The 56,937-nt window shown below is 69.5% G+C and carries 50 protein-coding genes and 3 pseudogenes; 34 read left to right on the forward strand and 19 right to left on the reverse strand.

Going from position 1 to position 56,937, the window contains the following annotated elements; genetic code table 11:
* Window positions 1–166 precede the first annotated feature (166 nt).
* A complete protein-coding gene (locus ABZZ22_RS13830; protein ID WP_354932193.1) occupies window positions 167–1,372 on the reverse strand; it encodes a helix-turn-helix domain-containing protein in 1,206 nt (401 codons plus the stop codon).
* Between the two features lie 159 nt (window positions 1,373–1,531).
* Between ABZZ22_RS13830 and ABZZ22_RS13835 the strand changes: the two genes are divergently transcribed.
* The 10 genes from ABZZ22_RS13835 to ABZZ22_RS13880 all read left to right on the forward strand — a co-directional run bounded on the left by ABZZ22_RS13835 (window position 1,532) and on the right by ABZZ22_RS13880 (window position 11,654).
* Entirely contained in the window at window positions 1,532–2,389 is an 858-nt protein-coding gene (locus ABZZ22_RS13835) for an ABC transporter ATP-binding protein (RefSeq protein ID WP_354932196.1), read from the forward strand.
* Entirely contained in the window at window positions 2,389–3,093 is a 705-nt protein-coding gene (locus tag ABZZ22_RS13840; protein WP_354932199.1) for an ABC transporter ATP-binding protein, read from the forward strand. The genes ABZZ22_RS13835 and ABZZ22_RS13840 overlap by 1 nt, the downstream gene beginning before the upstream one ends.
* Window positions 3,094–3,102: 9 nt before the next feature.
* Complete coding sequence (locus ABZZ22_RS13845) at window positions 3,103–3,981, forward strand: branched-chain amino acid ABC transporter permease (RefSeq protein WP_354932202.1); 879 nt, start codon at window positions 3,103–3,105, stop codon at window positions 3,979–3,981.
* 3 nt (window positions 3,982–3,984) lie between these two features.
* Window positions 3,985–5,067 carry a branched-chain amino acid ABC transporter permease gene (locus ABZZ22_RS13850; protein ID WP_354932205.1) on the forward strand — a complete coding sequence of 361 codons (1,083 nt, stop codon included), beginning with the start codon at window positions 3,985–3,987 and terminating at the stop codon, window positions 5,065–5,067.
* On the forward strand, window positions 5,064–6,395 hold the full coding sequence (locus ABZZ22_RS13855; protein WP_354932208.1) for an ABC transporter substrate-binding protein: 1,332 nt from the start codon (window positions 5,064–5,066) through the stop codon (window positions 6,393–6,395). Before ABZZ22_RS13850 ends, ABZZ22_RS13855 begins: the two co-directional genes overlap by 4 nt.
* A 137-nt stretch (window positions 6,396–6,532) precedes the next feature.
* Entirely contained in the window at window positions 6,533–7,276 is a 744-nt protein-coding gene (locus ABZZ22_RS13860) for an SDR family oxidoreductase (RefSeq protein ID WP_354932309.1), read from the forward strand.
* A gap of 10 nt (window positions 7,277–7,286) precedes the next feature.
* Window positions 7,287–8,057, forward strand: coding sequence for a serine hydrolase (locus ABZZ22_RS13865; RefSeq protein WP_354932211.1), 771 nt, complete (start codon window positions 7,287–7,289; stop codon window positions 8,055–8,057).
* Between the two features lie 2 nt (window positions 8,058–8,059).
* Window positions 8,060–9,241 (forward strand): dipeptide epimerase, encoded by a 1,182-nt coding sequence (locus tag ABZZ22_RS13870; RefSeq protein WP_354932213.1) that lies wholly within the window; start codon window positions 8,060–8,062, stop codon window positions 9,239–9,241.
* Window positions 9,238–9,846, forward strand: a complete 609-nt coding sequence (locus tag ABZZ22_RS13875) for a C40 family peptidase (RefSeq protein WP_354932215.1) — start codon at window positions 9,238–9,240, stop codon at window positions 9,844–9,846. The genes ABZZ22_RS13870 and ABZZ22_RS13875 overlap by 4 nt, the downstream gene beginning before the upstream one ends.
* 74 nt (window positions 9,847–9,920) lie before the next feature.
* Window positions 9,921–11,654: a glycerol-3-phosphate dehydrogenase/oxidase gene (locus ABZZ22_RS13880; protein WP_354932217.1), complete on the forward strand. Its 1,734-nt coding sequence runs from the start codon at window positions 9,921–9,923 to the stop codon at window positions 11,652–11,654.
* A gap of 127 nt (window positions 11,655–11,781) precedes the next feature.
* On the opposite strand, the gene ABZZ22_RS13885 is transcribed toward ABZZ22_RS13880, so the two are convergent.
* Complete coding sequence (locus ABZZ22_RS13885; RefSeq protein ID WP_354932219.1) at window positions 11,782–12,423, reverse strand: response regulator transcription factor; 642 nt, start codon at window positions 12,421–12,423, stop codon at window positions 11,782–11,784.
* The gene (locus ABZZ22_RS13890; protein WP_354932221.1) at window positions 12,420–13,550 is read right to left on the reverse strand and encodes a histidine kinase; all 1,131 of its coding nucleotides are present in this window, start codon (window positions 13,548–13,550) and stop codon (window positions 12,420–12,422) included. The genes ABZZ22_RS13885 and ABZZ22_RS13890 overlap by 4 nt, the downstream gene beginning before the upstream one ends.
* A gap of 108 nt (window positions 13,551–13,658) precedes the next feature.
* On the opposite strand from ABZZ22_RS13890, the gene ABZZ22_RS13895 reads away from it, so the two are divergent.
* From ABZZ22_RS13895 to ABZZ22_RS13940, 10 genes are all read left to right on the forward strand, one after another.
* On the forward strand, window positions 13,659–14,852 hold the full coding sequence (locus ABZZ22_RS13895; protein ID WP_354932223.1) for a hypothetical protein: 1,194 nt from the start codon (window positions 13,659–13,661) through the stop codon (window positions 14,850–14,852).
* Window positions 14,853–14,939: 87 nt separating this feature from the next.
* Entirely contained in the window at window positions 14,940–15,563 is a 624-nt protein-coding gene (locus tag ABZZ22_RS13900; protein ID WP_354932225.1) for a hypothetical protein, read from the forward strand.
* Window positions 15,564–15,611: 48 nt separating this feature from the next.
* Window positions 15,612–17,234: a succinic semialdehyde dehydrogenase gene (locus ABZZ22_RS13905; protein ID WP_354932227.1), complete on the forward strand. Its 1,623-nt coding sequence runs from the start codon at window positions 15,612–15,614 to the stop codon at window positions 17,232–17,234.
* Window positions 17,231–18,949 carry a GMC family oxidoreductase gene (locus tag ABZZ22_RS13910; RefSeq protein ID WP_354932229.1) on the forward strand — a complete coding sequence of 573 codons (1,719 nt, stop codon included), beginning with the start codon at window positions 17,231–17,233 and terminating at the stop codon, window positions 18,947–18,949. Before ABZZ22_RS13905 ends, ABZZ22_RS13910 begins: the two co-directional genes overlap by 4 nt.
* A 253-nt stretch (window positions 18,950–19,202) precedes the next feature.
* Entirely contained in the window at window positions 19,203–19,670 is a 468-nt protein-coding gene (locus ABZZ22_RS13915) for a hypothetical protein (protein WP_354932231.1), read from the forward strand.
* 93 nt (window positions 19,671–19,763) lie between these two features.
* The gene (gene guaA / locus ABZZ22_RS13920; protein WP_354932233.1) at window positions 19,764–21,338 is read left to right on the forward strand and encodes a glutamine-hydrolyzing GMP synthase; all 1,575 of its coding nucleotides are present in this window, start codon (window positions 19,764–19,766) and stop codon (window positions 21,336–21,338) included.
* Between the two features lie 151 nt (window positions 21,339–21,489).
* Window positions 21,490–22,521, forward strand: coding sequence for a hypothetical protein (locus tag ABZZ22_RS13925; RefSeq protein WP_354932235.1), 1,032 nt, complete (start codon window positions 21,490–21,492; stop codon window positions 22,519–22,521).
* 68 nt (window positions 22,522–22,589) lie between these two features.
* Window positions 22,590–22,931: a DUF3140 domain-containing protein gene (locus ABZZ22_RS13930; protein WP_354932237.1), complete on the forward strand. Its 342-nt coding sequence runs from the start codon at window positions 22,590–22,592 to the stop codon at window positions 22,929–22,931.
* Between the two features lie 79 nt (window positions 22,932–23,010).
* Entirely contained in the window at window positions 23,011–23,655 is a 645-nt protein-coding gene (locus ABZZ22_RS13935; RefSeq protein WP_354932239.1) for a UdgX family uracil-DNA binding protein, read from the forward strand.
* 78 nt (window positions 23,656–23,733) lie between these two features.
* Complete coding sequence (locus tag ABZZ22_RS13940; protein WP_354932241.1) at window positions 23,734–24,117, forward strand: DoxX family protein; 384 nt, start codon at window positions 23,734–23,736, stop codon at window positions 24,115–24,117.
* On the opposite strand, the gene ABZZ22_RS13945 is transcribed toward ABZZ22_RS13940, so the two are convergent.
* Window positions 24,095–24,736, reverse strand: coding sequence for a GntR family transcriptional regulator (locus tag ABZZ22_RS13945; protein ID WP_354932243.1), 642 nt, complete (start codon window positions 24,734–24,736; stop codon window positions 24,095–24,097). The genes ABZZ22_RS13940 and ABZZ22_RS13945 overlap by 23 nt on opposite strands.
* Window positions 24,737–24,884: 148 nt before the next feature.
* On the opposite strand from ABZZ22_RS13945, the gene ABZZ22_RS13950 reads away from it, so the two are divergent.
* The 5 genes and pseudogenes from ABZZ22_RS13950 (at window position 24,885) to ABZZ22_RS13970 (ending at window position 30,309) form a co-directional block, all read left to right on the forward strand.
* Window positions 24,885–26,141 (forward strand): NRAMP family divalent metal transporter, encoded by a 1,257-nt coding sequence (locus ABZZ22_RS13950; RefSeq protein WP_354932245.1) that lies wholly within the window; start codon window positions 24,885–24,887, stop codon window positions 26,139–26,141.
* Window positions 26,142–26,146: 5 nt separating this feature from the next.
* Window positions 26,147–26,926, forward strand: a complete 780-nt coding sequence (locus ABZZ22_RS13955) for a 5-oxoprolinase subunit PxpA (RefSeq protein WP_354932247.1) — start codon at window positions 26,147–26,149, stop codon at window positions 26,924–26,926.
* A gap of 61 nt (window positions 26,927–26,987) precedes the next feature.
* A pseudogene (locus ABZZ22_RS13960) lies at window positions 26,988–27,557 on the forward strand (allophanate hydrolase subunit 1); the annotation flags it as partial.
* A 150-nt stretch (window positions 27,558–27,707) separates the two neighbouring features.
* A pseudogene (locus ABZZ22_RS13965) lies at window positions 27,708–28,577 on the forward strand (biotin-dependent carboxyltransferase family protein); the annotation flags it as partial.
* Window position 28,578: 1 nt separating this feature from the next.
* On the forward strand, window positions 28,579–30,309 hold the full coding sequence (locus ABZZ22_RS13970; RefSeq protein WP_354932249.1) for a biotin carboxylase N-terminal domain-containing protein: 1,731 nt from the start codon (window positions 28,579–28,581) through the stop codon (window positions 30,307–30,309).
* A gap of 7 nt (window positions 30,310–30,316) precedes the next feature.
* Here ABZZ22_RS13970 and ABZZ22_RS13975 read toward each other — a convergent pair whose 3' ends face one another.
* The 6 genes and pseudogenes from ABZZ22_RS13975 to ABZZ22_RS14000 all read right to left on the reverse strand — a co-directional run bounded on the left by ABZZ22_RS13975 (window position 30,317) and on the right by ABZZ22_RS14000 (window position 33,900).
* The gene (locus tag ABZZ22_RS13975) at window positions 30,317–31,171 is read right to left on the reverse strand and encodes an alpha/beta hydrolase (protein WP_354932251.1); all 855 of its coding nucleotides are present in this window, start codon (window positions 31,169–31,171) and stop codon (window positions 30,317–30,319) included.
* A 40-nt stretch (window positions 31,172–31,211) separates the two neighbouring features.
* A complete protein-coding gene (locus ABZZ22_RS13980) occupies window positions 31,212–32,261 on the reverse strand; it encodes an adenosine deaminase (RefSeq protein WP_354932253.1) in 1,050 nt (349 codons plus the stop codon).
* 147 nt (window positions 32,262–32,408) lie between these two features.
* A complete protein-coding gene (locus tag ABZZ22_RS13985; protein WP_354932255.1) occupies window positions 32,409–32,648 on the reverse strand; it encodes a hypothetical protein in 240 nt (79 codons plus the stop codon).
* Window positions 32,648–33,184: a hypothetical protein gene (locus tag ABZZ22_RS13990; RefSeq protein WP_354932311.1), complete on the reverse strand. Its 537-nt coding sequence runs from the start codon at window positions 33,182–33,184 to the stop codon at window positions 32,648–32,650. Before ABZZ22_RS13990 ends, ABZZ22_RS13985 begins: the two co-directional genes overlap by 1 nt.
* Window positions 33,185–33,225: 41 nt before the next feature.
* Window positions 33,226–33,561: pseudogene (locus tag ABZZ22_RS13995) on the reverse strand (putative T7SS-secreted protein); the annotation flags it as partial.
* A gap of 3 nt (window positions 33,562–33,564) precedes the next feature.
* On the reverse strand, window positions 33,565–33,900 hold the full coding sequence (locus ABZZ22_RS14000) for a hypothetical protein (RefSeq protein ID WP_354932257.1): 336 nt from the start codon (window positions 33,898–33,900) through the stop codon (window positions 33,565–33,567).
* Between the two features lie 94 nt (window positions 33,901–33,994).
* Between ABZZ22_RS14000 and ABZZ22_RS14005 the strand changes: the two genes are divergently transcribed.
* From ABZZ22_RS14005 to ABZZ22_RS14015, 3 genes are read left to right on the forward strand one after another with little or no spacing between them, the layout of a single operon-like run.
* Window positions 33,995–34,318 (forward strand): hypothetical protein, encoded by a 324-nt coding sequence (locus ABZZ22_RS14005; protein ID WP_354932259.1) that lies wholly within the window; start codon window positions 33,995–33,997, stop codon window positions 34,316–34,318.
* Window positions 34,318–34,617, forward strand: a complete 300-nt coding sequence (locus ABZZ22_RS14010) for a hypothetical protein (protein ID WP_354932261.1) — start codon at window positions 34,318–34,320, stop codon at window positions 34,615–34,617. The genes ABZZ22_RS14005 and ABZZ22_RS14010 overlap by 1 nt, the downstream gene beginning before the upstream one ends.
* A gap of 23 nt (window positions 34,618–34,640) precedes the next feature.
* Window positions 34,641–35,036: a VOC family protein gene (locus ABZZ22_RS14015; protein ID WP_292652479.1), complete on the forward strand. Its 396-nt coding sequence runs from the start codon at window positions 34,641–34,643 to the stop codon at window positions 35,034–35,036.
* Between the two features lie 3 nt (window positions 35,037–35,039).
* Here ABZZ22_RS14015 and ABZZ22_RS14020 read toward each other — a convergent pair whose 3' ends face one another.
* Window positions 35,040–35,525 carry a DUF5709 domain-containing protein gene (locus ABZZ22_RS14020; RefSeq protein WP_354932264.1) on the reverse strand — a complete coding sequence of 162 codons (486 nt, stop codon included), beginning with the start codon at window positions 35,523–35,525 and terminating at the stop codon, window positions 35,040–35,042.
* A 289-nt stretch (window positions 35,526–35,814) separates the two neighbouring features.
* Between ABZZ22_RS14020 and ABZZ22_RS14025 the strand changes: the two genes are divergently transcribed.
* Window positions 35,815–37,206, forward strand: a complete 1,392-nt coding sequence (locus tag ABZZ22_RS14025) for a sulfatase (protein WP_354932266.1) — start codon at window positions 35,815–35,817, stop codon at window positions 37,204–37,206.
* On the opposite strand, the gene ABZZ22_RS14030 is transcribed toward ABZZ22_RS14025, so the two are convergent.
* The 6 genes from ABZZ22_RS14030 to ABZZ22_RS14055 all read right to left on the reverse strand — a co-directional run bounded on the left by ABZZ22_RS14030 (window position 37,191) and on the right by ABZZ22_RS14055 (window position 47,290).
* Window positions 37,191–38,147: a formylglycine-generating enzyme family protein gene (locus ABZZ22_RS14030; RefSeq protein ID WP_354932268.1), complete on the reverse strand. Its 957-nt coding sequence runs from the start codon at window positions 38,145–38,147 to the stop codon at window positions 37,191–37,193. The genes ABZZ22_RS14025 and ABZZ22_RS14030 overlap by 16 nt on opposite strands.
* A 10-nt stretch (window positions 38,148–38,157) precedes the next feature.
* Complete coding sequence (locus ABZZ22_RS14035) at window positions 38,158–39,375, reverse strand: hypothetical protein (RefSeq protein WP_354932270.1); 1,218 nt, start codon at window positions 39,373–39,375, stop codon at window positions 38,158–38,160.
* 134 nt (window positions 39,376–39,509) lie between these two features.
* Window positions 39,510–42,035 (reverse strand): bifunctional FO biosynthesis protein CofGH, encoded by a 2,526-nt coding sequence (locus ABZZ22_RS14040; RefSeq protein ID WP_354932272.1) that lies wholly within the window; start codon window positions 42,033–42,035, stop codon window positions 39,510–39,512.
* 36 nt (window positions 42,036–42,071) lie between these two features.
* Entirely contained in the window at window positions 42,072–44,336 is a 2,265-nt protein-coding gene (locus ABZZ22_RS14045; protein WP_354932274.1) for a serine/threonine-protein kinase, read from the reverse strand.
* A gap of 112 nt (window positions 44,337–44,448) precedes the next feature.
* Window positions 44,449–45,624 (reverse strand): hypothetical protein, encoded by a 1,176-nt coding sequence (locus tag ABZZ22_RS14050; RefSeq protein WP_354932276.1) that lies wholly within the window; start codon window positions 45,622–45,624, stop codon window positions 44,449–44,451.
* Window positions 45,625–46,234: 610 nt separating this feature from the next.
* Window positions 46,235–47,290, reverse strand: a complete 1,056-nt coding sequence (locus tag ABZZ22_RS14055; RefSeq protein ID WP_354932278.1) for an LLM class F420-dependent oxidoreductase — start codon at window positions 47,288–47,290, stop codon at window positions 46,235–46,237.
* Window positions 47,291–47,313: 23 nt separating this feature from the next.
* On the opposite strand from ABZZ22_RS14055, the gene fgd reads away from it, so the two are divergent.
* From fgd to ABZZ22_RS14070, 3 genes are all read left to right on the forward strand, one after another.
* Window positions 47,314–48,318 (forward strand): glucose-6-phosphate dehydrogenase (coenzyme-F420), encoded by a 1,005-nt coding sequence (fgd, locus tag ABZZ22_RS14060; protein ID WP_354932280.1) that lies wholly within the window; start codon window positions 47,314–47,316, stop codon window positions 48,316–48,318.
* 173 nt (window positions 48,319–48,491) lie between these two features.
* The gene (locus ABZZ22_RS14065; protein WP_354932282.1) at window positions 48,492–49,466 is read left to right on the forward strand and encodes an RNA polymerase subunit sigma-70; all 975 of its coding nucleotides are present in this window, start codon (window positions 48,492–48,494) and stop codon (window positions 49,464–49,466) included.
* Between the two features lie 107 nt (window positions 49,467–49,573).
* Window positions 49,574–50,356: an SDR family oxidoreductase gene (locus ABZZ22_RS14070; protein ID WP_354932284.1), complete on the forward strand. Its 783-nt coding sequence runs from the start codon at window positions 49,574–49,576 to the stop codon at window positions 50,354–50,356.
* A gap of 15 nt (window positions 50,357–50,371) precedes the next feature.
* Here ABZZ22_RS14070 and ABZZ22_RS14075 read toward each other — a convergent pair whose 3' ends face one another.
* Together ABZZ22_RS14075 and ABZZ22_RS14080 are read right to left on the reverse strand one after the other, a co-directional pair.
* Window positions 50,372–52,108 carry an ABC transporter ATP-binding protein gene (locus tag ABZZ22_RS14075; protein ID WP_354932286.1) on the reverse strand — a complete coding sequence of 579 codons (1,737 nt, stop codon included), beginning with the start codon at window positions 52,106–52,108 and terminating at the stop codon, window positions 50,372–50,374.
* Complete coding sequence (locus tag ABZZ22_RS14080; protein WP_354932288.1) at window positions 52,105–53,844, reverse strand: ABC transporter ATP-binding protein; 1,740 nt, start codon at window positions 53,842–53,844, stop codon at window positions 52,105–52,107. The genes ABZZ22_RS14075 and ABZZ22_RS14080 overlap by 4 nt, the downstream gene beginning before the upstream one ends.
* Before the next feature lie 80 nt (window positions 53,845–53,924).
* Here ABZZ22_RS14080 and ABZZ22_RS14085 point away from each other — a divergent pair, with 80 nt between their 5' ends.
* Both ABZZ22_RS14085 and ABZZ22_RS14090 read left to right on the forward strand, forming a co-directional pair.
* On the forward strand, window positions 53,925–54,650 hold the full coding sequence (locus tag ABZZ22_RS14085; RefSeq protein ID WP_354932290.1) for a hypothetical protein: 726 nt from the start codon (window positions 53,925–53,927) through the stop codon (window positions 54,648–54,650).
* A gap of 661 nt (window positions 54,651–55,311) precedes the next feature.
* Complete coding sequence (locus tag ABZZ22_RS14090) at window positions 55,312–56,673, forward strand: HNH endonuclease signature motif containing protein (protein WP_354932292.1); 1,362 nt, start codon at window positions 55,312–55,314, stop codon at window positions 56,671–56,673.
* Window positions 56,674–56,937: the final 264 nt, after the last annotated feature.

The raw sequence follows: 56,937 nt of genomic DNA on the forward strand, positions 1-56,937 counted from the left end.
GCCCTACGACCGTGGCGGCCAGGATCGGCTGCTTGGGCAGCCGCTGCACCCGCCAGTCGACGTACGCCAGCAGCACCAGCAGCGGCATACTTTCGTCGCCCACAACTACAGTCTCGTCGCCCACAACTACAGTCTCGGCGCGCCAGAACTACGGTTTCGGCGGGGGCTACTTCTCCAGGGCCATCAGCGCGAGCGCGAACAGGAGGCGGTCGTGGGGGTTGGTGATGCTCCTGCCGGTGAGGTCCTGGATCTGCTTGATGCGGTAGATGACCGTGTTGCGATGGCAGATCAGATCCTGGGCGGCGTGGGTGGGGGAGCCGCCGTGGGCGATGAGGGCGCGGAGCGTCGCCAGCAGCACGTCTGACTGGTGCGACGGCTGGGCCAGGATCGGGCCGAGGGTGCGGCGGACGAGCAGGTGGGAGACCGCGGGGGAGGCGGTCAGGAGCACCTGCGGGAGGCGGTCGTCGACGACCGCGATGTCCGTACGTCCCCGGGGCACCGTCTCGACCGTGTGCGTGGCGAGCTGGAAGGCCGTGCCGAAGCCGCTCAGGTCGTCGGCGGTGGCGATCCCGACCCGGCCCGAGTTGCAGCCGGAGAGCTGCGCGACCAGATCGGCGACGGCGTCCGCGACCGGCCGCGACCCCAGCGGGACCAGGCCGAAGTGGTGGTCACCGCGGACGTGCCAGAACGACACCAGCCCGGTCTTCTCCAGCCGATCGTCGGGGTTGCGCAGCGGTGAGTCGCGGCTGCCGTCGAAGGCGGCGACGACGCAGGCCATCTGTGCGTCGGCGGCGACCCCGAGGATGTCCTGCACCTCGGCGGCGAAGGCCGGGTCGCCACCACGGCCCTCCGCGAGCCCGTCCAGGAGCCGGCCCTGGAGCTGCAGGTCGCGGCGCTGGAGCAGCGCCGCCTCCTTCCGGTAGGCCCCGGACATCACCGAGTTCTGCACGTCCAGGTCGGTCCAGACCTGGCGGCCGGCGAGCACCATCACCCGGTCGTCGATCCCCAGGGCCTCCTGCTGGTGGACCATCGCCTCCCACAGCATCCGGGTGCCGACGGTGTAGGCGTTGAGACAGAACTCCAGTGGTACGCCCTGGCGCGCGCGCCGCCGGCCGGTGTCGCGCCACAGGTCGACGGGATTGGCTCCTGGAGTGAGTCCGGCCATGGCCCGGATCCCGCGGCGTACGTGCTCCCGGGTGCTCGAGCGCAGGTCTGCTCGCACCGACGGATCGGCGTTCTGGTGCCACTCCGGCTGGATCGCGATCAGGGTCAGAGTGATGTCGTCGGCGATCGCATCGGCCTGGCTCACCAGGGAGGCCCAGGCACGCTCCACCAACGGACGAAGCTCCGCGTCGGGAGATGTGTCACGCATCACATCCATGTGCGGAGCGTCCCACGGGGGCTGCCGCTTCCGCCAGCGAACCTGGGAATCCCAGACGGAGCGCCTGAAAGATTTTGTGCACATTGCCTATATCCCCTGTTGTGCGGAGAGTCCAAAGTGAGAGCCGTCACATAGGGTGAAGGGAGCACGATGCATAAGCCTGGCGAAGGCCACCAAGTTCAGACCTCGCCGCTGTTCGCGGCCGAGGGGGTCTCGGTCCGGTTCGGAGGCGTACGCGCGCTGGAGGACGTCTCCTTGGAGGTCGCGCCTCACGAGGTGCACGGCGTCATCGGCCCCAACGGTGCGGGCAAGACCACCCTGTTCAACGTCGTGTGTGGGTTCGTCAGCCCGGGCGAGGGCGAGCTCCGGCTGCGCGGCAAGACGATCCCCACTCTCCGTCCGCACCAGCTCGCCGGTCACGGCATCGCCCGGACCCTGCAGGGGCTCGGGCTGTTCGAGCGCATGACGGTGCTCGACAACGTGATGGTCGGAGCCGACCGCCTCGCCCGCGCCGGCTTCATGCGCGGCCTGCTCGGCCTCGGCCACCGCGACGACGCCCGTCTCGCCGCCAAGGCGCGGGAGGTGCTCGGCGAGCTCGGGATCGAGTCGTACGCCGCCCGCTACCCCGGCAGCCTGCCCTACCCGATCCGCAAGAAGGTCGCGCTCGCTCGCGCGCTGGTCGCCGAGCCGGAGCTGCTGCTCCTGGACGAGCCCGCCAGCGGGTTGAGCGCCGAGGAGATGACCGAGCTCGGCGAGATCATCTCCGGCCTGACGGAGCGGACCGCCGTGATGCTCGTCGAGCACCACATGGACCTGGTGATGTCGGTCTGCCACCGGATCACCGTGCTCGACTTCGGACGGGTCATCGCGGCCGGTACACCCGACGAGATCCGCAACGACCCGGCCGTGCTCGCCGCCTACCTGGGAGACCAGGTCGACCACGACGACGACGCCGAGGTCCACGCACTGGTCTCGACAGGCTCGACCGACGATGGGGAGGAGGCCTGATGTTCGCCGTCGAGGACCTGAGCGCTGCGTACGGACCCGTCAAGGCGCTCAACGGCGTCAGCTTCACCGCCGAGAGGGGGCAGGTCACCGCGGTCCTGGGCGCCAACGGCGCCGGGAAGACCACGTTGCTGCGCACCGTCTCCGGGCTGGTGAGATCAACCGCCGGCAGCGTGATGCTGGACGGCAAGGACATCACCCGCACCGCGACCGAGAAGCTGACCTCGTACGGCCTCTCCCACGTCCCGGAGGGACGCGGCGTCATCGCCGAGCTGACCGTGGTGGAGAACCTCCGCCTCGGCGGCCTGCACCGCGCGACTGGCTCCGAGCCGATGCCGATCGAGCGGATCTTCGAGCTCTTCCCGCGCCTGGGCGAGCGCCGTGAGGCCACCGCTCACATGCTCTCGGGCGGTGAGCGGCAGATGCTCGTCATCGGTCGCGCGCTGATGGCGCGACCGACCGTGCTCCTGCTCGACGAGCCGTCCCTGGGGCTCGCCCCTCGCGTGGTGGCCCAGATCTTCGACCTGCTCCGCGCGCTGGTGCAGAACGAGCACCTCACCGTCGTGCTCGTCGAGCAGAACGCCCGTAGTGCCCTGTCCATCGCTGACCACGGCGTCGTGCTCAACCTCGGCAAGGTCGTCGCCTCGGCGCCGGCCGCCGAGCTGGCCGCCGACGAGCAGCTCCGTCACGCCTATCTCGGGTTCTGAGGAGCAGACATGCAGCAGTTTCTCGACACCACCCTCGGAGGGCTCGTGCTGGGCGCGGTCTACGCCGCGTTCGCGCTGGCCCTGTGCCTGATCTGGCGCTCGACCCGGATCGTCAACTTCGCCCAGGCCGCGATGGCGATGGTGACCACCTACATCGCGCTCTCGCTCATCAACGCCGACGTCCCCTACTGGGTCGCCTTCCTCGCCGCGATCGCCGCCGGGTTCATGCTCGGCGCGCTGGTCGAGCGGCTGATCATCCGTCCGGTCGAGGGCAAGGCCGACCTCAACGCGGTGATCCTCACTCTCGGACTGTTCATGGTGCTCCATGGGCTCACCGCGCTCGTCTTCGGCGTCCAGCACCGCGGCTTCCCGGCTCCGGTCAGCACCAGCGCGATCGAGGTCGGGGACACCTCGATCGGGATCACCCCGTTCGGCGTCCTCACGATCGTCATCGTGGCCCTGGTGATGGCCGGGCTCGTCGTCCTCTTTCGCTTCACCGACCTGGGCCTGCGGATGCGGGCCTCGGCGTTCAACGGCGAGGTCTCCCGACTCCTGGGCGTACGCGTCGGCCGCATGCTCACCCTCGGCTGGGCCCTCGCTGCCGCCGTGGGTGCGGTGGCCGGTTTGCTCATCGCCGGCGGCGACCTGGTGAACCCGGCGTTCATGGACCCGTTCGTGATCTACGGCTTCATCGCCGCCGTGCTCGGCGGCCTCGACTCGCCGATCGGGTCGGTGATCGGTGGGCTGATCCTCGGGCTCTCGCTCTCCTACGTCACCGGCTACGTCGGTGAGCACCTGGCGCCGCTCGTCGCGCTGGGCATCTTGATGCTGGTGCTGCTGGTACGTCCCAGCGGCCTCTTCGCAGCGGCTGCGGCCAGGAGGGTCTGACTCATGGAGCGTCTACGTTCTCTCGCCGGCCCGGTCCGGAGCGTGCCGCTGGTCCGGCACCTCCTCGTCGCCCTGATCGCATTCGTGGTGGTGGTCGCGATCATCGGCTCCTCCAGCCAGTATCTGCAGACCCGCTACGCCGAGATGGCCTTCTTCGCCATCGCGGCGGGCGGTCTCACCCTGCTGACCGGGCTCTCCGGCCAGCTATCGCTCGGCCACGGTGCCCTGATGGCCGTCGGGGCGTACGCCGCCACCCTGGTGCTCGAGCGCACCGGCGGCGAGACCCTGGCCGACGTCTTCCTCGCCCTGCTGGTGGCGATCGCCGTCTGCGCGGTGGTGGGGGTGATCGTCGGGGTCCCGGCGGCTCGGTTGCACGGTCCCTACATCGCGGGCGCGACACTGACCCTGGCCGTCGCCGTGCCGCGCCTGGCCAACCAGTGGGACTTCCTCGGTGGCGAGCAGGGGCTCCAGGTGCCGGTGCCGCGCGCCGCTGAGCTCCCGGTGTGGATCCAGGACCTGGTCTGGTTCTTCACCGCCGCCGAGATCGACCAGTACTCCTTCCTCGCCTACCTCGGCTGGGGGCTCCTGGTCCTCGCCTTCGTGGCGCTCGCCAACCTGAGCCGGTCCCGGGTCGGCCGCCGCTGGCGGGCGGTCCGTGACGACGACGTGTCCGCCGAGCTGGCCGGCATCCACCTCGGCCGTGCTCGCGTGGTCGCCTTCACCGTCAGCGCCATGTGCGCCGGGCTCGCCGGCGGACTGATGGCCATGAACGTACGTCTCACGGCGCCGGGCGCGTTCACGATCACCCTCTCGCTGACCCTGCTGGCAGCGGTCGTCCTGGGCGGGCTGGGCAGCCTGACCGGGGCGCTGATCGGGGCCGGCGTGCTCGCCTTTCTTCCTCACTTCGCCACCGATCTCGGGGAGTCGGTCGGGCTCAGCGCAACCCAGGCCGCGGAGGTCACCCCGGTGGTCTACGGGCTGGTGCTGATGCTCGTCATCCTCCTCGCTCCAGCGGGGATCGTCGGCAGCCTGCGCACGTTCCTCGCGCGCTCATCTCTCGGGTCAACCAAGGAGAAGACAACATGAGAACCACTGCACGCAGAGCAGTACAGGCCGTCTGTGTCCTCACCACTGCCTCCCTCCTCGCGGCCTGTGGCGGCGCGGGGAAGGAGCGTCCTTCCGAGGACGGGACGGCGGTCGGTGTCACAGACTCCACCATCAAGGTCGGTGCGCACTTCCCGCTGACCGGCCCGGCTGCGCCCGGCTACTCGGAGATCCCGTCGGGTCACCAGGCGTTCTACGAGTACGTCAACGACAACGGCGGCGTCCACGGACGTGAGATCGAGATGGTCGTCAAGGACGACGCGTACAACCCGACCAACACCAGCGCCGTCACCAACGACATGATCCTGCAGGACGAGATCTTCGCGATGGTCGCGGGCCTCGGCACTCCCACGCACCGTGCGGTCGTGCAGCGGCTCAACGACGACGGCATCCCCGACCTGTTCGTCTCCAGCGGCTCGCTGCAGTGGGGCGACGACCCGGCCGGCTCGCCGATGACGTTCGGCTGGCAGCCGGACTACGAGATCGAGGGCAAGATCATCGGGCAGTACGTCAAGGAGAACATGCCCGACGCCAAGGTCGGCCTCTTCCTGCAGGACGACGACTTCGGCGAGGACGGCGAGAAGGGCGCGCGGCAGTTCCTCGACTCCCAGATCGTCGACGTGCAGAAGTACACCCCGGGTGGATCGACCGACTTCTCCCCGCAGATGTCCTCGTTCAAGTCCAAGGGCGTCAACCTGGTGATCGGCTTCAACACGCCGTCCTACACCGCGCTGAGCCAGATCGCCGCGCAGGGCGTGGGCTTCAAGTCGAAGTGGTTCTACTCGAACGTCGGCTCGGACCCGGCGCTCGTCGGTGGGCTGCTCGCCTCGATGACCAAGGGCAAGATCCCGGCCGAGCAGGGCGTGAAGCTGATGGACGGGATGATGACGACCGAGTACATCCCCGGCGTCGACGCTCCTGACGACGAGTGGGTCAAGCTCTGGCAGAAGGTCTGGGACGAGTACTCCAAGAAGGGCACGGAGAAGCTGACGAACTACCGGATCTACGGCATGTCGCAGGCCTACACCTTCGTCCAGGCGCTGCAGGCCAACGGCAAGGATCTGACCCGCGAGTCGATCGTGGAGACGATCGAGAAGGAAGGCGCCTCCTTCGAGGGGCCTGGGCTCGCGCCGTTCCGGTTCTCCGAGGACTCGCACATGGGCATCTCCGGCGCCAGCGTCGTCGAGCTCAAGAACGGTGCCTCCGAGCCGCTCACCCCGGTCCTCGTCACCGACATCGGCGACGCTGAGATCAAGGAGGACGACAGCGCCGCCTCGGACGCTCCGCCCTCGTCGGGTCTTCCTGAGTGAGTACGGAACTCGCTGCGTACTGATCAGTAGGTTGCTGCACGTTCACGGACCGGCCTCGGTTACAGTGGTGGACCCTCACCAACGCCACTGGAGGTGGTCGGTCCGTGAACGTACTCGCACCCGGTAGCGGAGTGGTTGTGACCGGAGCAGCCCGAGGAATCGGGAAGGCCATGGCCACGCGGTTCGCTGCGGAGGGATGCCGCGTCGTCGTGGCGGACATCGACGCCGCCGAGCTCCGCTCGGTGGCCGACTCGATCGGCGCCCTCGCGGTCCCCGGCGATGCTGCCTCGGCCGCCGGCACCGCGGCGCTCGTGGACGCGGCCCAGGAGGAGCTCGGCAAGATCGACGCCTGGTACGGCAACGCCGGGGTCGAGCGCGGCCGTGGCCTGGAGGCGTCCGACCACGCCTGGTTGACCTCCTATGAGGTCAACGTCCTCGCCCACGTACGCGCCGCACGGCTGCTGCTGCCCGAGTGGGTTGCCCGCGGGGCCGGCCGGTTCGTGGTCACCTCCTCGTCCGCGGGGCTCCTCACGCTGCTCGGCTCGCCCTCCTACGCGGCCACCGAGCACGCCGAGATCTCCTTCGCCGAGTGGCTGGCCGCCACCTACCGGCACCAGGGCATCGTCGCTCAGGCGATCGTCGCGCGCAGCGTGAAGACGGCGATGCTCGAGCGCTCCTCCGGACTCCCGGGCTTCCGCTCGGCCGAGGGCGCGCTCACCGCCGAGGAGGTCGCCGACGCCGTCTGGGATGCCGGGCAGACCTCGCAGTTCTGGATCTCGCTCGAGTCCGACGTGGCCGAGGAATACTCGGCTCGTGCCACGGATGTCGATGCCTGGCTGGATGGTGTGAACCGGATCCGGCAGGAGCTCGACGCAGACTAGTCTTCGGGTCATGGAACCACTCGTCTCGACCTGGCTCAGCGGCCTCGACGGCATCCCGACGCAGGCGCAGAACGTCAACCAGCAGCACTACGCGGCGAGCCTGATGAAGCTGCCGGTCGCGATCGCGGCCTATCGGCTGCGCGATCGTGGGCTGTTGTCGCCGGACGAGCCGATCTCGGTGCACTCCGACTTCGACTCCGCTGTCGTGGGCGAACGGTTCGAGATGGACCAGGCCGACGACCAGGACCCGGAGACCTGGGCGGCGCTCGGTGCCCAGCTGCCGCTGGGTGATCTCGTACGCCGCTCCCTGACCGTCTCCGGCAATCTCGCCGTCAACCTCGTGCTCGAGCGGATCGGGCTCGAGGAGGTCGCCGCGGTGCTCGCCGACGCCGGTGTCACGCCGATGACGACGGTCTCGCGAGGGATCGAGGACGCGCCGGCGCGCGAGGCCGGCCTGCAGAACCTGGTGACCGCCAACGACATGGGCAAGCTGCTCACCAAGCTGGCCTCCGGCCGGCTGCTGTCGCCCGAGTCGACCGCCGAGATCGAGGGGATCCTGGTCGCTCAGGAGTATCGCGACGCGATCCCGCTCGGGGTGCCCGAGGACGCCGTGGTCGGCAACAAGACCGGCTGGGTCGACGGCATCCGCCACGACATGGCGATCATCCGTCCCGCCCAGGGTGAGCCGCAGGTGATGGTGGTGCTGACCACCGGTCTGGACGACGACGAGTCGGAGTTCCGGATCAGCGAGGTCGCTCGCTATCTGTGGTCGACCCTGTGACGGTGCCTCTCGTCGTCGCGGTGCGCACCCAGCGTGTCCGGGTGCCGCTGCACACCCCGTTCGTGACCGCGCTGCGGCGTACGGACTTCGCGGAGACGGTCGTCGTGACCGTCGAGGACTCTGACGGGTGCATCGGCTGGGGTGAGGCGCCCCAGGTCTGGAGGGTCACCGGTGACTCGCTCGCCGGGTCCGCCGCCGCTCTGGAAGGGCCCATCTCCGACGCGCTGGTCGGTGCAGCCGCAGATCTGTCCTCGGCCGGCCTGATCCAGGGTGCGGTCGTCGGCAATCGCTCGGCCAAGATGGCCGCCGACATCGCGCTGCACGACCTCGTCGCCCGCCGCGCGGGTGTCTCGATGGTCGCGCACCTGGATGTGTTGGTTTCGACACGCCTCCGCCTAGCGGCTCCGAGGTCTGAACGAAGTGGCCTTCAACCAACGCCGAGCCCCCGTTGGCTGAGCCCGGCGAGCGCCAGCGAGCCGGTGTCGAAACCAACACAGCTGCTGACCGACATGACCCTCTCCGTAGGCACGCCCGCCGAGCTGGCAGAAGCGGCAGCGGCGAGAGCACGAGACGGGTTCACGACGCTCAAGATCAAGGTCGGGACGGACGCGGCAGGCGACGCCGAGCGCGTGCTCGCGGTCCGCGAGGCGGCTCCGGGCTGCGTACTCCGCCTGGACGCCAACACCGGCTGGCGCGCGGACGAGGCGGTCGCGGTGCTCAGCGAGCTCGCCGACCAGGACGTCGAGCTCGAGTTCGTCGAGCAGCCGGTCGCCCGGCGCGACCTGGAGGCGATGGCGTACGTCCGTCGTCATCAGCCCTACAAGATCCTGGCCGACGAGTCGGTCTTCGACCTCGAGGACCTCGTCGACGTGATCCGCGCGGGCGCGGCGGACGCGATCAACGTCAAGCTCGCCAAGTGCGGTGGGATCACGCCCGCGATCGAGCTGCTGGAGGTCGCGAAGCGGCACGGCCTCGACCGCCTCGTCGGCTGCATGATGGAGTCCCATCTGGGCATCGGCGCGGCGGCTGCCCTGGTCGCGGCGGCAGGCATCCCCGGTGAGCAGGACCTCGACGCGGGCTGGTGGGCGAAGACCAGCCCGTACGCCGGCGGCATCACCTACGACGGTCCTCGCATCGTCTTCTCCCACAGCAACGGTCTCGGTATCGAAGGAGTCCTCACATGACCACCGTCAGCCAACCCACCTTCGTGGTGGCCGCACCTGCCGACGATGCGGAGCACGAGACCGAGGTCGTCCCCGGCGAGCAGGTCGTCGTGGTCGAGACGCAGGGGGAGTGGACGTACGTCGTCGTCCCCTCGCACGCGTCCTCGAAGGACGACCGCGGATACCCCGGCTGGATGCCGGCGGGCGCCCTGGCCGACGAAGCGGAGCGGACCGTCGAGACCACCGAAGGCGTCGAGGCCCTGCTGGCGAAGGCGCGCACCTTCCTCGGCGTCCCCTACGTCTGGGGCGGCACGACGGACGCCGGGATCGACTGCTCCGGCCTGGTCTTCCGAGCCGCAGAGGCCATCGGCGTACGGCTCCCGCGGGACGCCCGCGACCAGGCGGTCGCCCTCAGGGCGATCGACCTCGACGACGTCACCGCCGGCGACCTCTACTTCTTCGCCCGCCCGGACGGATACGTCACGCACGTAGCCATCGCGACCGCGCCTCCCGCGCCCGACGGCACCCGTCCGATGATCCACGCCGACGGCAACAAGATGCTCGTCGTCGAGGAGCCCATGCCCACCGACCGCGTCGCCACTCTCGTCAGCGCCGCCCGTCTTTGACTTCTTGGGTCGGCGCCGGTGACTTGTCGCGCGCCAGAAGTGACAATTCGGTGTGGTGAGTTAACTTCGAACGTATGACTCGTACTGGGGCATTGAGTCCACAGAGCCGCGATCTCGCGATCGGCACGATGGTCGGTGCGGCGGGAGAGCCCGAGCTCGACGTACTCGTGGTGGGCGGGGGTGTGACCGGCGCCGGAGTGGCGCTGGACGCCGTCACCAGAGGCCTGAGCACGGGGCTGGTGGAGCAGCGCGACCTGGCCTCGGGCACGAGCTCGCGCAGCTCGAAGCTGGTCCACGGCGGGCTCCGCTACCTGGAGATGCTCGACTTCGAGCTGGTCCGTGAGGCGCTCCAGGAGCGCGGGCTGCTGCTCAACACGCTGGCCCCGCACCTGGTCCGGCCGGTGCCGTTCCTCTACCCGCTGACCAACCCGGTGTGGGAGCGGTTCTACATCGGGTCGGGTCTCGCCCTCTACGACGGGATGGCGAGCTTCGGCCCGCTCTCCGGGATGGGGAAGTCCGGCCTGCCGCGCCACCGGCACCTCACTCGCAGAGGGGTCGCCCGGATCGCCCCCGACTTCCGCACCGACACGATCACGGGTGCGATCCAGTACTACGACGCCCAGGTCGACGACGCCCGCCTGGTGATGACCATCGCGCGCACCGCCGCCTCCCACGGAGCCCAGATCGCGACCCGGGTCCAGGTGACCGGGTTCCTGCGTGAGGGTGAGCGGGTCGTCGGGGTCCGGGCCCGTGACCTCGAGTACGACCAGGACCTGATCATCCGGGCCAAGACCGTCGTCAACGCCGCCGGCGTGTGGACCGACGAGATCCAGGCCATGGTCGGCGGACGCGGTGCCTTGCACGTCAAGGCCTCCAAGGGCATCCACCTCGTCGTCCCGCGCGACCGGATCCGGTCGGAGTCGGGCTTCATCGTGCGCACCGAGAAGTCGGTGCTCTTCGTGATCCCGTGGGGTCGCCACTGGATCATCGGCACCACCGACACCCCCTGGACCTACGACCTCGCCCACCCGGCAGCCTCCAAGACCGACATCGAGTACGTCCTCGAGCACGTCAACGCGATCCTGCGGGTGCCGCTCGACCTCGAGGACGTCGAAGGCGTGTACGCCGGGCTCCGCCCGCTCCTCACCGGCGAGTCCGACCAGACGGCCGGCCTGAGCCGGGAGCACACCGTCGTCACGCCGCTTCCGGGCCTGGTCCTGATCGCCGGCGGCAAGCTGACCACCTACCGGGTGATGGCCAAGGACGCGGTCGACGCCGCAGCCCATTCGCTCGGGACGACCACCAACATGACCCTGCGCGACTCGATCACCGACAAGGTGCGGCTGGTCGGCGCAGAGGGCTTCGAGACCCGCTCGAACCAGCGGGTCCTGCTGGCCCGCCGATCCGGGCTCCACGTCGCCCGGATCGACCACCTCCTCGGCCGCCACGGCGGCCTCATCGACGATGTGCTCGACCTGATCCAGCAGCGGCGCCCGCTCGCCCTGCCGCTCGAGGGTGCCGAGGACTATCTGGCCGCCGAGGTCGTCTACGCCGTCAACAACGAGGGCGCCCGCCACCTCGACGATGTGCTCGAGCGCCGCACCAGGATCTCCATGGAGACCTTCGACCGCGGCGTCTCCGCCGCTCCCGGCGTCGCCCGGCTGATGGCCGAGGAGCTCGGCTGGGACGAGCAGCGCACCAAGGAGGAGGTCGACCACTACATGCGCCGCATCGAGGCCGAGCGCCGCTCCCAGCTCCAGGTCACCGACGAGGATGCCGACCACGCACGCCTGGAGGTCGAAGTCTGAGCCTGCGATCCTGCGACGTAGGAGCAGGGTCGCAACGCGAAGAGATCGAGCGAGCGTGCGGCTGAGCTTGCGAAGCCGCATCCGCGGGTCGAGATCAATCTGACCGTGCGGATCGGCCCATACGACCTCATCGAGAAGAGACGAACCCGCTCTCGTACGCCGCGATGACCGCCTGCACGCGATCGCGGACGCCGAGCTTGGCCAGGATGTTGCCGACGTGGGTCCTGACGGTCTCGACTCCGAGGTGGATCTCTTCGGCGATCTCGGCGTTGGACAGGCCGCTGGCCAGGAGGCGTAGCACCTCGGCCTCCCGGCTGGTGAGCCGCGCGTCGGCGAGCCCGCCTCCACCGGGTGCGCCGACGGCGGTGACCAGGGAGCGGATGGCGCCCGGAAACAGCAGCGAGTCACCCTCATGGACGGTCCGGACGGCGTTGACGAAGTCCTGGGCCGACGCCCGCTTGAGCAGGAAGCCACGCGCCCCCGCCCGCAGGGCGTCGTACACGTAGTCGTCGTTCTCGAAGGTGGTGACCACGACCACGGCGGGCGGCCGGTCGAGCTCGACGATGAGTCGGGTCGCGGCGATCCCGTCGACTCTCGGCATGCGCACGTCCATGAGCACGACGTCCGGGCGGAGGCTGCGGACCAGCGCGTGCGCGGCTGCTCCATCGTCGGCTACCCCCACAACCGTGATGTCGGACGAGGACTCGAGGATCGCGCGGAGGCCGCTGCGCACCAGCGGCTCGTCGTCGACCAGAACGACGGTGATCACGAGTCGCCCCTACCGGCCGTCAGCGGGATCCTGACGTCGAGGCGGAACTCTCCGTCGACGACAGAGTGCTCCGCGGAACCGTCCAGCATGGCCGCGCGCTCGGTGATCCCCGCCAACCCCCGGCCTTGTCTCGCCCGGGCGCGTGCAGGAGTGTTGGACAACCTGATGGCGAGCTCCTCCGATCCCGCCGAGACGGTGAGAGTGGCGGTGCGGTCCGTCGAGTGCTTCATCGCGTTGGTCAGCCCCTCCTGGATGATCCGATAGGCCTCGCGGCTGATGACCGCCGGCAACGTGGTCAGGTCTCCGTCGGTGGTCGCTCTCACGTCGAGCCCGGCCGTCCGCACCGAGGTGACGAGCGGCTCGAGTGCGCGCAGATCGGGTGCCGGCGTACGGTCGGAACGTCCGGTCTCGCGCAACAGTCCCAGAGCGTGGTCGAGGTCGTCGGCAGCGGAACGTGACGCCTGTTCGATGGCCCCCAGAGCGTTGACGGCGAAGTCGCGGTCCCGGTCGATGACGAGCGCAGCCGCGCTCGCCTGGACGGTGATCAGCGACAGGGCGTGCCCGATGCTGTCGTGGATCTCGCGGGCCAGCCGGTTGCGCTCCGCCAGACGCGCCGTCTCCGACTCCAGCCGGGCGATCCGCTCGTCGTACGACGGTCCGAGCAGGCCCGGTGCGACCAGCCCCAGCGCGTAGCCCAGGCCCGAGGCCAGGACGAAGGCGGTCACGATCGCGATCAGGCCGAGCGCTCCGAAGCCTGCGCCGATCGCCCCTGCGACGAGAACCACGATGACGGCGCCGGACAGCAGGTGCAGCACGAACCACACCAGCGTGCGCCGACGGTCCGGCCAGGTGCGCGCTGGTCCCGGCAAGCCCCCTGGGAAGTCCGTCTCGAGCAGTGTCTGGGCGGCGGTCGCCTCGATCTGGCGAACCCCGGGGATGAGGCCGAGACAGGCGATGGAAACGGCCGGGATCAGCGTGGCGAGCACGACCGTGATGGCCAGGGGGACGTCGTTGCCCTGGGTGATCAGGACGACGAGGGTGAAGTCGAGGATCATGAAGGCCAGCGCCACACCGGCGCCGAGCAGCACGAAGACCATCCGCAGATAGGTCACCGCCGAGGTCAGCATGCAGCCATCCTTTCAACAAGCCGCACTCCGACAGATCACCCGCGCGGGGGAGGCGGTCCACCTACGAGGGTGATCTGGCCCGACAGGGTTGGCCAAGACGCTGGATCCATGACATCGACACCAACGCCAACACCGCCCCGTACGTCCGAAGCGGCCACAGCGCAGCGAACCTCCGCTGTCGAGATCGCCACCGCGCTCTGGAGCGTCCTAGCCGTCGTCGTCGGCGCATGGATCCTCATCGAGCCCAGCTGGTACCCGCTCGGCAGCAACGACCCGAGGACCGGGTTCTCCCTGCTCGCAGACGTGCCGACCCGAGCTGTCGGCCTGATCGCCGTGATGCTGGGGGTGGTGGGTATCGGCGCCGCCCTGGCGATGTCGGCCCGGCTCCCCTCCGCGCGGATGGGATACGGCCTCGTCGCGATCGGCGCCCTCGAGACCCTGGTCTTCACCGCGATCGTGCCCGACATCCGTCTGCTCATCCTGATGGGCTATCTGTGCGCGCTCTTCGGGCCGGTGCTCGTGCTCGGCATCCTGATCGCCGGTGCCAGGGGGAATCGTCGCAACCTGCTGGTCGTCACCGTCGCTGCGGCACTCATCGCGACGGGCCTGGTCGTCTTCGGCGCCAACGCGGATTCCTTCAGCGAAGCCGGCCGCGCGATGGTTCGCGGCCTCGCCGAGGCAGAGCCCGGCATGCTGTTCGTCGGGGGCTCCTTCATCGGCGGCGGGTTGTGGCTTGCCAGCACGGTGCGCCACTTCCGCCGGCTGCGCCAGCAGTGCGCGGCCTGCGGTCGTCCGGCGCGCGGACTCACCGGCAACGTGGCCACCTGGGGTCGCTGGGCCACGATCGGCGCCGCACTGTGCCCGCTTCCCTATGCACTGCTTCGATCGACCTGGCTGACGCCGTGGCCGGTGTCGATGGATGTGGCCGTGCTCGAAGCCGACCCCGGACTACGGGTCTTCGGGCTGAGCCTGGGGTTCGCGGCGCTCGCGGGAAGCGTTCTGACGCTCGGCCTCATCAGCCGCTGGGGCGAGGTCTTCCCGCGCTGGGTCCCAGTGCTGCGCGGTCGCGTGGTGCCGGCTGGACCTCCCGCAGCGGTGGCGCTCGTGGTGGCAGGGGCCATCACGCTGGCAGGGCGTTCGGTCCTCCAGACCGTTCTCGCGGGCGAGGGTGGCTTCGACGCGCTGGAAGCCGAAGCGCTGCTGGTCTTTCCCTTCCCGATCTGGGGGCCGTTGCTCGGCGCGGCGGCTGTCGCCTACTACCTTCGTCGCCGCGGCGAGTGCCGGCGATGCGCTGACTCCTGACAGCGCGCCCACCTGGTCCAGGTCGCGTCTGGACCAGGTGGGCGAATTGTCGTGGCGGGCAAGCAGTTGACGTAGCACTCTGATCGCATGATCCCTTCGGCAGGCTCAGGCCATCGCCTGGTCGCAGATCCCCCCGAGCCGCTGGCCACCGACGACTTCTTCCTCGCGCCGCTCTGTCCGGACCTGCTCGATCTGGACACCGAGGCCTATCTGGCCAGCCCCGACGTGATCCGCGACCACAGCTGCGGTAGATGGCCGGTGGAGGGGTTCCGCAGCGACGACAACCTGCCGTTGGTGATCCGGCACTGGTCCGACCACCAGGCCCGACGCGCCTTCACCTACCTCTTCCTGGACCCCGAGGGCACCTCCTCGCTCGGCTGCCTCTACGTACAGCCCCTGTTCCCCTACCTCGAGGCGATGGGCGCCGACGCCCAGACGCTGTTGAGGTACGCAGGGGGAGCAACGGCCCGGGTGAGCTACTGGCTCCGCCAGGACCGGGCGCCCGGGCTCGCCGAGCCGGTCTCCGAGCGGCTCGACGAGTGGCTGCGCACGCAATGGCCGTTGGATGCCTATCTCTACCGGGTCGCGCCCGCGGAGGAGTTCACCGTGCACGCACTCGACCGGTTGCCCCTGGACCGCATCGACATCGACCTTCCCGCCGAGCGCTATGACTACCTGTGGTGGGCCGCCGCCGTTCGCATGGTGAGTTAGTGGGACTCGTGTCTGGCTTCCGAGACGCTGGTCACATACTCTCGGTACATGAGCGCATCGAACCCGACCCCTGCTGGCGGCCCGATCGTCGAGGGCCCGCTCGATCCCGAGCACGACGCCACGGCGTCCCTGGCCCTCGAGCCTGACTACGTCGCCCGCCTGACCGAGCGCGTCGTGGCGACCACCGGGGAGACCCGAGAGGTCATCAGCCCGCTCGACGGGGCGCCGCTGGCGCACATCCCGCAGTCGAGCGACGACGATGTCGCCGGTGCCTTTGCCAAGGCCCGGATCGCGCAGGAGAAGTGGGCCGCGACCCCGGTGGCCGAGCGTGAGCGCATCCTGATCAAGCTGCACGACCTGGTCCTCGACCGGCAGGACGAGATCCTCGACCTGATCGTGCTGGAGTCGGGCAAGGCCCGCAAGCACGCCTTCGACGAGCCGCTGCACATCGCGCTGACCGCGCGCTACTACGGCCGCAGGAGCAGCAAGATCCTCGACACCGAGCGCAAGCTCGGCGTCATCCCGGTGCTCACCCGGGTCGAGCTCAACCACGTCCCCAAGGGTGTCGTCGGCATCATCAGCCCGTGGAACTACCCGTTCACGATGGCGCTGTGCGACGGCATCGCCGCGATCGCCGCCGGCAACGCGGTGGTCATCAAGCCGGACTCGCAGACCATGCTGAGCGCGCTCCTCGGCGCCGAGCTGCTGGCCGAGGCGGGGCTCCCGGAGAACCTGTGGACCGTCGTGGCCGGCCCGGGCTCGAAGGTCGGCACCAGCATCATCCAGCGCGCCGACTACGTCTGCTTCACCGGCTCGACCAACACGGGCAAGATCGTCGCCAAGCAGGCCGCCGAGCGCCTGATCGGCGCCAGCCTCGAGCTCGGTGGCAAGAACCCGATGCTGGTGCTTCGCGACGCCGACATCGAGAAGGCGGCCGAGGGCGCCACCCGCGCGGTCTTCTCCAACTCCGGCCAGCTGTGCGTGAGCGTCGAGCGGCTCTTCGTCGACGACAAGGTCTACGACCGGTTCGTGGAGCGCTTCGTCGCGCGCACCCAGGCGATGACCCTCGGCGCCTCCCTCGGCTGGGAGAACGACATGGGCACCATGATCTCGCAGGCCCAGGTCGACACCGCCACCGCTCACGTCGAGGACGCCGTCGCCAAGGGCGCCCGCGTGCTCGCCGGCGGCAAGGCTCGCCCCGACCTGGCGCCGTTCTTCTTCGAGCCGACCATCCTCGAGGGCGTCACCCCGGAGATGACCTGCTTCGGCAACGAGACCTTCGGCCCGGTCGTCTCCCTCTACCGCTTCCACAGCGAGGAGGAGGCGATCGAGCGCGCCAACGACGGCGAGTACGGCCTCAACGGCTCGATCTACAGCCGCGACACCGCCCGCGCCCGACGCATCGCCCGCCAGATCAAGTGCGGCACGATCAACATCAACGAGGCCTTCGGCGCCACCTTCGCGAGCATCGACGCCCCGATGGGCGGCATGCGTGAGTCCGGCCAGGGCCGTCGCCAGGGTGTCGAGGGCATCTTGCGCTACACCGAGACCCAGTCGGTCGCCTCCCAGGCGATCCTCCGCTTCGCCCCGCAGTTCGGGATGAGCGACCAGGCGTACGCCAAGTTCATGACCGCCTCGCTGCGCGTGCTGAAGTCGCTGGGCCGAGCATGAGCGGGAGCCACTACGACGTACTCGTCATCGGGTCGGGCTTCGGCGGATCGGTCAGCGCGCTGCGCCTGACCGAGAAGGGCTACTCCGTCGGGGTGATCGAGGCGGGTCGCCGGTTCAGCGACGACGAGCTGCCCAACACCTCCTTCGACCTGCGCAAATACCTCTGGGCACCGGCGATCGGCTGCTACGGGATCCAGCGCATCGACATGGTCAAGGACGCCGTGATCATGGCCGGCGCCGGGGTCGGCGGCGGCTCGCTGGTCTACGCCAACACCCTCTACGAGCCCCTCGACCCGTTCTACGAGGACCCTTCCTGGAGCCACATCACCGACTGGAAGGACGAGCTCGCTCCCTACTACGAGCAGGCCAAGCGGATGCTCGGTGTCACCCTCTACCCGCACCTGACCCCGGCCGACGAGGTCATGCAGAAGGTGGCGGCCGAGGCCGGACGGGGGGACACCTTCCACAAGGCGCCGGTCGGCGTCTTCTTCGGTGGCCCTGGCCATGTGCCCGGGCAGGAGGTGGCCGACCCCTACTTCGGCGGGGAGGGCCCCGACCGGCGTGCGTGCACCAACTGCGGCGAGTGCATGACCGGCTGCCGCCACAACGCGAAGAACACCCTGGTCAAGAACTACCTCTACCTGGCCGAGAAGAACGGCGCCGAGGTGCACCCGATGACCACGGTGACCCGCGTCTACCCGGCCAAGAGCGGAAGCGGGTACGTCGTCGAGACTCGCTCCACGAAGGCCAAGCTGGGTCTGGGTCGCACGAAGCGGTTCACCGCCGACCAGGTGATCTTCTCGGCGGCCTCGCTGGGCACCCAGAAGCTGCTCCACAAGCTCAAGCGCACCGGTGATCTCTCGCAGATCTCCGACCGTCTCGGTGAGCTGACCCGGACCAACTCCGAGTCGATCCTCGGTGCGATCGCGCCGGACACGGACATCGACTACAGCGAGGGCGTGGCGATCACCTCCTCCTGGCACCCCGACGAGCACACCCACATCGAGCCGGTCCGCTACGGCCACGGCAGCAACGCGATCGCGGCGATGCAGACGGTGCTCACCGAGGGTGGTCCCCGGCGGTTCCGCCGGTGGCTCAAGGAGATGTGGCTGCAGAGGCGGTCGCTGCGTACGTTCTACGACTTCAAGCACTGGTCCGAGCGCACCGTCATCGCGCTGGTCATGCAGGCGCTGGACAACTCGATCACGACGTTCCCGAAGCGGACCATCTTCGGGTGGCGGATGTCGTCGAAGCAGGGCCACGGCAAGCCCAACCCGACCTGGATCCCCGCCGGCCTGGACGCCGTGCGGAAGATGGCCGGGGTGATGAGCTCGGGCGAGAAGCCGGGGTATGCCGGCGGCACCATCGGGGAGCCGTTCAACAAGCCGATGACCGCCCACTTCATCGGTGGCTGCACCATCGGCGACTCGGCGGCCAGCGGTGTGATCGACCCCTACCAGCGGCTCTACGGCCACGACGGACTGCACGTCGTCGACGGCTCCGCGATCTCCGCCAACCTGGGCGTGAACCCGTCGCTGACGATCACCGCACAGGCCGAGCGGGCGATGGCGTTCTGGCCCAACAAGGACCAGGCCGACCCGCGTCCGGCTCTGGGTTCCGGCTATGCGCGGATCCAGCCGGTCCGGCCGGTCTCGCCCGCCGTGCCGGCGACTGCACCGGCCGCTCTCCAGCTGCCCATTGTCGAGGTTCGGTGACCGATCTGTTGCGATGGTGACACAGGCCGTTGTGTCGGAACTTTCTGACAGGAAGTTTGGGCTGGCCCGTAACCACGGTTAAGAGAGTTCGTTGGAGTGATCAGACCCGGGATTGCTCCCTCCCTAATACATGCCGGGTCTTACGTCCGGGCCTTTCTTGTCTCGGGCAATCAGGGCCCGGCCACCTCCCTCCCCGGCCGGGCCCTGGTGCGTTTTGCTGCGATCGCGGCGCAGGGTCGCTAGGCTCCTTCGGGTGCTGAAGGACTTCTGGACGGGTGAGCGACGCAACCAGGAGCATGACCGGAGGGACACCCGTGCCCGGGTCCTTTGGATCCTCGCGCTCGTCGTGCTCGTGGTCATCGTGGTCGAGCTCGTCGAGCAACCGGTGTCGCGGATGCTGATGGATCGGCGCATCGAGGAGATGGTCCACGGCCAGGCGGTCGATCAGGGGCTCAGGGATCCGCGTGTCCTCGAGATCCGCCATGAAGACCTCGGGAGGTTCGGGCACTGCGATCACACCATCGATGACAACGACGAAGGCCTTGCGTTGGTCTGGTGGTCGGGCGTGACCGATGACGGTGATCGAGAGGTCCACCTCGACACGGTTGCCGCCGAGGGGCGGTGGCCGTTCGCGACGTGGCAGACGCGCGCCTCCCATCGTGATGTGTTCGAGAGGATGCCGGAGTACGCCGACCCGGACGCAGAGATCGGACTCTGCTGAGCAGGGCCCTGGCCGAGCGGTGACGGCCAGGCCCGCGGCGTACGGGCTCACGCCGAGTCGGCGTATCGCCAAGACCCTCGTTAGGATTCGTCCATGACGCAGGCTCCTGGGGCGGAAGAGCACGATCTGGTTCTCGTGGTGGACTTCGGTGCGCAGTATGCGCAGCTGATCGCCCGCCGGGTGCGTGAGGCGCGGGTCTACTCCGAGATCGTGCCGCACTCGATGCCGGTCGCCGACATGCTCGCCAAGAACCCGAAGGCGATCATCCTCTCCGGCGGCCCCTCGAGCGTGTACGCCGACGAAGCCCCTGGGATCGACAACAGCCTGTTCACCGCGGGGACCCCGGTCTTCGGGATGTGCTACGGCTTCCAGCTGATGGCTCAGGGCCTGGGCGGGACGGTCGACGACAACGGGGCGCGGGAGTACGGACGCACCCCGGTCACCGTCGGTGTCCCCGGCACTCTGCTCAAGGACATCCCGCCGGCGCACAACGTGTGGATGTCGCACGGCGACTCCGTCTCCGAGGCGCCGGAGGGCTTCACGGTGCTCGCGAGCACTGCGGACACCCCGGTGGCGGCCTTCGAGAACGTCGAGAAGCAGCTGGCTGGCGTGCAGTGGCACCCCGAGGTGCTCCACTCCGAGCACGGCCAGAAGGTTCTCGAGCACTTCCTGTGGGAGATCGCCGGCGCCCGGCCCACCTGGACCATCGGCAACATCGCCGAGGAGCAGATCGAGCGGGTCCGCGAGCAGATCGGCGACCACCGCGCGATCTGCGCGCTTTCCGGTGGCGTCGACTCCGCGGTCGCGGCGGCCATCGTCGCCCGAGCCATCGGTGACCGGCTGACCTGTGTCTATGTCGACCACGGCTTGATGCGCAGAGGTGAGTCGGTCGCGATCGAGAAGGCCTTCCGGGACTCGACCGGCGCCGAGCTGAAGATCGTCGACGCCGAGAAGGAGTTCCTCGACGCGCTCGCCGGGGTCACCGACCCGGAGGAGAAGCGCAAGATCATCGGGCGCGAGTTCATCCGCTGCTTCGAGCGCGCCGAGGTCGAGATCCTGGGAGACAGTGACGAGAAGGTTGCCTTCCTCGTCCAGGGCACGCTCTACCCCGACGTCGTCGAGTCCGGCGGCGGCGCCGGCACCTCCAACATCAAGTCCCACCACAACGTCGGCGGGCTCCCCGAGGACCTCGAGTTCGAGCTGGTCGAGCCGCTGCGTGAGCTCTTCAAGGACGAGGTGCGTGCCGTCGGTTCCCAGCTCGGCCTGCCCGACGAGATCGTCCAGCGCCAGCCCTTCCCGGGCCCCGGCCTTGGCATCCGCATCATCGGCGAGGTCACCAAGGAGCGCCTCGACATCCTCCGTGAGGCCGACGCCATCGCCCGCGAGGAGATGACGAAGGCCGGTCTCGACCGCGACATCTGGCAGATGCCGGTCGTGCTCCTCGCCGATGTCCGCTCGGTCGGCGTCCAGGGCGACGGTCGCACCTACGGCCACCCGGTCGTGCTCCGTCCGGTCACCTCCGAGGACGCGATGACCGCCGACTGGGCCCGGCTGCCCTACGACGTCATGGAGCGCATCTCCACCCGGATCACCAACGAGGTGAGCGAGATCAACCGGGTCACCGTCGACATCACCTCGAAGCCGCCGGGCACCATCGAGTGGGAATGAGTAAAGCCGCAGCGGTCCGAGCGCGAAGCGCGAGGATCGCGTCGCGGTTTTAGATCGAGCAGCCCCGCTCGAGGGAGCGAAGCGACCGCGAGCGACGGGCGTGTCGAGATCCAGCTTCGAGTCGACGCTCACCACGTGGAGAATGTCGGGCATGACCGAGCCCGATCTGGCCCAGCGACTCCTCGACGCACATGTCGCCCACGAGTTGGCGGCACTGCGCGGCGTACGCTTCCTCGATCTCGTCACCGGCGAGATCGACTTCGCGCTGCGCGCTGCCAGCGACCTGACCCTCGACCAGGTGATGCACCGCGACCTGATCAAGGAGGTCGCGCTGAAGTACGTCAGCACCTTCCGGCTGCCGGGCGCGATCCCGGAGGTCGCCGGCGCGATCGCGACCCGGTTGAGGGCCCATCCTGCCAACGAGACGCCGCTGGGCGAGGTGGTCAGCAGGCCGCGGGTCGCGGAGCTGGTCGAGGCCATCGTCGAGATGCGTACGCTGCGCCAGCAGATCCTGCGCAGCCTGGCCGACAACTCCGGGATCCAGGCCGGCGTCGGCACCCTGGTGCGTGGCAGCGCGAAGGGCGCCGTCGACACCGGCCGCAGGCTCGCCGACAACCTTCCGGGCGGCTCCCTCGGCTTCTCGATCGCCGAACGTGTCGCCGGTCGGATGGCGAACACGGTGAAGGGCACCCCGGTCGGGGCGGCCGTCGACCAGAGCGCCCGCGAGCTCGCGGAGCGCGGCACCGGAGCGCTGCTCGGCTACCTCACCGACACCGCCGCGAGCTCGGTCACCGACGAGGAGGTGCACGACGCACTGCTGGAGGTCTGGGACGCGCTCTCGACCCGCCCGGTGCGTGAGCTCGCCGATCTGATCGACGACGAGCAGCTGGTCGCGGTCTTCGTCGGGCTCTACCAGGTCTGGCTCGACGTCCGAGACTCCGACTATCTGCAGGCCCTGGTCGACACGGGTGTCGACTTCTTCTTCGACACCTATGGGAGCTTCACCCTCGACCGGCTCCTCGAGGAGTGGGGCCTGGACCGCGACGACCTGGTCGAGGAGGCCCTCCGCTTCGGCCCGCCGGTCATCGAGGCGCTTGCCGAGGCGGGTGTTCTCGAGCAGCTGGTCCGCCGCCGGTTGTCGAGCTTCTACGACTCTCCGGAGGCTCAGACCCTCCTGACGTGAGGCCGTGTGTCCTGCCGCCCGGATGGGTACCGGAACCGCTGCACAGCAGATCAGGCAGGAGGCACGACATGGCCGAGACGATCGTCGACGACAGGCTCTGGGAGAACTTCCACCGCGCGGTGAACATGACCTCGCGCGACCTACGGCAGTGGCTCGCGGTGCAGGGCGCGGGGGAGACGACCGAGACCGAACCGGACCGTGCGGGCAACGAGCTCGGTCACCGGGTGGCGGACATCCTCGGCAAGCGCCGCTCCGACGTCACCCCCAACGACGTGGACGTGATGCAGCGGGTCGTCGACAAGGTCACCGACCTGCGCGGCGGGGACACCGGCCAGTGGGAGCCGACCGCGGGCGATGCACAGTGGCGGCGCCGGCTGATGAACGTCGGCCACGACCCGCTCGCCCCGTGAGCGAGCGTCAGCGAGTGAACGTTCCAGACAACACGCGACCGCGTCCGTACTCTGGCGCTTGCGCTACGGATGTGGTCGCGTGAGCGCCGCGGAGTGGGTGCCGGAGTCACCGACGCTCAGCGATCTGCGCAGCGCTGTCCAGGAGTGCCGCGGCTGCGAGCTCTACCGCGACGCCACCCAGGGCGTGATGGGGGAGGGCCCCACGCCGGCTCCGCTGATGCTTCTCGGCGAGCAGCCCGGGGACCGGGAGGACCGCGAGGGTGAGCCGTTCGTCGGTCCGGCGGGCGGCATCCTCCACGAGGCGCTGGCCGAAGCCGGGATCGAGCCGGAGGCGACGTACACGACGAACGTCGTCAAGCACTTCCGCCACCGGCTCTCAGGCAAGCGCCGCATCCACCAGTCGCCCACGAGCAAGCAGGTCGGCGCCTGCGCTCCGTGGCTTGCGGCCGAGTTGGATCTGGTACGCCCCGCCGGGGTGGTCCTGCTCGGCGGCACCGCCGGCAAGGCGCTGTACGGCTCGTCCTTCCGCGTCGGCGAGGCACGCGGCCACCTGATCGACTGGCCCGAGGCCATCGCCACGCCGACCCTCGACCCGTGGGTCCTCGCCACGACCCACCCCTCCGCCGTCCTCCGTGCGGAGGACGAGAGGCAGGCGACGTACGACGGTCTGGTCGCCGATCTGAAGGTCGCAGCGGCCGCGCTGAAGAAAAAGACGGAGAAGTGACGGAGGCGATGTCGAGATCCCCGGTGCACGCTCGACGCGTGGGTAAGAGCAACACCACCCACCTCTGAGGAGATCGAGATGAGCACCAACGCACAACGAGCCGGCTGGATCATCACCGTCCTGGTCACCCTGTTCCTCGGGTTCGACATCGTCATCCACCTGCTCCGGGTCGAGTCCGTCATGGACTTCAACGACAAGATCGGTGCACCGGGCTGGTTCCCGCTCGTCTGTGGCGTAGTCCTCGGTCTGTCGCTGATCGCCTACCACGTCCCGGCCACCCGGGCGATGGGGACGATCCTGATCACCGTCTACCTGGGCGGCGCGGTCACCGTGAACTTGGTCTTCGGGCAGCCGGCCTTCAACACCGTCTTCGCGATCGCCACCGCCGTCCTCGTCTGGGCCGGCGCCTGGCCGCGCGACGAGCGGCTGCGAGCCCTCGTCAGTCGCGGCGCAGCCGCGTGAACGCTCCGAGCACGGTCTGCTCCGAGAGGATCAGGTAGCCGCGCAGCTCGTCCGCGGCCGCGGGTCCGCCCTGCTCGAGGAAGGTCTCGAGCAGGGCACGGTTGCGGGTGACGAATGGGGCGTGCAGCGCCTCGGGGTTGTCGATCTCGAGAAACGCGAGCCGCAGCTCAGCGGCGATGTCACGGAAGAGGCGCTCCAGCCGCGGGCTGTCGGCGAGGGCGATGATGGCGTCGTGGAAGGCCATGTTGGCGGTGCCGAGCTTGCGCCAGTCGCGCGCCTCGAGGCTGGTCTCGCCCTGCTCCACCGCTGCGCGCATCGCCGTCACCGCGGGATGGAGCGGGGAGCCGGCGGCCAGTGCGGCAGGTTCGACGTAGCGCCGGGCCCGATAGATGTCGACGACGTCGGCCACGGTGGGCGAGGCGACCGAGACCCCGCGGTTGGGCACGTGCTCGACCAGTCCCTGCTCAGACAGGACACGGAACGCCTCGCGAAGGGTGTTGCGCGAGACCCCTAGCCTCTCGGCGAGGGAGATCTCCGACAACCGGGTGCCGGGCGCGAACTCGCCGTCGATGATCCGTCGGCGCAGGACGTTCGTCAGGGTGTCGTCGACGTCGGTCATGTCCGCATCCTAGGGGAATCGCATCCGTGGACAATCGAAACATCATTTTAACGACGGCGGGTATTATTGTTGAACAATCTGTGGGATCTTGTACTACACACTGAGTGTGGTGTCAGCCACATAGCCCGCTGATCGCAGGAGCCCCCCCATGCCCGAGACAACCAGCGCCGAGCGCGCTAAGAGTTTCGCCAGTTCCCGCCGAGGTCCGATCGTCGGCGCCATCTTCCTGATGGCCACCTCGGCCATCGGTCCCGGTTTCATCACCCAGACCGCTACCTTCACCGCGCAGCTCGGCGCGGCGTTCGCCTTCGCGATCCTCGTCTCGATCCTGATCGACTTCGCGCTGCAGATGAACGTCTGGCGCCTGATCACCGTCTCGGGCAAGCGCGCCGGCGACCTGGCGAACGAAGCCTTGCCGTTCTCCGGGCACGTTCTCGCGACGCTGATCGTGATCGGCGGACTGGCGTTCAACATCGGCAACATCGCCGGTGCCGGTCTCGGTCTGAACGCGCTGCTGGGCATCGAGCCGAAGGTCGGCGGACTGCTCTCGGCCCTGCTCGCGATCGGCATCTTCCTCTACAAGCGAGCCGGTCGTGCCGTGGACATCGTCGTGCTCGTGCTCGGGACGACGATGATCGGTCTCACGCTCTTCGTCGCGTTCGCCTCGCAGCCTCCTGTCGGCGAGGCGCTGCGCCAGACCTTCGTCCCCGACACGCTCAACTTCGCGACGATCACCACCATCGTCGGCGGCACCGTCGGTGGCTACATCACCTACGCGGGCGCCCACCGCTACCTCGACTCGGGCAAGGTCGGCCCCGAGCACGTGCCGGCCGTGCACCGCGCCTCGATGAGCGGCATCCTCGTCACGGGGATCATGCGCTACGTACTGTTCCTCGCGATCCTCGGCGTCGTGGCCTCCGGTGTCACCCTCGACCTCTCGAGCCAGGCCGCCAACCCGGCCGGTCAGGCGTTCGGGGCCGTGCTCGGCGATGCGGGCATCCGCATCTTCGGCGCGATCTTCTGGGCTGCCGCGATCACCTCGGTCATCGGCGCCGCCTACACCTCGGCCACCTTCATCTCGACCTTCTCGAAGAAGCTGGGAGCGGGGTGGCCGCTGCAGATCGCGACGGTCGCCTTCATCCTCGTCTCCCTCGTCCTCTACCTGCTGATCGGCGCTGCGCCCGCGGCTATCCTGGTCTTCGTCGGCGGCTTCAACGGCTTGATCCTGCCGATCGGCATGACGATCTTCATGTACATCGGCTGGTTCCGTCAGCGTGACGTCCTGAACGGCTACCACTACCCGCGGTGGCTGCTGGTCGTCGGCACGCTCGCGACCCTGCTCACCTGGTACATGGGCATCGTCTCGGTGCGCCCGATCTTCGCCTTCATCGGAATTGGAGTGTGACCAACGTGGCAACCATCGATCTGAACTCCGACCTCGGCGAGAACGCCCCCGACCGGGTGGTCGCCGACGACGCGGCCATGCTCGCGATCGTCTCGAGTGCCAACGTCGCCTGCGGCTTCCACGCCGGCACTCCCGAAGGGATCCGTACGACGCTCGCGGATGCCGTCGCCAACGGCGTCACGATCGGGGCGCATCCCGGCTATCGCGACTACGAGGGCTTCGGCCGTCGCAACATGGACATCGACTCGGCGACCCTGCAGGCACACGTCGAGCACCAGCTCGGCGCGCTGCTGGGGCTGACCTCGGCGGTCGGCGGCTCCGTCCACTACGTGAAGCCGCACGGCGCCCTCTACAACACGATCGCCCGCGACGAGCGGCAGGCGCGGGACGTGGTCGCCGCGGTCAAGGCGATCGACCCGTCCCTCGTGCTGCTCGGGCTCGCGGGCGGCGTCGTGCTCGAGGTGGCCGAGAGCGCCGGGCTGGCCACGGCCGCCGAGGCCTTCGCGGACCGGGCCTACACACCCGGCGGCGAGCTGGTCTCGCGCGCCGAACCCGGTGCGGTGCTGCACGACGCCGGTGCCGTCGCGGCCCGTATGCTCCGGCTCGCCCGCGAGGGCGTGGTCGAGGCGATCGACGGCACCGACGTCGCCGTACGCGCCGACTCGATCTGCGTCCACGGCGACAGCGACGGCGCGATCCGGATGGCTGCGGCGACCCGGGCCCTGCTCGAGGCCGAGGGCATCGTCATCGCCCCGTTCGCCGGGCCCGCGGGGCCGCCGGCATGACCGACGCACAGGATGCGGAGTATCTGGCGTGAGGCGTGTGCTCATCGCATCGGACCAGGGGCTGCTGGTCGAGGAGGACGACCTCGAGGGCGCGATGCGGCTGCACGCCGCGCTCGCGGCCGCGCCGCCGCTCGGCGTCGTCGAGCTGGTGCCCGCCGCCCGGACTGTGCTGGTCCGGTTCGATCCGACGCTGGTCGACGAGGCGACCCTCGCCAAGGAGCTGTCCCGCGTCGAGCCTGTCCACGGCGGTCTGCCGACGGCGGGCTCGGTGACCATCGGCGTGCGCTACGACGGGCAGGATCTCGACGAGGTCGCCGAGCTGCTCGGGGTCAGTGCCGAGCAGGTCGCCGCGCGCCATGCGGCCGCGACCTGGCGGGTGGCCTTCACCGGGTACGCACCGGGCTTCGGCTATCTCGTCGGCGACGACCCGCTGTTCGACGTGCCGCGACGCTCCTCGCCACGCACCCGAATCCCCGCCGGCTCCGTCGGGCTGGCGGGGACGTTCTCGGGCGTCTACCCCCGTGAGAGCCCCGGCGGCTGGCAGCTGATCGGACGCACGGATGCGCCGATGTGGGACCTGCACCGGGACCCGCCCGCGCTGCTCGCGCCCGGGATGACCGTGCGGTTCGAGCGGCGCGAGCGGGAGTCGGTCACGGTGGCCGAGCCCGCTCCGACGGGCGACTCCGCGGAGCGTCCCTTCGCTGTCGAGGTCGTACGCCCTGGCCTGCAGCTGGTGCTCGAGGACCTCGGCCGCCCCGGCCATGCAGCGCTCGGCGTCTCCGCGTCGGGCACGGCCGACCGCCGTGCCCTGCGGGCCGCGAACCGCGCCGTGGGCAATGCTCCTGGAACGGCAGGGTTCGAGCTCGCCGGCGGGGGCGCCGTCCTGCGCTTCACCGGCGCCGCGGTCGTGGCGGTCGCGGGCGCCCCTGCCGAGACGACGATCGTACGCAGCGACGGCCCGCCGCTCCCGGTCGAGCACGGCGCCGCCACCGCGCTCGAGGACGGCGAGGAGCTGCGGCTCGGCTCGGTGAGCACCGGTCTGCGCTCCGTGGTCGCGGTCCGGGGCGGACTCGATCTTCCGCCGGCGCTCGGCAGCCTCTCGAGCGACACGCTCGCGGGCCTCGGCCCCGGTGACCTCGGCGGCCGCCCCCTGCGTGCAGGCGACATGGTGCCGCTGCGCGGCCCCGCGGCCGCGCCGCATGCGGTCGACCCCTGCCCGGCACCGGCAGACCCGCTGCCAGCACCCGGCGACACGGTCGAGCTGCGCATCGTGCTCGGGCCGCGTGAGGACTGGTTCACCCCGGCCGGCGTACGCACTCTCGTCGAGCAGGAATGGACCGTCACGCCGCGCTCGGACCGCGTCGGCGTGCGCCTGGAAGGTGCCGTCCCGCTCGAACGAGACGTCGCCGGCGAGCTGCCGAGCGAGGGGGCGGTGACCGGCGCGATCCAGGTGCCGCCCGACGGGCAGCCCGTGCTGTTCCTTCCGGACCACCCGCTCACCGGCGGCTATCCGATCATCGGCGCGGTCGTCGACCGCGACCTGGACCTGGCCGGGCAGCTGCCGCCCGGGGTCCGCATCCGCTTCCGTCCCGTCGCGCCAACTGTGCCTATTTTGCGCGTTGGGCCGACCACCGAGATCCGAGGAGACTGACATGCGCAGGGTGCTCATCGCCAACAGGGGAGAGATCGCCGTCCGCGTCGTGCGGGCGGTCGCCGAGGCCGGCCTCGTGTCGATCGCGGTCTACGCCGACCAGGACGCCGACGCGCTGCACGTGCGGCTTGCCGACGAGGCATACATGCTCGGCGGCGCCACTGCCGCCGAGTCCTACCTCAGCATCGAGTGGCTGATTGCTGCGGCGCAGGCCTCCGGTGCCGATGCGGTCCATCCCGGCTACGGGTTCCTGTCGGAGAGCGCCGAGTTCGCGCGCGCCGTCGAGGCCGCCGGGCTGATCTGGATCGGGCCGGCTCCTGCGAGCATCGACAGCCTCGGCGACAAGATCACCGCGCGCCGGATCGCGCAGAGCGTGGGCGCTCCGCTGGTGGCCGGCACCGACCGGCCGTTGGAGTCGGCCGACGAGGCGGTCGCGTTCGCGCGCGAGCACGGGCTTCCCATCGCGATCAAGGCCGCCTTCGGCGGTGGTGGACGCGGGCTGAAGGTCGCCCGCGAGCTCGACGACGTCGCCGATGCCTTCGACTCCGCCTCGCGTGAGGCGCAGGCCGCGTTCGGTCGGGGCGAGTGCTTCGTGGAGCGGTTCCTGGAGCGTCCCCGGCACATCGAGGCGCAGGTGCTCGGCGACGGCACCGGCAACGTCGTGGTCGTCGGCGACCGGGACTGCTCGCTGCAGCGCCGCAACCAGAAGCTCGTCGAGGAAGCGCCCGCGCCGGGGCTGACCGACGAGCAGCGCCGCCGCATCTACGAAGCAGCGCGCGACATCTGTGCGGCGGTCTCCTACCGCGGAGCCGGGACCGTCGAGTTCCTGATGGGTGAGGACGGCGTGATCTCGTTCCTCGAGGTGAACACCCGCCTGCAGGTCGAGCACCCGATCACCGAGGCCGTCACCGGCGTCGACCTCGTCGCGGAGCAACTACGGATCGCCGCAGGCGAGGGGCTCTCCTTCTCGGAGACGCCGGAGCCGAATGGCCACGCGATCGAGCTGCGGATCAACGCCGAGGACCCGGGCCGAGGCTTCCTGCCGAGCCCGGGGGTGGTGACGAGCCTGCGGGTCCCCGCAGGGCCTGGAGTTCGCTGGGACGCCGGGATCGAGGCGGGCGACGCCGTGCAGAGCGCCTTCGACTCGTTGATCGCCAAGCTGATCGTGCACGCGCCCGACCGGGACACCGCCGTCGTACGTGCGCGCCGCGCGCTTGGCGAGCTCTCGGTCGAGGGGGTCGCGACCGTCGTACCGTTCGCCCGTGTCCTGCTCGACGACCCGGCTTTCTCGACCGCCGGGTTCGCGGTGCACACGCAGTGGATCGAGACCACGCTGATGCCGCGGCTCGAGACCCAGCGGCGCCCCGATCCGGCGCCCGCGCAGCCGCTGCGGAGAGTGCCGATCGAGATCGACGGTCGCCGGGTGATGCTGGGGCTGCCCGAGGAGCTCCTGCGGGGCATCGCCGCGGGCGGGACGACGACGGCCGATGCCGTCCCGGCGACCGCCGTCGTCGACCCGGCCGTGATCGAGGCTCCCGTGCCCGGCGCGCTGGTCGACTGGCTCGTCCCGGACGGTGAGCAGGTCACCGAGGGCCAGGACGTCGCGGTCATCGACGCCATGAAGATGGAGACCCGTGTCGCCGCACACCGTGCGGGCGTGCTCTCCCGCGGCACCGACGTGGGCGCGACGGTCGCGATCGGTGACGTGCTCGGGAAGATCGAGCCGTCCTAGGAGTCGGCTACGGGGCCGTGTGCTCGAGGATCGCCGGGATGGCCACTTCCCAGGTGGAGGGCGGGGGCGGCTCGTGGCCGACACCGTCGAGGACGAGGAGCGTCGCATCGGGAATGTCGCGGGCGAGGATCTCGCCGTGGCCGATCGGGAACAGCGGGTCGCGGGTGCCGTGGATGACCAGCGTCGGGGCGGCGATGTCGGCCAGGGTCGCCTCGATCGGCTCGCCGTCGCTCATCATCTGATGGTTGGTGAAGCTCGGCCGCATGTCCGGTGTGCGGCGTACGACCCGCTCGACGACCGCCCGCATCCGGGCTTCGTCGTAGCCCTCGGGGACGAACGCACGCTGGTCCTCGACCAGCATCGACACCAGAGCTTCGTGGTCGTCGGGATCCGGGACCGTGCTCTCGGCGGCCTTCGCGAAGAAGTCGGCCATCTCCTCGCCGATGGGCGGCAGGTCGGGTACGCCGTCGAAGGCCGGTGAGGTCTCGTTGAGGATCAGCGTCTCGACCCGGTCCGGATAGAGCGCCGCCGCACACTGGGCCAGCGCCCCGCCCATCGAGATGCCGAAGATGTGGCCCTTGTCGAGGCCGAAGGCATCGAGGAGAGCCGGGATGTCCTCGATCATGTCGCGCCCGGTGTAGCCCGGCGCTCCCGGCGGCCAGGTCGTGGAGCGGCCGGTGTCGCGGTGGTCGTAGCGGATCACGAACCTCCGCCCAGCAGCCAGCGCCTGGCAGAAGTCGTCCTCCCAGTAGTCCATCGAGGCGCTCATCCCGCCGACGAGCAGGATCGGCGGGTCCCCAGGACTCCCGAACGTCTCGACGCACAGCTCGATCCCGTTGACCGCCAGTGTGAGTTCACCCATGCCGACCAGCAAACGGGCGGGGTCGAGCCGCGTCAAGCGCTTAAGACGTGGCGTACGTGTCGATCTCGGCGCGCAGCCTGGCCTTGAGCTCCTCCGGAGCGTACGAGACGTCGACCGCGGCCCGGGCGAGGTCGGCGACGCCGGCGGCGTCGAGACTGAGGAGGTCGGTCGCGATCTCGTACTCCTGGTTGAGCGTGGTCGCGAACATCGGCGGGTCGTCGGAGTTGATCGTGACCAGCACTCCGGCATCGACGAACGTCTTCAGCGGGTGCTCCTCGAGCGTCGCGACGGCACCGGTGGCGACGTTGGACGAGGGGCAGACCTCGAGCGGGATCCGGTGCTCGGCGAGGTGGGCGAGCAGGGCCGGGTCCTGGGCCGCCGACGTGCCGTGGCCGATCCGCTCCGCCTTCAGCACGGTCAGGGCGTCCCAGATCGTCTGCGGCCCGGTGGACTCGCCGGCGTGCGGCAGTGAGCGGAGCCCGGCAGCACGGGCGGCGTCGAAGTGCCTCTCGAACTGCGGCCGCGGAACCCCGATCTCGGGCCCGCCGAGACCGAAGCCGATGAGCGCCTCGGGGCCGTGGTCGACGGCGTACGCCAGGGTCGCATCCGCCGCCGGCATCCCCGCCTCGCCCGGGATGTCATAGATCCAGCGCAGCGTGATCCCGAAGTCGCGCTCGGCGCTGACCCGGGCGTCCTCGAGCGCCTCGGTGTAGGCCTCGATCGCCATCCCGGTGTGTCCGTCGCCTGCCTCGCGAACGGCCAGGTCGGGGCGGACGGAGGTGTAGGGGGTGCAGGTCAGCTCGGCGTAACGGACCTGCTGGGTCTGCGCCAGGTCCCGCGCGATCTCGTAGGTCAGATAGCGGATGTCCTCCGGTGTACGCACCAGGTCGACGACCGAGAGGTAGACCTCGACGAAGTGCGCGAAGTCGCTGAAGGTGAAGTACTCCCGCAGCAGCTCGACATCGGCCGGCACGGTCCCCGGGTGCCGCGCGGCCAGCTCAGCCACGATCCGCGGCGACGCCGACCCGACGTGGTGGACGTGCAGCTCGGCCTTGGGCAGTCCTGCGATGAACGTCTTCAGATCACTCACAACCCCGATCCTCACACGCCCCTGCCGCTCCCGCGACCGGTTTCTGCGGCTGTACCAGACGATGACACCTTGTGAATCCGTTCACTGGGTGTCATCGGCATGTGTAGCGTTCAGAGACCACGACGTCCTCGATCTGGGGGTTGCGCCTCAAGCAGCGTAGATCACTTTGTCTGGCCACATCCCTGTGGCTCTTGCTTCCTTGTATGCCTTCACGAGGATCTTCGCCGCAGCTGGATCGAGGTCGGAGTCAACAGCAGAAAGCCGCGCCGGGACCTCGGCCTTGATGATCTCGACCTCGCCAGATCGCTCGGCACCGGGCCACTCGAATGCGTACGTGATCGACTGATCGTCCTCGAAGATCTTCTTGCCCTCGATGAGCATGCCCATTACTTCAGCCCTACCTCTCGCTCCCAGTTTGCCACTTCGTTCGCGGCACGGTGTGCCTCGTTGTAGGAGGCGCCGGGATTCGCTTTCAAGTACTCCAGTTCGGTCTTCTCATGAAGCAGCCAGAGGCGATCGGTGTCGGTTGCCTGGCCGTTCTGTAGGCGGAACCAGGCTTCGGCCTGCTCCGGACTGGAGTCGAACCTTTTGACCACCGTCTCACCGTCTCCGTAGGTGATGCGATGTTCCTGATGGAAGACGTGATCTTTGACCGAGAGAACGTCATCAGCGGACAATTGACTGCCATCCGGCATCCGCAAGTTGTTCTCGTCCGCGGCGATCTTCGCCGCGTCGTCGGTGGAACCGCGGATCTCGTCGTATGCGTCGTCTGCCCACATCTCTCGCCGGAACGGGTCGCGGGGACCGACGTGTCCGCCGGTGTGCAGCTCGCCGAGGTCGCCGAGGTCATCGATGGCGTTGTCGAGTTTGCCGACGTCACCGAGGCCGTCGAAGTTGTCGAGGCCCTTGAGACCGGAGGACATGTCCCCGAGAGCGTCCAGGGCGTCGGCGCCGCCCTTGACGCCGCGGCGTAGTCGGCCTTGGCCTGGGTGGTGACACCCTCGCCACGTTCATACTCCGACTTGGCGGTCGCCGCGTTCTGCTGAGCGGTCTCCAAGGCGGAGGCGTACTCGACCAGGGCGTTGCCGGCAGCGCGGAAGCCGGTGCCCGCCTCGTACCAGCGGTTGGGCTCGCGGTCGTGGGCGTCGCGGAAGTTGTCGGCGGCGCGGCCGATCCAGCCCTCGGTGTCTATCTTGGTCAGGGCGTCGCCGGTCTGGTCGAAGAACCGGCCCTTGTCGGCGCAGGTCTGACCTCGGGAGCGGATCTGGCCGGGGTTGCCCTTGATGGTGAAGTCGGGCACCGGCTACTTCCCGTCGCCGGTGATGGTGAGGTCGGTGGCGGCGGACTTGGCCTTGGCCATCTCGGCGGTGCCCGTCTCGTTGAGCTCGATGTAGTTCATCGCGATCTTCCCGATCCGACCGGACATCTCACCGACGTCCTCACAGAGGTTGTTCATGCCGCGCTCCCAGCGGTCCTTGAACTCCTCGACCGCGCCCCAGACCTCGTCGGAGCCGCAGGCGTCCTCAGAGGGCACCAGGTCCTCGACGTCCTTGTCCTTGAACAGCTGCGCCGTCTCGGCCAGACCCTGAGCGGCCTTGGCCAAGGACTCCAGATCCACCTCGAAGTCGTAGGAGGGCATCCACCAGAGCCTTTCGAGTCTGTACCGAACTGCGTACGCCGGAGGACAATGTAGCCTCACGCTCGCCGGCACATCGAAAGAACCGGGGGAACCTGTGAACATTCAACTGACAGTGGGCCAGCAGACCGCGGCGGCCAAGCATGTCGAGGACAGCATCGCCGATCTCGAGAAGCTGCTGACCAATCTCTCCGGCAACATCGAGGGCGCGGTCCCGGGGATGATGGGCAGCGCCGCCGGCGGACTCGTGGAGTCGTTGCAGACCTGGTACGAGAAGGTCGGTGGGCTGGCGATCCTGATGCAGGAGTACGCCGCCGCGCTCCGTGACGTCGACGTCCAGCACGCCACGACCCAGAACGACATCGTCCAGGAGGCCCACGGTCAGGCCGCGAACCTCGAACAGCGACTGGGGACCCTCTGATGAGTGAGAACAGCCTGATCGTCAAGGAACCCAGCATCGAGGACCTCGAGACGACCCTGAAGCAGGCGGCCAAGGACCTGCGAACGTTCTTCACCGACCTGATGGACGAGGTCGATCAGATCACCTCCGGCTGGTCTGCCGAGACCGGGTCGAAGCATGCCGCGGACCGAGCCGCACGAAGGGTGATCGACGCGTCCGGCCGCGCCGCCGCCGTGTTGGAGACGATGGCGACCGCCGTGCACAACTACGGTGAAGAAGCACACGACATCGAGGTCAAGAACGTCGCGATCGTCGGATGATCGCTCGAACCGAGGAGACGAAGATGCGGGCGATCCATCACTGGGACCTCTGGGTCGACGACTTCGAGACTGCCTCGGGCGAGTGGGGCTGGCTCTTCGGCGAGCTCGGCTGGGAGGCCGGGGAGAAGGGCCACTTCTGGGAGGCGCCGGACGGGACGTATGTCTTCATGGAGCACTCCACGGACCAGCACGGCGCCCAGGACCGGCTCCGTCCTGGCGTCAACCACATCGCGTTCATGATCGAGAGCCGCGACCAGCTCGACCGGATCCGCGCGGCGTCGACCGAGCACGGCTGGCACGAGCTGTACGCCGACCGCTACCCGCATGCCGGCGGCGACGAGCACACCGCGCTCTACCTGGAGAGCTCGGAGGGATTCGAGGTCGAGATCGTGCTGGAGGTCGAGGACCTCACCGCGTAGCGCTCAGCTGTCGTCGTCGCTGTCGTCCTCGCTGTCGTCCTCGCTGTCGTCCTCGCTGTCGTCGATGATGTGCATGGCGGCTTCCTCCGCGGTGGCGCCGGCCCCGTCGATACCGGCGTCGACCCCGTAGACCTCGGACTCGGCGTCCTCACCGGTCCCGCGGTCGGGGTCGACCAGTCGACCGGCTCGCTTGTTGCCGACCTCACGGCCGTCGGGGTCGTCGCTCTCCTCGGCGTCGTCGTACTCGACCGCGTAGGGATCGGTCTCCGGCACCTCCTGGTGGCGCCGCTGGTCGATGCACTCCCGATGCTCCTCCTCCCACGGCGTGTTGCCGTAGTCGGTGGAGTAGCGGTCGGCGGTGACGATGCCGTGGTCGAGCTCATCGCGCACCTCACCTTCGAGAACGTCTCCGGAGAGCGCGTCCTCGCCGGTGATCTGGTCCTCGTCGTCGACGCTGTAGTCGCCGTAGTTCTCGCGCGATTCGCTCACTTGAGTCTCCTCATCGGCCGGCATTGGGGTCATCGATGTCCCTTTCGGTAACGTTAACCCGGTCCGGTATGGAGTGGAACCGGACGGAAACACACGACGCGGGGATCGACCGAGGGAGCAGAACCAAATGGCGCCTCGCGCCCGACTGGCTGTGGCGGCTGTTGCCGTACTCGCCGGCTCTTCGATCGCGCTCGGCGTGATGCCTGAATCGAGCGGCCCGTTGGGGTCTTTGGGGTCTTTGGCCGGGGGCGCTTTCGCGCGTGTCGTCAACGCTCCTGCCGAGGGCGTGGTGCCCCCGACGCCCACCGCGACGCCGGAGTGGGCGCCTTCCTCGACCAAGCCCAACGTCCTCATGATCACCGCGGACGACCTGGCCTATGAGGATCTGGAGTACATGCCCCACGTACGCAGCCTCCTGGCCGACCAGGGCACGACGTTGACCGCGGCGATCGCGCCCACGCCGATCTGTGTGCCGGCCCGGGCGTCGCTGCTGACCGGACAGTATTCGCACAACCACGAGACCGTGACCGTCAACGGCGAGCGCGGCGGCTACGCGTCGATGGAACACACCGGCACGCTGCCCGAGGCGATGCAGGAGGCGGGGTACGACACCCTGTTCACCGGGAAGTACCTCAACGGCTACGGCCTGCGGGGGACGGCCAAGGACGTGCCGCCCGGGTGGACCGACTGGCGTGCGACGACCGACATGTCGACCTACAACTTCCTGCATCCGCGGATCAACCACAACGGCAAGCTCAAGGCCTATCACCGCTACACGACCTACGTCATGCGCGACCAGGCCAACGAGATGATCTCGGCACCCGAGCGCGCCGACAAGCCGTGGTACATGTGGGTCAACTACGTCGCGCCGCACCACGGCGGACCGAGGGAGGCCGACGACCCGGAGAACACCGGCACCCCCGTGCCGGCCGCCGAGGACAAGCGCTCCTTCGACGGCCTCGAGCTGCCCGACACCCCCAACATGTTCCGTACGCCCACCGACGTGCCACCGAACTCGCCCTCCCGCAGGAGCTTCGACGCCCAGAAGCGCGCCGAGCTGCGGATCGCCCACCAGCAGCGCGTCGAGTCCGTCCAGGCCGTGGACCGAGCGGTGGCCAGCCACGTACACCGCCTGCAGGCGAGCGGGCAGATGGACAACACCATCGTCATCTTCTCCTCGGACAACGGCTACACCACCGGTGGCCACAACATCGAGGGCAAGCTGAGGCACTACCAGGAGACGCTGCGGATCCCGGTGGTCCTGCGTGGGCCGGGGATCCCGGCCGGGCGGTCCCTGTCGACCGGTGTCGGCAACCCTGACCTCGCCACCACGATCATGGCCATCGCCGGCGCCGAGCCCGGACGTGCCCAGGACGGGGTCAACATCATGCCCTGGCTCAACGCCCCGGCACAGGACCGGGTGATCCCGCTCTCTGCCTGGCGCGTCAGCGACGGTAACAAGCAGCTCTACTCCGGGATCCGCTTCGGTGACTGGACCTACGCCCGCTACCCCGACGGCAGCGAAGAGCTCTACAACATGGCTGAGGACCCCTACCAGGTCCGCTCGCTCGCGCTGCGCCCCGAGTATGCCGACGACCTGGCCGAGCTGCGCGCCCTCGACAAGAAATACGCGAAGTGCGCCGGCGACACCTGCCCGAAGGAGTTCTACCCGGCCGGCTGATCAGCGGCGCACCGGAAGCCCAGGTTGCCCGCGGTCGAGTCGGGCGGACTGCTGGAGCGCGCGGAGAGCCGGTAACGGTGACAGTAGGAGTCGTGACAGAGGTAGGAACCGCCACGCATCACCCGGGTCAGGCCTTCGGCCGGGCCGCGCGGGTCGGCGGTGGCGCCGGAGTCGACGAGGTCGGCGTAGTAGGTCGGTGAGAACCAGTCGGCGCACCACTCCCAGACGTTGCCGATCATCTGGAACAGCCCGAAGCCGTTGGGATCGTACGTCCGCACCGGAGCAGTCGTGACGAACCCGTCGTCGGCGGTGTTGGTGTCCGGGAAGGCTCCCTGCCAGACGTTGGCATGGTGGGTGCCGTCCTGCTCCAGCTCGTCACCCCACGGGAACCTCGATCCGACGAGACCGCCACGGGCGGCGTACTCCCACTCGGCCTCGGTCGGCAGCCGGGTCCCGGCCCACTCGCAGTAGGCCAGCGCGTCGTCGTGGGAGACGTGCACGACGGGGTGGTTGCCCCGGCGGCCGACGTTGGAGCCCGGGCCCTCAGGGGCCCGCCAGGAGGCGGCGCGGACGCCGAGCCACCAGGGCGCTTCCGGGGAGCGGCCCAGCACGTCGCGCGGGTCACCGTTGAAGGCGAGGTGGAAGACGGCCGAGAAGCCCTCCCGCTCGGCGGTGGTGACGTGGCCGGTCGCCTTGACGAACCGGGCGAACTCCTCGTTGGTCACCGCGGTCGCGTCGAGCCGGAAGCCGGGCAGGTCGACCGGGTGCACGGGGCCTTCGCCGTCGGCCTGGTAGCCCTCGCCGAAGGAGTCCCCGGCCGCGTACGTCCCGCCGGGGAGGTCGACGAGCGTACGGCGGCGCTTGCGGGGCAGGGCCGGCGGGCGCAGAGCCGGGTCGGGGCTGGGACCGCGGGTCGCGCCGAAGGTCAGGTCGGAAGGCACGACCACCAGCCTACGAGCCGGAAAGCGTCGCCTTCAGACTGCCCGCGCTCGCCACGAGCTTCCCCTTCTTGCCGGTGACCAGTTGGCCGGGCGTACGGGCCTTGCCGTTGCCGTCGGCCTTGATCTCGAGCGAGCAGGTCGGCTTCTTGCCGGCGCACTTGAAGTCGCCCGTCGGACGGTAGGTCACCTTCAGCTTCTGGTTGTCGGAAAGGCCCTCGACGTACGCCGCCATGTAGGTGCACTTCGGCTTGCCCTTCGGGCACGAGCGCTCGATCTTGCGCCACTCCATCCGGGCCGCGGCCGCCTTGCCGCAGAGCTCGGCGGGCTCCCCGGTGCGGACCGTGCCCCAGGCGTACGTCACCTTGGTGGTCGCCTGCACGCAGGCCTCGGCGCCGCCCTTGGCGACCGGGATGATGTAGGTGAGCTCCGGGTCCTCGCCGGAGGTCGGCTGCGCGGTGCCGTCGTCGAGGGAGGCGATACCGGCGGCGACGGTCGGTGCGGTGACCTTCAGGGTGACCTCACGGTAGCCCGCGGCCGCGGCGCCGCTCGGCGCCTCGGGCGTGCGGGCGTAGCAGGTGTCCAGTGCGGTGGTCGCGGCGACGTTCTTGGCGGCTAGCTCCTCGTCGGCGAGCCGCAGGTTGGTGACCGCCAGGACTCCGGCGATCGCGGGGCGGCCGACCTCGCGCAGGCAGCGCGGGTCGTCGAGCGTCCAGGCCTTGGCGACCTGCCTGCTCCAGCTGTTCGCACCGCCGTCGGCGCAGCGGAGGAGCTCGGCGTACCACTGCGAGCCGAGCGCCGAGGGCCAGTCGCCGGTGTAGCTGAAGCCGCTGCCGGTCTTGGCGACCACCCCGGCCCTGGCCAGCCCGGTGCTGCGCTCGTCCTCGACGACGGCCTGCGCGGCGCAGCGGATCTGCTCGGGGTCGGCCCAGGCGGGAGTGTCGCCGGCGAGGCTGAGCACGCGCGCCACTTCCTTGTCGTCGCCGCGCGGCGGGCCGATGACGCCGGTGAGATAGGCCCACGCCGTCGTGCCGAGGAAGGCCACCGCCACGAACGCGCCAACAACCGCGAACCAGCGCAACGCCAGACGTACGGCCCGGCCCCGGTCGCGCCGCCGCCGCGGCATCGGTGGCAGCCCGAGCCGCCGCCGACGGGCGTCCTCGGCCGCCGCGTTGGCGAGCTCGGTCGGCTTCGGGCGTTGCGGAGCGGGGTTGCCGGTGGGGTCGGACATCTCACTCTTCCTCGTGAAGGTTCAGCGAGGATCGTAGAGGGTCGTCCTTTTCGGATACCCCCTGCCACTCCCTCCAGGGGTCTCGACGGCGCGGACTACTTCCAACCTCCGGGGCTTCGCCACGGGACGGCGTGTCATCGACCTTCGTACAGCGTCGTCCGTTCGCGTACGTCCCGGCCGATGCCTGCGCCGATCTCCTCGAGCTCGGCGACGGTCTTCGCCGAGCCGTGCTCGGAGCCGGCCATCCGCGAGATGGTCTCCTCCATCAGGGTGCCGCCGAGGTCGTTGGCTCCGGCCTGGAGCATCGCCCTGGTGCCGTCGACGCCGAGCTTGACCCAGCTCGTCTGGATGTTGTCGATGCGGCCGTGGAGCATGATCCGGGCGAGCGCGTGGACGGCGAGGTTGTCGCGCATGGTGGGGCCGGGGCGGGCTGCCCCGGCGAGGTAGATCGGCGCACTGGTGTGCACGAACGGGAGCGGCACGAACTCGGTGAGCTCCGCGTTTCCGTGCTCACGGGCCTTGTCCTGGATACCGGCGAGGACGCGGAGGTGACCGACCCAGTGGCGTGGGTTGTCCACGTGGCCGTACATCATCGTCGACGTCGTCGGGATGCCGACGCGGTGGGCGGTGGAGATGATCTCGATCCACGTCTTCGCGGGCAGCTTGCCCTTGGTCAGCACCCAGCGGACCTCGTCGTCGAGGATTTCCGCTGCCGTGCCGGGGATGCTGCCGAGCCCGGACTCGCGGACCTTGATCAGGAAGTCCTCGATGGACAGGCCGGTGCGGGAGGTGCCGTTGACGATCTCCATCGGGCTGAACGCGTGCACGTGCATCTCCGGAACCCGCTGCCTCACCGCCTGGACGAGGTCGAAGTAGGCGGTGCTGGGGAGCTCGGGATCGATGCCACCCTGCATGCACACCTCGGTGGCACCCAGGTTCCACGCCTCCTCTGCGCGGTCGGCGACCTGGTCCAGATCGAGGGAGTACGCATCCGCGTCCGTCCTCCGCTGCGCGAAGGCGCAGAACCGGCAGCCGACGTAGCAGACGTTGGTGAAGTTGATGTTGCGGTTGACGACGTAAGTCACGGTGTCGCCGTTGACCTCTCTGCGCAGGTCGTCGGCGAGCTTGGTGACCTGTCGAAGCAGGTCGCCCTCTGCGGTCATCAGAGTCAGCGCGTGCTCGTCGGAGAGGTTGCCGGGATCCTTCTCGGCTGCGGCGAGCGCCGTATGCCCCTCCGCGTGGAGGACGGCGGGAGCTCCGGTCGAGGACGCCGCCTCCCGGACCTCGTCCCAGTCGCCGTAGACCGTCTCGAAGTCGTCGCGGCGGTCGTTGGTGCGTCCGGTGGTGTCGACGGAGGCGTGCAGATCGACGCGTCCGGAGGCCGTGAAGCCGCCGTCCGGCTCCTGCCACGGGCGGCCCTCGGGCCGGACGCCGTCGGTGGCCAGCCCGTCCTCGTCGGCGAGCGCCTCGACGTGGGACAGGACGCGCGGGTCGATCCAGGACTGACCGTCACGCAGGGTGCCGGTGACGTACTCCGGGTGGACGGTGAGCCGCGGCCGCAGCGTGAAGCCGGCCTCGGCGGTGACCTGGCGCAGCGCGTCGAGGGACGGCCAGGGGCGCTCGGGGTTGACGTGGTCGGGGGTGAGCGGTGAGACCCCGCCCCAGTCGTCGATCCCCGCGCCGAGCAGCGCCCGGCACTCGTCGAGGTCGACGAGGTTGGGTGGCGCCTGGACCCGTGCCTTCGGCCCGAGGACGATCCGGGAGACGGCGATCGCGGCCAGATACTCGTCGAGCCCCAGGTCGTCGACGTGACGCATCGCCGTCGAGGGCTTCGCCCGGAAGTTCTGGACGATGATCTCCTGCAGCCCGCCGTACGCCTTGTGGACCTTACGCAGCGCAAAGATCGTCTCCGCGCGCTCGGTGAGCGTCTCGCCGATGCCGACCAGGAGGCCGGAGGTGAAGGGGATCGAGAGGCGACCGGCGTCCTCGAGCACCCGCAACCGCACCGCCGGGTCCTTGTCGGGTGAGCCGAAGTGGGCCTCGCCCTTCGTCTCGAACAGCCTGCGGCTGGTGGTCTCGAGCATCATCCCCATCGAGGGGGAGACCGGCTTGAGCCGGTTCATCTCCTCCCACGACATCACGCCGGGGTTGAGGTGGGGGAGCAGCCCGGTCTCCTCGAGCACGCGGACAGCCATCGCTCGCACGTAGTCGAGGGTCGACTGGTAGCCGCGGCTCTCCAGCCACTCCTGCGCCTCCGGCCACCGGTCCTCCGGCCGGTCGCCGAGAGTGAACAGCGCCTCCAGGCAACCCAGCTTCGCGCCCTCGGCGGCGATCTCCAGGATCTCGTCGGGGCTCAGGTAGGGCTCGCGACCCTCTCGCTCGGCCTGTCCCGGTGTCTCCACGAACGTGCAGTAGTGGCACCGGTCCCGACACAGCTTGGTGACCGGGATGAAGACCTTCGGGGAGTACGTCACCGTCTCCGGTCGCCCCGCGGCGACCAGTCCGGCGTCGCGTACCTTGGCCGCGGCGGCCGTCAGCCGGTCGAGGTCGTCGCCCCGGGCCGCCAGGAGAGCCGAAGCCTCCGCCACGTCCAAGGCTGCGCCGCGTTCGGCCCGGGCCAGCGCCCGGCGGATCTGCTGGGGTGTCGGCTGCTCGCTCATCACGAGCAGCCTAGTAGGCGCCGTTCAATTGTCGAACTAGTTGTCGATCTGGGCGCTCGCGCCGGGAGCGCTGGCGACGAACTTGTCGTTCCAGACCTTGGGACCCGACCAGTCGACGACGGCGCCCTTGCCCTGACCGTCAGCGGTGCCCGGCCAGACGCACTTGGCGTTCTTCGCGTCCGAGCACTTGCCGCCGTTGCGGGTGAGCTTCACGTTGAACTGCTTGCCGGGCTGGAAACCCTCGAAGGTGAGCCGCCAGGTGTTGCACTCGACCTTCTGCTTCGTATAGGTCGGGTCGGTGCACTTGTCCTGCTTGACCCACTCGAGCTTCTTCGGCTCGGCCTTGCCGCAGACGTCGGCGTCGGTGGCCTTCTCGGTGCCCCAGGCGAAGGCGACGTTGGTCTTGACCGCGATGCAGCCCTCGACACCGCCCTCGGTGACCGCGAGCTCGTAGGTGGAGCCCTTGAGCTCCTCGTAGCTGCTGCTGCCCTTCTTGGCGATCTCGATCACCGATTCGCCGCCGGGGGCGGTGGGCTCCTGTACGTCGAAGTCGACCTGCATGTAGGCGGGCTTGGGAGTCACCTTGGCGCCGAGCGCGTCGGCCTTGACGTAGCACGCGTCGAGGGCCTCGACGGCCTTGTCCTTGGCTGGGCCGGCGGCGCCGGGGTCGCCGTCCTTGAGGAGGTCGGCGACCGCGATCAGGCCGGCCATGGAGGTCTTGTCGACCTCCTTCTCCATGCAGCGGGTGTCGCCGACCTTCCAGTTGTCGCCGATCTCGGTCGACCAGGACTCGGTGCAGTCGAGCAGGCCCCGGGCGAAGTTCATCGCGTCGTCCGCGGGCCATTCGCCGGTGTAGGTCCAGTCGTCGCCCGCGTCCACGACGCCGTGGGAGCGCAGCTCGGCGGCGGGAACCTTCTCGACCAGGGACTCCGACGCGCAGGTCATCTGGTCCTCGGTCGCCCACCCCGGCTTGGGTACGCCGCTGGCGATCGCCTCGGCGGCCTTGGCGTCGTCGCCGTGGAGTCCGAAGATGCCGAAGCCCTGGGTGAAGATGCCGGCCCCGAGGAGCAGGACCGCGGCGACGCCGCCGCCGATGATGGCGTAGCGCTTCTTCTTGTCGCCGTCGCCGCCGCCCTGGCCGGCGCTGGAGTGGTGCGACGGCAGCCACTCGGGCTGGCCGCCTCCGGCGGCGGTGCCGGCGTTCGCCGCGGCAGCGGTCGTGGGCAGACTCTTGCCGCTGTGCACGACCGTGGAGTCGGTCTCGTTGGCGATCGGGGCGGGGGTCGGGGTGCCCTCGCCCGGACGCTTGACGATCGTCGGCTGCGCCTCGGCCTCGGGAGCCTTGTTGCCGGCCCCGGACGTGCCGTCCGCGGTGGTGTCCCAGGTGACCCCGGGACGGGAGCCGAGGTCGGCCGCGGCCGCTGCGGCGACACCGCCGACGACACCACCACCGAGACCGGACTCCTCGAGCCGGTCGGCGGCCTTGTCGAGCGCCTTGGCGAGCTCGGCGGCGGTGCGGTAGCGGTTCTCTGGCTTCTTCGCCAGCGCCCGCTGGATGATCGGGTTGAGCAGGTCGGCGCCCGGTGTCGAGGCGGGCAGCCGCGGCACCGGGTTGTTGATGTGGGCGCTCATCAGCTCGAAGTCGCTGCCGGTGTAGGGGGCCTTGCCGGTCAAGCAGGCCCACAGCAGACAGCCGGCGGCGTAGATGTCGCCGGACGCGGTCGCCTGCTCACCCATGTGACGCTCGGGGGACATGTAGGGCAGCGAGCCCACCACGGAACCGGCCCGGGTCACGTTGGAGTCGCCCTCGGTCGCGATGCCGAAGTCGGTCAGGTAGGGGACGAGCTCGCCCTCCTGGCGCTCCCACAGGAGCACGTTGGACGGCTTCACGTCGCGGTGGACGACGCCGACACGGTGGGCGTCGAAGAGCGCGTCGCTGACGTCGCCGACCAGGCGCAGTGCATGGACGGTCTCCAGCGGCCCCTTGGACTTCAGCCAGCCGTGCAGGTCGCCGTCGGGGACGTACTCGGTGACGAGGTAGACGGTGCCCTCGACCTCGCCGTACTCGATGATCTGCACGATGTTGCGCGAGCGCAGCTTGGCCAGGATGTTGGCTTCCCGCTCGAAACGGGTGATGAAGTCCTTGTCGACGGTGAGCGAGGGCAGCACCAGCTTGAGCGCCACCTTCCGACGCAGCGCCGGGTCCTTCGCCTGGTAGACGACACCCATGCCACCTTGACCCAGGACCCGTTCGATCACGTAGCGACCGAACTGTTCGCCTTCCTGGGGGAACGCAACCATCGTTAGAACCTCGCCCTGATTTTTTTACCCGATTCGACCTCTGCCGAAACCCTAGCGTCCCGTCAACGAACGTCGTGCGGCAACGCCACGGCCGAGACCGATTGTTAAGGTGCTAGTTGGGCAACCTGGCGGTGAGCCCGTCGACCTCGGCGGTGAAGCGGTCCTTCCAGCCCTTGGGTGCGGTCCAGTTGGTCCAGGTGCCGGTCGGCTTGGTGACGAAGGCCTTGTCCGAGCACGATCCGGAGGCCGAGCGGCAGTTGCCGCCGTTGAGCTTCAGCTTGATCGTGACGCTGGACAGGAGCTCATAGCCCTCGTAGTGGAGCGTCCAGGAGTTGCACGGGGCATACCTCGGCTGGGCGCACGACTTGTCCTTGGTCCACCACAGCCGGCGGTCCTTCGCCTTGCCGCAGGCCTCGTCCTCGCTGGTCTTGGTGGTGCCCCACGGATAGCTGATCGAGGCCTCGAAGGTGGCGCAACCCTCCTGGCCGCCTTCACGTACGGGGATGTTGACCTTTCCACCGGTCACCGGCTTCCACTCCGAGGAGTCGGCGGACTTCGCCCGCAGGACCACCTCGCTGCCCTCGACGGCCGGGGCCTTGACCGCGAACTCGACGCCGAGCACGGCTGGAGTCGCGGACGCGGTCGGTGCGGTGAGCTCGTCGCTCGCGTAGCACTCGTCCAGCGCCGAGACCGCCTTGTCGGCCTGCTTGGTGACGCCGGCGTCCTCGATCTCCATGGTCTGCTTGGCGATCAGACCGGCCATCGCCGCCTCGTCCACGTCGCCGAGGCAGTCGGTGTCGGCCAGGGCCCACTCCTTGCCGATCGTCTTGCTCCAGTCGCCCGAGCAGGAGAGCAGACCCTCGGAGTACGCCGTCGCCTGCAGTCCTTGCCAGGCGCCGGTGTAGGTCACGGTCTCACCGGTGACCTTGATCAGCCCGGCCTTGGTCAGGGCGTCGCTGCGCTCGTCCTTGACCAGCTGCTCGGCGGCGCACTTGGCGTCGCCCGCCGAGGCCCAGGCCGGCTTCGGGGCGTCCGCGGAGATCGCGACCACCGCCAACTTGTCCTCGGCGCTCAGCGGCCCGAAGCCGAGACGTCCGGTGAAGAACGCCCACGCGCCGGTCCCGAGCAGCGCGACGAGCACGACCGCGCCGGCGGCACCCAGTCCGATCAGCAGCCCTTTGTTGGTCTTCTTCGGCGTGTGGTGCGGCGGCAGCCCATAACCCGAGGCGTACGCGGTCGGCGGCTGTCCCGGAGGCGGACCGTAGCCACCGGCCGGTGCCACCGGCATCGCCATCGTCGGTGGCGGCGGGGGCGGTGTCGACCCAGCCGCCGACGCAGCCTGCCCCGGAGGACGGGACGGCGGCGGCGGGGTCGGCGGCCCGGAAGTCGGCGGAGACGACGGTGGCGGCGGCGGGGGAGGGGTCGCCGCCGGTGTCGTCGGTGGCGGCGGAGGCGGGGTGGGGCTCGAGCCGGGGATCCGGGTCGCGTCCGGGTCGACCGGGTTCGCCGGCTCAGGCGCCGGAGGTGGCGTAGGCCGCGGCGTACCCGGTCTCGTCTTGTCCTGGTCGTCTGGCCCCATGTCGCACGTCCTGCATGTCAGTGAAGTGAAGCGACCGGGCCGAGCGACCCGAGTCGGTAGAGACCGCGCGGGCAGGGGCACCTGCTCCGCGTCGCGATACGGGCGCGCTGGCTGCGTTGTCGCCTCTCGACGGTGCAACCAGACCGCCTTCGAGGCTCCGCCTTGCCAGCACACCCGTCTCGCGACGCTCGCGACGGCGCCCCTACCCACGCGATCTCTACGCACATCGTAAAGACACTTCGCCGAATTCGCAGCCGAGACTTCGGTACCAATCGAGGAACGCTTCTCAGTCGCCGCGGCAACGACTGCTCCCAGGCGGTCAGGCCAGCCACTCCTTGACCTGGCTGATCGCCGCCGGGGCGTCCGTGCCGAAGGCCGGAGTCACCTGCAGGCTGGTCACGCCGGCCTCCTTGAACGCGGCGATCCGCTCCTTCACGAACGACTCCGGACCGACCAGGTTGCCGGCCTCGAGCCACGCCTCGGGCACCTCGGCCTCGGCGTCGCGCTTGTGCCCGTCGAGATAGAGGTCCTGGATCTTCTTGGCCTCGGCCTCGAAGCCGTACTTGACGGCCATGTCGTTGTAGAAGTTCTTGCCGCGCGCGCCCATGCCGCCGACGTACAGCGCGATCAGGCCGCGCATCGTGTCGCGGTGGCGCTTGGCCTCGTCGGGGTCGTCGGTGATCGCGAGCAGACCGCCGGCGGAGATCTCCAGGGGCTTAAGGTCGGAGGAGCGCATGGCCAGACCCTTCTCGATGGCGTCGCCCCAGACGTCGCGGGCCTTGTCGGGCAGGAACTGGAACGGCAGCCAGCCGTCGGCCACCTCGGCGGTCATCGCGACGTTCTTGTCGCCCAGAGCGGCCACCCAGAGCGGAGTGTCGGCGCGCTCGGGCCTGTTGAGCAGCTTGAGCGGCTTGCCGAGCCCGGTGCCCTGGTCGGCGGGGAGCGGGATCTTGTAGAGCCCGTCGCTCTGCAGCCGCTCGCCACGCAGCCCGGCGCGCAGCAGCGCGATGATCTCCCGGGTGCGGGTCAACGGCTTGTCGTACGCCACCCCGTGGAAGCCCTCGATGACCTGGGGTCCGCTCGCGCCGAGGCCGAGGATCGCCCGCCCGCCGGAGACGTTGTCGAGACCGGCCGCGGTCTGGAGCAGCGCTCCCGGCGTACGGCTGTAGATGTTGAGGATGCCCGCCCCGAGCTCGACGGTCTCGGTCTTCGCGGCCAGGTAGCCCAGCAGCGAGACCGCGTCGAAGCCGTACGGCTCGGCGACCCACAGCTGGTCGAGGCCCGCCTTCTCCAGGTCGGCGACCTGGTCTGCGGTCTCACGCGGGTTGCCGAAGTAGGTCAGGGGCATCGCGAGCTTCATAGTGGGCTGCTTCATGCTGGGGAGGCTACCGTGATCGTGTGACGGAGATCAGGTTCGGATACAAGGCTTCCAACGAGCAGTTCGCACCCACGGAGCTGCTGAACTACGGCGTGATGGCGGAGGAGCAGGGTTTCGACTCGGTCTTCATCTCCGACCATCTCCAGCCCTGGCGACACGACGGCGGACACGCACCGTTCGCGATGACATGGCTCGGTGCGCTGGGCGCGCGCACGGAGCGGATCACCATGGGGACGTCCGTCCTCACCCCGACGTTCCGCTACCACCCCGCGATCGTGGCGCAGTCCTTCGCGACCCTCGGCTCGCTCTTCCCCGACCGCGTCGTGCTCGGGATGGGCACCGGTGAGGCGATGAACGAGGCGCCGCTGGGTGTGGAGTGGCCCGAGGGCAAGGTGCGCTTCGCGCGGTTCCGGGAGGCCGTGCGCGTCATCAAGAAGCTCTGGTCCGAGGACCGGGTGACCTTCGAGGGCGACTACTACCAGCTCGACCGGGCGACCATCTACGACAAGCCGTCCACGCCGGTCCCGATCTACCTGGCCGGCAGCGGCCCGGCCGCGACCAAGTACGCCGGCCGTGCCGGTGACGGCTACATCACCACCTCCGGCAAGGGCGCCGAGCTCTACACCGACACGCTGCTCCCGGCCGTGCGGACCGGCATCGAGCTCTCCGAGCGCAAGCCGGAGGACGTGGACATGATGATCGAGGTCAAGGTCTCCTTCGACCACGATCTGGAGCAGGCGATGGAGGCCACCCGCTTCTGGGGCGCTCTCGGTCTCACCCCCGAGCAGAAGCACTCGGTCGAGGACCCGGTGGAGATGCAGCGTCTCGCCGACGCGCTGCCGACCTCGGCGACCGCCAAGCGGTTCATCGTGTCGACCGACCCCGACGAGCACGTCGCCCGGATCAAGGAATACCTCGACATGGGCTTCACCCACCTGGTCTTCCACGCCCCCGGCCCGGACCAGGCGAAGTTCCTCGAGCTCTACGGCGAGGAGATCCTGCCGAAGCTCCGCGCTCTCGTCTGAGCTGAACCAGGACCCCGGCCGGCAGACTCAGGCCGGGGCCCTGGGAGGACCGCCCCACATACGCCATACGTCAGGTGGACGAGTTGTGTTGCACCTGTTTGAGATCGGTTGCCGATTTCGTCTCCGGTGTGCGTGACGGGCCCTGGGGCTCCTAGGCCCTACGCTCACCTCTCATGAGTGTGATGGTCGACCCGTTCGTGGACGCTGCCGAGAAGCACCGGCGCGAGCTGAGGGTGCACTGCTACCGGATGGTGGCGAGCTTCGACGAGGCCGAGGACCTGGTGCAGGAGACCATGGTCAAGGCGTGGGAGCGCCGCGACCAGCTGACCGACCCGGAGGCAGTCCGGTCGTGGCTCTACCGGATCGCGACCAACACCTGTCTCGACTTCCTGCGTCGCGAGGAGCGGCGCCCGAGGACGTACGCCGCGCTGCCGGGCTTCGACCACGGCAACGGTGAGCCCCCGGAGTTGCTGGAGTGGCTGCAGCCGTTCCCCGACGCCCTGCTGGAGCCCGAGCGGCCGGAGGACGAGGCGGTCGCGCGGGAGACCATCGAGCTGGTCTTCCTGACCGCGATCCAGCACCTGACCCCGCAGCAGCGGGCGGTCTTCGTCTTCCGGGAGGTGCTCGGCTGGTCGGCCGCGGACACCGCGGCCGCGCTCGACGTCACGGTGGCAACGGCCAACTCGCTGCTGCAGCGGGCCAAGCCGGCGCTGCGCCGGCACCTGCCCGAGGACCGGTCGACCTGGCGCACCGAGGGGCCGACCGAGGAGGAGCGCAAGGTCATCGACGCCTACATCGCGGCGGGGGAGAGCAACTGGCGTGAGGGCATCACCGACCTGCTGACCAGCGACGCCGTGCTGACGATGCCGCCGAACCCGTTCTGGTTCTCCACCCGCCAGGCGTTGCTGGACTTCGTGCTGCCCAACCTCGACCCGTCATCCCCGACCTACCTCGGCGAGTGGTGCTTCATCCCGGCGGGCGCCAACCGGATGCCCGCGGTCGCGGGCTACGTACGCCGCCCGGGCACGACGATCTACCGGCCGCAGACGCTCGACGTGCTCCGGGTCGTCGACGGCAGGGTCGCCCAGATCACCACCTTCGAGCCGCATCTCTTCCCCGCCTTCGGGCTCCCGCAGGCGCTGTCCTGAGGCGGTTCCTGAAAAAACTTCGCGGCCACCCGATGAGTCGCTGCGCCTGCGTACGTCCTATGGGCAGATCACGCACACCTGTGCGTGAGGACACCACAGGAGACACCATGAACGCACAGCTCCAGGACCGCACCGCCATCGTCTGGGGCGGCGCGGGCGACATCGGCTCGACGACCGCGAAGGCCTTCGCCGAAGCCGGCGCCAAGGTCTATCTCGCCGGCCGCACCGAGGCCACGCTCGCGGCCGCAGCCGAGGAGGTCGGCGCCGCCGGCTTCGGCGTGGTCGACGTCCTCGACGAGGACGCCGTGGTCGCCTTCGTGGAGCGGGTCGTCGCCGAGACCGGCTCGCTCGACATCTCGTTCAACGTCGCCGACCGCGGCGACATCCAGGGTCAGCCGCTGCTGGAGATCTCGGCCGCCGACTACACCCAGCCGGTCGTACGCGGCATCACCGGCTCCTTCCACACCGCCCGCGCGGCCGCCCGGCAGATGGTCGCGCAGGGCCGCGGCGTGGTGCTCGCCCTCGACTCCGGCTCCGCGCGCGGCTCGGCGCCCGGCATGGGCGGGACGAGCGCCGCCGACGGTGCGCTCGACGCGCTGGTGCGCGACCTGGCCGCGGAGGTCGGACCCTCCGGCGTACGCGTCGTCGGGATCTGGACCGCCGGGCTCACCGAGACCTTCACCGCGGAGAAGTTCGAGCGGGTCATCGGGACCCGGCTTCCCGAGGAGGCCCTCGACGGGATCCGGGCCAACCTCGACGACATGCGGATGACCAAGCGGTCGCCGCGGCTGAAGGAGGTGGCCGACACCGTGACCTTCCTCGCCTCCGACGGGGCCGGCGCGATCACCGGCACCTGGCTCAACGTGAGCAGCGGGATGTATCCCAGCTGAGCTGGATCGCGCAGGTCAGGTGCGCCAGGAGTCCCAGAGCTTCGCATAGGACCCGCGGGCGGCGACGAGCTCGTCGTGGGGGCCGAACTCGGTGATCCGGCCGCCCTCGACCACGGCGACCCGGTCGGCGTCGTGGGCGGAGAAGAGCCGGTGGGCGATCGCGATGACCGTACGTCCCTCCAGCACCGCGGCCAGCGACCGCTCCAGGTGCCGGGCGGCGCGTGGGTCGATCAGCGAGGTCGCCTCGTCGAGCACCAGAGTGTGCGGATCAGCCAGGACGAGTCGGGCCAGGGCGATCTGCTGGGCCTGAGGGGCGGTCAGGGCGCGGCCGCCGGAGCCGACCTCGGTGTCCAGCCCCTCGGGGAGCGCCGCGACCCATTCGCGGGCGTCCACCGCCGCCAGGGCATCGAGCACCTCGGTGTCGGAGGCCCCGGGGCGCGCCAGGACGAGGTTGTCGCGCACGCTGCCAGCGAAGACGTGGTGCTCCTGGGTTACCAGCGCGACGTGGCCGCGTAGATCGTCGAGGGGAAGGTCGACCAGCGGTACGTCGCCGACCGTCACGGCTCCCGAACGCGGCGGATGGATGCCCGCGAGCAGCCGCCCGAGCGTCGACTTGCCGGCGCCCGACGGGCCGACCATGGCCACCCGCTCACCGACCCCGACGTCCATCGAGATGCCGTGGAGGACGTCGCGACCCTCGACGTAGGAGAACTTCACGTCGGAGGCCGCGATCTTCTCGTCGGCGGGTTCGGCGCCGGTGGCCACGCGGTCGTCGGGGACGTGCGCGACACCGAGGAGGCGAGCCAGGGACGTGTTGCCCATCTGCAGCTCGTCGAGGATCGAGACGATCCGGTTGACGGGGTCGATCAGCATCTGGACGTACAGCGTCGCCGCGGTCACGTCGCCGAGCGAGCAGACCCCCTGGGTGTAGAGCCAGCCGCCGAACATCAGCGTGGTGACCGTGGGGACGAGGTAGGAGATCTCCATCGCCGGGAAGAAGACCGTACGCAGGAACAGCGTGTAGCGCTCGGCACGGAACGAGGTCGCGATGTCGGCGTCAGCGGCCTCGATCCGACCGTTCTGGAGGCCGAGCGCCTCGACCGTGCGGGAGCCTTCGGCCGTCTCGGTGAGCGTCGAGTTGATCTGGGAGTAGGTCGCGGACTCGCGCAGGTAGCCGCCCTTGGCGCGGCGGAGGTACCAGCGCAGGCCGATCACGAGCGCCGGCACGCCGAGCAGGCACGGCAGGGCGACCCACCAGCCGACGGTGAGCGCGGCGATGAGCGTCGCGACCGCGGTCAGGCAGGCGATCGTCCACTCCGGCAGCGCGTAGCGGATCGACCAGTTGAGCTGGTCGACGTCACGGCCGGTGCGGGTCAGCAGATCGCCCGAGCCGGCGTCCTCGACGGTGCCGAGCGGGAGCGCCAGCGTGTTCTCGACGAACTCCTCGCGCAGCTCGGCCAGCACCTGCTCGCCGAGGACCTGGGAGAGGAACCGGGCGTAGCGGGTGAGCAGCACCTGGACCACGAGGAACCCGGCCAGCAGGGCCAGCAGGAGGTCGACATGCCCGGTCGTCGTACCCGTCTCGACGGACTCGACCAGGTCGCCGATCAGCCGCGGCGGCGCCAGCGCGGTGCCAGCGGCGAGCAGGTGCAGGCTCAGCGCACCCCAGAGCATCCGGGGGTGACGGCGGGCCAGGGTGGCGACGTAGGCGCGGACGTCCTTGTCCGTCGCCACCGGGAGCGCGGTCGTCACGAGGTGACCTCCTGTACGTCCTGAACCTCTCGCACGACCACACGGCGGTAGCCGGGGCAGCTTTCCAGCAGCTCGTGGTGCGTGCCGGTGGCCGCGACCCTCCCCTCCTCGAGGAAGACGACCACGTCGGCGGTGTCGAGCAGCAGCGGGCTGGTGGTGGTGACCACGGTCGTACGCCCGGCGCGGTGCGTCCGCAGCCGCGAGGCGATCCGAGCCTCGGTGTGCGCGTCGACCGCGGAGGTCGGTTCGACGAGGATCAGGATCTCGGGGTCGACGGTGAGCACCCGGGCCAGCGTCAGGCGTTGGCGCTGTCCGCCGGAGAGGCTGCGGCCGCGTTCGGTCACCTGGGCGCCGTAGCCGTCGGGGAGGGCCTCCAGGATGTCCTCGGCAGACGCTGTGTGCACGGCGGCCTCAGCCCCTTCACGGCCCGCCCGGCCGGTGACGTCGAGGACCTCGCCCAACGCACCGGAGAAGAGCTGGGCGCCGGTGTCGGAGACGATGATCCTGCGGCGTACTTCTTCCAGGGAGAGGTCGAGGAGCGGGACACCGCCGAGGGTGACCGACCGGTCTGCGGGGTCGTCGGGCGCCATCCGGCCGAGCTTGTCGGCGAGGCGGGAGGTGTCGTCGGGCTGCTCGGAGACCAGCGCGGTCAACCGCCCCGTCTCGATGCGCAGTCCCGCGACGGCGTCGCGGAGCTCGGAGCCCGTCGGGGGCATCGGCAGCGGTGCGTCGAGCGAGGCGTTGTCGGGATCCAGCGCGAGGACCTTGATGATCCGCTTGGCCGAGACCCGGGCACGGATGAGCTTGTTGGCATACTCCACCACCGTCCGCAGCGGAAGCATCAGGAACGCGGCGTAGCCGTAGAACGCGACCAGCTGCCCCGCGGTGATCTCGCCCGCGACCGCCATCCGCGCGCCGAGCCACACCACGGCGACCACGAACAGCCCGGGCAGCAGGATCTGCATCGCGTCGAGCACCGACTGCAGCCGGGCGACGCGGACCCCGGCGTGGCGTACGTCCTGCGACTTCCGCCGGTAACGCGCGCTGAAGACGTCCTCGCCGCCGATCCCGCGCAGCACCCGCAGGCCGCCGACGATGTCGGATGCGGTGTTGGACAGCTCGCCCATCAGATGTCGCTGGTCGGTCGAGACCTTCTGCAGCGGTGAGAGCAGGGGTCCGACGAGAAGCACGACCAGAGGTACGCCGATCAGCACCACCAGCCCGAGCGTGACCGAGGTCTGCAACAGGACGACGGCGACGACGAAGAAGGAGACCACCGCACCGGCGAACCTGGCCGAGACGTCCATGACCTGACCGATGTGGGACAGGTCGGAGGTGCCGATCGCGGCAACCTCGCCGGTCGAGACCTTGCGGGGGAGCGATGAGCCGAGGCGTACGGACTGCCGGGTCACCAGCTGCACGACCCGGTAGGCGGCGGTCAGCCAGTTGGTCACCGCGAAGCGGTGCCGGACGATCCCTGCGACCGCCTGCACGAGACCGACGCCGAGCAGTATGGCCGCGTAGATCGCCAGCGCGGGTACGTCCTTGGTGGCCACGCCCTCGTCGATCGCCCGCCCGATCACCAGCGGCATCACCGCCTGGGCGCTCATCCAGATGACACCGAAGAACATCCCGCCGAGCAGTGTCTGCCACTGCCCCCTCGCCATCCACCACAGGAAGCTGCCGGGGGACCGATGGTCCGCGACCCCGGGATGGTCGAGAGGGAGTCTGCGCACCTGGCCGATTATCAGCATTCCAGGGCGCCGCCGCGAACTGTTTTCCTGACCGCCGAGCCACGCGGGATATGGTTCGCGGCATGTCATGGACCAGGGGTGAGCGGCTCACCGACGCGCATCGGGAGCGGCTCATCGCGGCGGGGCTCGAGCCGGAGGTGCTCGTCGGGCTCGAGCTGAGCGAGATCACCGGGCCGCTGCCGGAGTGGTGGCACGAGGGCGGCAACGCGCTCTATCTGCGCGACGGGTATCCGCTCGACGGGCGGCTGATCGACCTGCTCGGGTTCTACCCGTTCTCCGACGCGCTGATCGTGGTGGCCACCGACATCACCTCGATGCAGGCGCTCCTGGTCGGTGGCGACTCGCCGACCATCTTCATCGGCCCGAACACGAGCATGGTCTGGGGCGAGATCTACTGTGGCGGCGGCTCCTCGGTGGTCCTCTCCGGCGGTCTCGTCGCCACGTCGCGCGCGCAGATCGACGCGCGCAACGGCGGCACGATCTTCGCCGCCCCCGACCAGCTCTGGGCCGCCAACGTCTATGTCGCCACCGACGACATGCACCGGCTCGAGGACGCCTCGACGGGGCAACGGATCAACCCCTACGGCGCCCACATCCGCTTCGGCGAGCACGTCTGGCTCGGCCGCGACGCCATCGTCACCGGCCACGCCGAGATCGGCGACGGCGCCGTCGTCGGCATGCGCGCCATGGTCCGCAACCAGAAGGTCGAGCCGCGTACCGCCGTCGCCGGTGTCCCCGCCCGCCTCATCCGCGAGAACGTCGTCTGGTCCGGCGACGACACGCCCTGACCTCGGATCTCGGTGGCCGAGCCTTGTCGAGACCACCCCGTGCGTCACGGTCACCCCTGAGAAGCCTCGTCGCCTCCGGTGGTCGAGCTTGTCGAGACCACCCACGCGCCACAGTCACCCCTGAGAGACCTCGTCACCCCGAGGGCCGCGGTCATCCCTGAGCGACCTCGTCACCCCGGTGGTCGAGCTTGTCGAGACCTCCCCTGTGTCACGGTCACCCCTGAGAGGCCTGTGTCGTCCGGGGTCGGGCTCGTTCGAGGATTCATGTGCCGGGGTCGGCTGAGCGACTTGGGTGCCTGACCGGGGGCCGTAGGGCGGGTGGGGCCTAGTGCCTGATCGGGTTGGGAGATTAAAGGCCAGGGTGTCCGGGCTGGGTGCCATTTGGCTGTCTTGCGGACTTCCAGCCTTGTCCGGGGGTTGCGTCGGGATATCTGTCCCTGTCCGGGTTTTCCAGACGTACGCCGTGGCCTGAATCAGCTTCTGAACATCGGTTCTGGGTCTCGGTCGAGATTGCACCTTTGGTGCATCGAATAAGTACTTATGAGAGACGAGACAGCACCGCCTAACCTGATGTGGTCGGTGGCATCAAAATGGCGTCTGATCTGCGAAAACAATACCTCAACGAGCTGCATATAACATGCTGATCTGGTAGAATAGGCGCATGGAAATCTCCTCTGATCCCGAGACCTCGCCCGGCCTGCTGGCCACGGTGCGGGCCTCGCGCGCGGTCGAGGACCAGGCCGCTCGCGACACCTTGATCGCCGCGGCTAGATATGCGGCTGCCAACGTCGTGGAAACCGTCGGTGAGGCGGCGATCCTGGAGGTCGACACCTACGGGGACCGGGCGGTGTTGTTGACCGGGCCAGGGGCGCCGTTGGTCTCCGAGGCCGCGGTGGTCGAGCTCGCCGCGGTCCTGGGATACTCGACCTACACCGGACGAAAGTACCTCGCCGACGCCGTCGAGCTCGCCTGGCGGCTGCCCCGCACCTGGGCCCGGATCCTGGATGGGTCCCTGACGACCTGGCGGGCCCGGCGGGTCGCGGACGTCACCCGCCACCTCGACCCCGAGGTCGCCACCTGGGTCGATGACCAGGTCGCCGCCCACGCCCACAAGATCGGCCTCACCCAGCTGGAACGGACCGCGAAGGAAGCAGCTGCTCTGTTCGAGCCCGACCTCGCCGCGGCGATCGCGGAGGAGGCCGTCGACCACCGGCGCTGCGACATCGGCACCGACCCCGGCCTGTTCCTGCCCCCGGTCGGTGCCGAACAAGGCCAAGCCGCCGGCGCCACCGCGCAGGTCACCGCGACCCTCGACGCCGCCGATGCTCTCGACCTGGAGGCCGCGGTCTCGGCGATCGCTCGCGGCCTCCTCGACCACGACACCACCAGCGACCTGTCCCTCGATGCCCGCCGCGCTGCGGCGCTGGGGGTCTTGGCCCGGGCCTACAACACCGGCTCCCTGGGCGCCGATCGTGCGGGCGTCCTCCCGGGGACCGGCCGGGTGATCGATCTGAAGATCCACACCGACACCCGCGACCTCGCGACCACCGGCCTGGTCCGGATCGCGAACACCCGCGGCCTGGCCACCATCGAACAACTCGACCGCTGGGCCACCCTGCCCGGCGTGACCATCCGACCGATGACGGTGATCGACCTGAACGAGGAGATCACCACCGACGCCTACACCCCCACGACACGGCTACGGACCCAGATCCGCCTCATCGATCAGACCTGCGCCTTCCCCCACGGCAACGTCAAGGCCGAGAACTGCGACCTCGACCACCGCATCGCGTTCGACCAGGGCGGCAAGACCACCACCTCGAACCTGACCTGCCTGTGCCGACGCCACCACCGCGCCAAAACCCACCTCGGCTGGACCTACCAACGCCTCGCCCCCGGCCGCTACCAATGGCGATCACCCCACGGCTATGAGTTCCTCACCAGCCCAGAGGGCACAGTCGACCTCACCTCAGGCGCAGCGCCTGTCGCGGGCAACGACGTCAGCCAAGCCGACGCGGCCTGACCCACAGACACACTCGCTCCCGGCATACGCCCTGATCTCACTGAACCCAGTCAGGGACAGATATCCCGACCCAACCCCCGGACAAGGCTGGAAGCCCGCAAGACAGCCAAATGGCACCCAGCCCGGACACCCTGGCCTTTAATCTCCCAACCCAGTCAGGCACTAGGCCCCACCCGCCCTACGGCCCCCAGTCAGGCACCCAAGCCGCTCAGTCGACCCCGGCACAGAAATCTCAACAAGCCCGACCCCGGACGACAGAGGCCT

This window comes from Nocardioides sp. NPDC006273 (assembly GCF_040613495.1).
Classification (GTDB): domain Bacteria; phylum Actinomycetota; class Actinomycetes; order Propionibacteriales; family Nocardioidaceae; genus Nocardioides.

Excerpts from the sequence above, each read along its gene's own strand:
- ABZZ22_RS13890 (WP_354932221.1), bottom strand. The coding sequence starts at position 13,550 with ATGCTGACCTCGGCGGTGACCTATCTGCGGATGGTCTTCGTGCTGCTC.
- ABZZ22_RS13985 (WP_354932255.1), bottom strand. The coding sequence starts at position 32,648 with ATGGGCATGCTCATCGAGGGCAAGAAGATCTTCGAGGACGATCAGTCG.
- guaA (WP_354932233.1), top strand. The coding sequence starts at position 19,764 with ATGACGCAGGCTCCTGGGGCGGAAGAGCACGATCTGGTTCTCGTGGTG.
- ABZZ22_RS13990 (WP_354932311.1), bottom strand. The coding sequence starts at position 33,184 with ATGTCCTCCGGTCTCAAGGGCCTCGACAACTTCGACGGCCTCGGTGAC.
- ABZZ22_RS14070 (WP_354932284.1), top strand. The coding sequence starts at position 49,574 with ATGAACGCACAGCTCCAGGACCGCACCGCCATCGTCTGGGGCGGCGCG.
- ABZZ22_RS14010 (WP_354932261.1), top strand. The coding sequence starts at position 34,318 with ATGAGTGAGAACAGCCTGATCGTCAAGGAACCCAGCATCGAGGACCTC.
- ABZZ22_RS13875 (WP_354932215.1), top strand. The coding sequence starts at position 9,238 with ATGACCACCGTCAGCCAACCCACCTTCGTGGTGGCCGCACCTGCCGAC.
- ABZZ22_RS13910 (WP_354932229.1), top strand. The coding sequence starts at position 17,231 with ATGAGCGGGAGCCACTACGACGTACTCGTCATCGGGTCGGGCTTCGGC.
- ABZZ22_RS13945 (WP_354932243.1), bottom strand. The coding sequence starts at position 24,736 with ATGACCGACGTCGACGACACCCTGACGAACGTCCTGCGCCGACGGATC.
- ABZZ22_RS14055 (WP_354932278.1), bottom strand. The coding sequence starts at position 47,290 with ATGAAGCAGCCCACTATGAAGCTCGCGATGCCCCTGACCTACTTCGGC.
- ABZZ22_RS13925 (WP_354932235.1), top strand. The coding sequence starts at position 21,490 with ATGACCGAGCCCGATCTGGCCCAGCGACTCCTCGACGCACATGTCGCC.
- ABZZ22_RS14000 (WP_354932257.1), bottom strand. The coding sequence starts at position 33,900 with ATGCCCTCCTACGACTTCGAGGTGGATCTGGAGTCCTTGGCCAAGGCC.
- ABZZ22_RS13930 (WP_354932237.1), top strand. The coding sequence starts at position 22,590 with ATGGCCGAGACGATCGTCGACGACAGGCTCTGGGAGAACTTCCACCGC.
- ABZZ22_RS13840 (WP_354932199.1), top strand. The coding sequence starts at position 2,389 with ATGTTCGCCGTCGAGGACCTGAGCGCTGCGTACGGACCCGTCAAGGCG.
- ABZZ22_RS14040 (WP_354932272.1), bottom strand. The coding sequence starts at position 42,035 with ATGAGCGAGCAGCCGACACCCCAGCAGATCCGCCGGGCGCTGGCCCGG.
- ABZZ22_RS13865 (WP_354932211.1), top strand. The coding sequence starts at position 7,287 with ATGGAACCACTCGTCTCGACCTGGCTCAGCGGCCTCGACGGCATCCCG.
- ABZZ22_RS13835 (WP_354932196.1), top strand. The coding sequence starts at position 1,532 with ATGCATAAGCCTGGCGAAGGCCACCAAGTTCAGACCTCGCCGCTGTTC.
- ABZZ22_RS13900 (WP_354932225.1), top strand. The coding sequence starts at position 14,940 with ATGATCCCTTCGGCAGGCTCAGGCCATCGCCTGGTCGCAGATCCCCCC.
- ABZZ22_RS14085 (WP_354932290.1), top strand. The coding sequence starts at position 53,925 with ATGTCATGGACCAGGGGTGAGCGGCTCACCGACGCGCATCGGGAGCGG.
- ABZZ22_RS14045 (WP_354932274.1), bottom strand. The coding sequence starts at position 44,336 with ATGGTTGCGTTCCCCCAGGAAGGCGAACAGTTCGGTCGCTACGTGATC.
- ABZZ22_RS13845 (WP_354932202.1), top strand. The coding sequence starts at position 3,103 with ATGCAGCAGTTTCTCGACACCACCCTCGGAGGGCTCGTGCTGGGCGCG.
- ABZZ22_RS13950 (WP_354932245.1), top strand. The coding sequence starts at position 24,885 with ATGCCCGAGACAACCAGCGCCGAGCGCGCTAAGAGTTTCGCCAGTTCC.
- ABZZ22_RS13905 (WP_354932227.1), top strand. The coding sequence starts at position 15,612 with ATGAGCGCATCGAACCCGACCCCTGCTGGCGGCCCGATCGTCGAGGGC.
- ABZZ22_RS13830 (WP_354932193.1), bottom strand. The coding sequence starts at position 1,372 with ATGCGTGACACATCTCCCGACGCGGAGCTTCGTCCGTTGGTGGAGCGT.
- ABZZ22_RS13880 (WP_354932217.1), top strand. The coding sequence starts at position 9,921 with ATGACTCGTACTGGGGCATTGAGTCCACAGAGCCGCGATCTCGCGATC.
- ABZZ22_RS14065 (WP_354932282.1), top strand. The coding sequence starts at position 48,492 with ATGAGTGTGATGGTCGACCCGTTCGTGGACGCTGCCGAGAAGCACCGG.
- ABZZ22_RS13970 (WP_354932249.1), top strand. The coding sequence starts at position 28,579 with ATGCGCAGGGTGCTCATCGCCAACAGGGGAGAGATCGCCGTCCGCGTC.
- ABZZ22_RS13975 (WP_354932251.1), bottom strand. The coding sequence starts at position 31,171 with ATGGGTGAACTCACACTGGCGGTCAACGGGATCGAGCTGTGCGTCGAG.
- ABZZ22_RS13895 (WP_354932223.1), top strand. The coding sequence starts at position 13,659 with ATGACATCGACACCAACGCCAACACCGCCCCGTACGTCCGAAGCGGCC.
- ABZZ22_RS14090 (WP_354932292.1), top strand. The coding sequence starts at position 55,312 with ATGGAAATCTCCTCTGATCCCGAGACCTCGCCCGGCCTGCTGGCCACG.
- ABZZ22_RS13850 (WP_354932205.1), top strand. The coding sequence starts at position 3,985 with ATGGAGCGTCTACGTTCTCTCGCCGGCCCGGTCCGGAGCGTGCCGCTG.
- ABZZ22_RS13855 (WP_354932208.1), top strand. The coding sequence starts at position 5,064 with ATGAGAACCACTGCACGCAGAGCAGTACAGGCCGTCTGTGTCCTCACC.
- ABZZ22_RS14015 (WP_292652479.1), top strand. The coding sequence starts at position 34,641 with ATGCGGGCGATCCATCACTGGGACCTCTGGGTCGACGACTTCGAGACT.
- ABZZ22_RS14035 (WP_354932270.1), bottom strand. The coding sequence starts at position 39,375 with ATGTCCGACCCCACCGGCAACCCCGCTCCGCAACGCCCGAAGCCGACC.
- ABZZ22_RS14050 (WP_354932276.1), bottom strand. The coding sequence starts at position 45,624 with ATGCCGGTGGCACCGGCCGGTGGCTACGGTCCGCCTCCGGGACAGCCG.
- ABZZ22_RS13940 (WP_354932241.1), top strand. The coding sequence starts at position 23,734 with ATGAGCACCAACGCACAACGAGCCGGCTGGATCATCACCGTCCTGGTC.